The sequence below is a fragment of the Serratia sp. NCCP-200 genome (assembly GCF_059697885.1).
In genome coordinates this window covers 747,540-805,210 of record NZ_BAAKUJ010000002.1, presented here as the reverse complement: position 1 = coordinate 805,210, position 57,671 = coordinate 747,540, and the positions used below count along the sequence as shown (strand labels likewise).

47 protein-coding genes (1 of these 47 only partly in view) are annotated in these 57,671 nt (G+C 47.7%); 17 read left to right on the top strand and 30 right to left on the bottom strand.

Annotation, left to right across the window (positions count from 1 at the left end; all coding sequences use genetic code 11):
* The 23 genes from gnd to galU (AC6HVW_RS08940) all read right to left on the bottom strand — a co-directional run.
* Positions 1-554 carry the 5' end (the start) of an NADP-dependent phosphogluconate dehydrogenase gene (gene gnd, locus AC6HVW_RS09050; protein WP_021805011.1) on the bottom strand. 853 nt of this gene lie to the left of the window's left edge, so the window shows 554 of its 1,407 coding nt (coding positions 1-554); its start codon is at positions 552-554; its stop codon lies beyond the left edge, outside the window.
* Positions 555-784: 230 nt separating this feature from the next.
* Positions 785-4,156 (bottom strand): GT99 family glycosyltransferase N-terminal domain-containing protein, encoded by a 3,372-nt coding sequence (locus AC6HVW_RS09045; protein ID WP_497569358.1) that lies wholly within the window; start codon positions 4,154-4,156, stop codon positions 785-787.
* Between the two features lie 4 nt (positions 4,157-4,160).
* Complete coding sequence (locus AC6HVW_RS09040) at positions 4,161-5,480, bottom strand: ABC transporter ATP-binding protein (RefSeq protein WP_071680798.1); 1,320 nt, start codon at positions 5,478-5,480, stop codon at positions 4,161-4,163.
* On the bottom strand, positions 5,470-6,303 hold the full coding sequence (locus tag AC6HVW_RS09035; RefSeq protein WP_059200336.1) for an ABC transporter permease: 834 nt from the start codon (positions 6,301-6,303) through the stop codon (positions 5,470-5,472). The genes AC6HVW_RS09040 and AC6HVW_RS09035 overlap by 11 nt, the downstream gene beginning before the upstream one ends.
* A gap of 123 nt (positions 6,304-6,426) precedes the next feature.
* Positions 6,427-7,269 carry a glycosyltransferase gene (locus AC6HVW_RS09030; RefSeq protein WP_071680799.1) on the bottom strand — a complete coding sequence of 281 codons (843 nt, stop codon included), beginning with the start codon at positions 7,267-7,269 and terminating at the stop codon, positions 6,427-6,429.
* 780 nt (positions 7,270-8,049) lie between these two features.
* Positions 8,050-8,913 carry a dTDP-4-dehydrorhamnose reductase gene (gene rfbD, locus AC6HVW_RS09025; RefSeq protein WP_071680800.1) on the bottom strand — a complete coding sequence of 288 codons (864 nt, stop codon included), beginning with the start codon at positions 8,911-8,913 and terminating at the stop codon, positions 8,050-8,052.
* Positions 8,913-9,446, bottom strand: a complete 534-nt coding sequence (gene rfbC, locus AC6HVW_RS09020) for a dTDP-4-dehydrorhamnose 3,5-epimerase (protein ID WP_071680801.1) — start codon at positions 9,444-9,446, stop codon at positions 8,913-8,915. The genes rfbD and rfbC overlap by 1 nt, the downstream gene beginning before the upstream one ends.
* Before the next feature lies 1 nt (position 9,447).
* Positions 9,448-10,317, bottom strand: coding sequence for a glucose-1-phosphate thymidylyltransferase RfbA (gene rfbA / locus AC6HVW_RS09015; RefSeq protein WP_071680802.1), 870 nt, complete (start codon positions 10,315-10,317; stop codon positions 9,448-9,450).
* A 14-nt stretch (positions 10,318-10,331) separates the two neighbouring features.
* Entirely contained in the window at positions 10,332-11,396 is a 1,065-nt protein-coding gene (rffG, locus tag AC6HVW_RS09010; RefSeq protein ID WP_497569357.1) for a dTDP-glucose 4,6-dehydratase, read from the bottom strand.
* A gap of 241 nt (positions 11,397-11,637) precedes the next feature.
* Complete coding sequence (galE, locus tag AC6HVW_RS09005) at positions 11,638-12,651, bottom strand: UDP-glucose 4-epimerase GalE (protein WP_497569356.1); 1,014 nt, start codon at positions 12,649-12,651, stop codon at positions 11,638-11,640.
* A 500-nt stretch (positions 12,652-13,151) separates the two neighbouring features.
* Complete coding sequence (locus tag AC6HVW_RS09000) at positions 13,152-14,333, bottom strand: polysaccharide pyruvyl transferase family protein (RefSeq protein ID WP_497569355.1); 1,182 nt, start codon at positions 14,331-14,333, stop codon at positions 13,152-13,154.
* 8 nt (positions 14,334-14,341) lie between these two features.
* The gene (locus tag AC6HVW_RS08995; RefSeq protein ID WP_497569354.1) at positions 14,342-15,658 is read right to left on the bottom strand and encodes a flippase; all 1,317 of its coding nucleotides are present in this window, start codon (positions 15,656-15,658) and stop codon (positions 14,342-14,344) included.
* A 65-nt stretch (positions 15,659-15,723) separates the two neighbouring features.
* Positions 15,724-16,614 (bottom strand): glycosyltransferase family 2 protein, encoded by an 891-nt coding sequence (locus AC6HVW_RS08990; RefSeq protein WP_497569353.1) that lies wholly within the window; start codon positions 16,612-16,614, stop codon positions 15,724-15,726.
* A gap of 25 nt (positions 16,615-16,639) precedes the next feature.
* The gene (locus AC6HVW_RS08985) at positions 16,640-17,908 is read right to left on the bottom strand and encodes a right-handed parallel beta-helix repeat-containing protein (RefSeq protein WP_497569352.1); all 1,269 of its coding nucleotides are present in this window, start codon (positions 17,906-17,908) and stop codon (positions 16,640-16,642) included.
* A 130-nt stretch (positions 17,909-18,038) separates the two neighbouring features.
* Positions 18,039-19,457, bottom strand: a complete 1,419-nt coding sequence (locus AC6HVW_RS08980) for an undecaprenyl-phosphate glucose phosphotransferase (protein WP_497569351.1) — start codon at positions 19,455-19,457, stop codon at positions 18,039-18,041.
* 19 nt (positions 19,458-19,476) lie between these two features.
* Positions 19,477-20,202, bottom strand: a complete 726-nt coding sequence (locus AC6HVW_RS08975; RefSeq protein ID WP_497569350.1) for a WecB/TagA/CpsF family glycosyltransferase — start codon at positions 20,200-20,202, stop codon at positions 19,477-19,479.
* The gene (locus AC6HVW_RS08970; protein ID WP_497569349.1) at positions 20,171-21,118 is read right to left on the bottom strand and encodes a glycosyltransferase family 2 protein; all 948 of its coding nucleotides are present in this window, start codon (positions 21,116-21,118) and stop codon (positions 20,171-20,173) included. Before AC6HVW_RS08970 ends, AC6HVW_RS08975 begins: the two co-directional genes overlap by 32 nt.
* The gene (locus tag AC6HVW_RS08965; RefSeq protein ID WP_497569348.1) at positions 21,115-21,918 is read right to left on the bottom strand and encodes a hypothetical protein; all 804 of its coding nucleotides are present in this window, start codon (positions 21,916-21,918) and stop codon (positions 21,115-21,117) included. Before AC6HVW_RS08965 ends, AC6HVW_RS08970 begins: the two co-directional genes overlap by 4 nt.
* A 463-nt stretch (positions 21,919-22,381) precedes the next feature.
* Positions 22,382-24,559: a tyrosine-protein kinase Wzc gene (gene wzc, locus AC6HVW_RS08960; protein ID WP_497569347.1), complete on the bottom strand. Its 2,178-nt coding sequence runs from the start codon at positions 24,557-24,559 to the stop codon at positions 22,382-22,384.
* Positions 24,560-24,571: 12 nt separating this feature from the next.
* Positions 24,572-25,006, bottom strand: a complete 435-nt coding sequence (locus AC6HVW_RS08955) for an arsenate reductase/protein-tyrosine-phosphatase family protein (protein WP_497569346.1) — start codon at positions 25,004-25,006, stop codon at positions 24,572-24,574.
* A gap of 27 nt (positions 25,007-25,033) precedes the next feature.
* Positions 25,034-26,170: a polysaccharide export protein gene (locus AC6HVW_RS08950; protein WP_497569345.1), complete on the bottom strand. Its 1,137-nt coding sequence runs from the start codon at positions 26,168-26,170 to the stop codon at positions 25,034-25,036.
* A 314-nt stretch (positions 26,171-26,484) separates the two neighbouring features.
* A complete protein-coding gene (gene galU, locus AC6HVW_RS08945) occupies positions 26,485-27,381 on the bottom strand; it encodes a UTP--glucose-1-phosphate uridylyltransferase GalU (RefSeq protein ID WP_021805038.1) in 897 nt (298 codons plus the stop codon).
* Positions 27,382-27,427: 46 nt separating this feature from the next.
* On the bottom strand, positions 27,428-28,327 hold the full coding sequence (gene galU, locus AC6HVW_RS08940) for a UTP--glucose-1-phosphate uridylyltransferase GalU (protein WP_186486597.1): 900 nt from the start codon (positions 28,325-28,327) through the stop codon (positions 27,428-27,430).
* Between the two features lie 667 nt (positions 28,328-28,994).
* Here galU (AC6HVW_RS08940) and AC6HVW_RS08935 point away from each other — a divergent pair.
* The gene (locus AC6HVW_RS08935; RefSeq protein ID WP_166734592.1) at positions 28,995-30,581 is read left to right on the top strand and encodes a TerC family protein; all 1,587 of its coding nucleotides are present in this window, start codon (positions 28,995-28,997) and stop codon (positions 30,579-30,581) included.
* 68 nt (positions 30,582-30,649) lie between these two features.
* Here AC6HVW_RS08935 and dcuC read toward each other — a convergent pair whose 3' ends face one another.
* Positions 30,650-32,005: an anaerobic C4-dicarboxylate transporter DcuC gene (dcuC, locus tag AC6HVW_RS08930; RefSeq protein WP_497569344.1), complete on the bottom strand. Its 1,356-nt coding sequence runs from the start codon at positions 32,003-32,005 to the stop codon at positions 30,650-30,652.
* 570 nt (positions 32,006-32,575) lie between these two features.
* On the opposite strand from dcuC, the gene AC6HVW_RS08925 reads away from it, so the two are divergent.
* The 7 genes from AC6HVW_RS08925 to araD all read left to right on the top strand — a co-directional run bounded on the left by AC6HVW_RS08925 (position 32,576) and on the right by araD (position 40,406).
* Entirely contained in the window at positions 32,576-33,643 is a 1,068-nt protein-coding gene (locus AC6HVW_RS08925; RefSeq protein ID WP_024484881.1) for a zinc-binding dehydrogenase, read from the top strand.
* Positions 33,644-33,776: 133 nt separating this feature from the next.
* The gene (locus AC6HVW_RS08920; RefSeq protein WP_021180599.1) at positions 33,777-34,694 is read left to right on the top strand and encodes an ABC transporter substrate-binding protein; all 918 of its coding nucleotides are present in this window, start codon (positions 33,777-33,779) and stop codon (positions 34,692-34,694) included.
* A gap of 186 nt (positions 34,695-34,880) precedes the next feature.
* Positions 34,881-36,371, top strand: coding sequence for a sugar ABC transporter ATP-binding protein (locus AC6HVW_RS08915; RefSeq protein ID WP_021805042.1), 1,491 nt, complete (start codon positions 34,881-34,883; stop codon positions 36,369-36,371).
* Entirely contained in the window at positions 36,368-37,357 is a 990-nt protein-coding gene (locus AC6HVW_RS08910) for an ABC transporter permease (protein ID WP_021805043.1), read from the top strand. The genes AC6HVW_RS08915 and AC6HVW_RS08910 overlap by 4 nt, the downstream gene beginning before the upstream one ends.
* A 16-nt stretch (positions 37,358-37,373) precedes the next feature.
* The gene (locus tag AC6HVW_RS08905) at positions 37,374-38,864 is read left to right on the top strand and encodes an FGGY-family carbohydrate kinase (RefSeq protein WP_497569343.1); all 1,491 of its coding nucleotides are present in this window, start codon (positions 37,374-37,376) and stop codon (positions 38,862-38,864) included.
* A complete protein-coding gene (locus AC6HVW_RS08900; protein WP_186486595.1) occupies positions 38,851-39,720 on the top strand; it encodes an L-ribulose-5-phosphate 3-epimerase in 870 nt (289 codons plus the stop codon). The genes AC6HVW_RS08905 and AC6HVW_RS08900 overlap by 14 nt, the downstream gene beginning before the upstream one ends.
* Positions 39,714-40,406 carry an L-ribulose-5-phosphate 4-epimerase gene (gene araD / locus AC6HVW_RS08895; RefSeq protein WP_071680828.1) on the top strand — a complete coding sequence of 231 codons (693 nt, stop codon included), beginning with the start codon at positions 39,714-39,716 and terminating at the stop codon, positions 40,404-40,406. Before AC6HVW_RS08900 ends, araD begins: the two co-directional genes overlap by 7 nt.
* A 208-nt stretch (positions 40,407-40,614) precedes the next feature.
* On the opposite strand, the gene AC6HVW_RS08890 is transcribed toward araD, so the two are convergent.
* From AC6HVW_RS08890 to udk, 4 genes are all read right to left on the bottom strand, one after another.
* Positions 40,615-41,619: a LacI family DNA-binding transcriptional regulator gene (locus AC6HVW_RS08890; RefSeq protein WP_059200312.1), complete on the bottom strand. Its 1,005-nt coding sequence runs from the start codon at positions 41,617-41,619 to the stop codon at positions 40,615-40,617.
* A gap of 152 nt (positions 41,620-41,771) precedes the next feature.
* On the bottom strand, positions 41,772-43,613 hold the full coding sequence (asmA, locus tag AC6HVW_RS08885; RefSeq protein WP_071683095.1) for an outer membrane assembly protein AsmA: 1,842 nt from the start codon (positions 43,611-43,613) through the stop codon (positions 41,772-41,774).
* Positions 43,614-43,647: 34 nt separating this feature from the next.
* A complete protein-coding gene (dcd, locus tag AC6HVW_RS08880; RefSeq protein WP_021805049.1) occupies positions 43,648-44,229 on the bottom strand; it encodes a dCTP deaminase in 582 nt (193 codons plus the stop codon).
* 126 nt (positions 44,230-44,355) lie between these two features.
* On the bottom strand, positions 44,356-44,997 hold the full coding sequence (udk, locus tag AC6HVW_RS08875) for a uridine kinase (RefSeq protein ID WP_021180590.1): 642 nt from the start codon (positions 44,995-44,997) through the stop codon (positions 44,356-44,358).
* Positions 44,998-45,253: 256 nt separating this feature from the next.
* On the opposite strand from udk, the gene AC6HVW_RS08870 reads away from it, so the two are divergent.
* Positions 45,254-45,895, top strand: a complete 642-nt coding sequence (locus tag AC6HVW_RS08870; protein WP_021805050.1) for a phosphatase PAP2 family protein — start codon at positions 45,254-45,256, stop codon at positions 45,893-45,895.
* Between the two features lie 201 nt (positions 45,896-46,096).
* Here the strand turns inward: AC6HVW_RS08870 and apbC are convergent, their stop codons facing one another.
* Positions 46,097-47,209, bottom strand: a complete 1,113-nt coding sequence (apbC, locus tag AC6HVW_RS08865) for an iron-sulfur cluster carrier protein ApbC (RefSeq protein WP_021805051.1) — start codon at positions 47,207-47,209, stop codon at positions 46,097-46,099.
* 160 nt (positions 47,210-47,369) lie between these two features.
* Here apbC and metG point away from each other — a divergent pair, with 160 nt between their 5' ends.
* A complete protein-coding gene (gene metG / locus AC6HVW_RS08860; RefSeq protein ID WP_071682555.1) occupies positions 47,370-49,400 on the top strand; it encodes a methionine--tRNA ligase in 2,031 nt (676 codons plus the stop codon).
* A gap of 197 nt (positions 49,401-49,597) precedes the next feature.
* Here metG and AC6HVW_RS08855 read toward each other — a convergent pair whose 3' ends face one another.
* A complete protein-coding gene (locus tag AC6HVW_RS08855; RefSeq protein WP_071682554.1) occupies positions 49,598-49,963 on the bottom strand; it encodes an endonuclease domain-containing protein in 366 nt (121 codons plus the stop codon).
* A gap of 228 nt (positions 49,964-50,191) precedes the next feature.
* Here AC6HVW_RS08855 and AC6HVW_RS08850 point away from each other — a divergent pair, with 228 nt between their 5' ends.
* From AC6HVW_RS08850 to sanA, 7 genes are all read left to right on the top strand, one after another.
* On the top strand, positions 50,192-51,265 hold the full coding sequence (locus AC6HVW_RS08850) for a sugar ABC transporter substrate-binding protein (protein ID WP_186486592.1): 1,074 nt from the start codon (positions 50,192-50,194) through the stop codon (positions 51,263-51,265).
* A 135-nt stretch (positions 51,266-51,400) separates the two neighbouring features.
* Positions 51,401-52,624: an MFS transporter gene (locus AC6HVW_RS08845; protein WP_071682553.1), complete on the top strand. Its 1,224-nt coding sequence runs from the start codon at positions 51,401-51,403 to the stop codon at positions 52,622-52,624.
* A 139-nt stretch (positions 52,625-52,763) separates the two neighbouring features.
* Positions 52,764-53,171 carry a CidA/LrgA family protein gene (locus AC6HVW_RS08840; protein WP_071682552.1) on the top strand — a complete coding sequence of 136 codons (408 nt, stop codon included), beginning with the start codon at positions 52,764-52,766 and terminating at the stop codon, positions 53,169-53,171.
* Entirely contained in the window at positions 53,168-53,863 is a 696-nt protein-coding gene (locus tag AC6HVW_RS08835) for a CidB/LrgB family autolysis modulator (RefSeq protein WP_071682551.1), read from the top strand. The genes AC6HVW_RS08840 and AC6HVW_RS08835 overlap by 4 nt, the downstream gene beginning before the upstream one ends.
* Positions 53,864-53,999: 136 nt before the next feature.
* Complete coding sequence (gene cdd / locus AC6HVW_RS08830; protein ID WP_071682550.1) at positions 54,000-54,884, top strand: cytidine deaminase; 885 nt, start codon at positions 54,000-54,002, stop codon at positions 54,882-54,884.
* Positions 54,885-55,041: 157 nt separating this feature from the next.
* Entirely contained in the window at positions 55,042-56,739 is a 1,698-nt protein-coding gene (locus AC6HVW_RS08825; protein ID WP_021805059.1) for an NAD-dependent malic enzyme, read from the top strand.
* 165 nt (positions 56,740-56,904) lie between these two features.
* Positions 56,905-57,657 carry an outer membrane permeability protein SanA gene (gene sanA / locus AC6HVW_RS08820; RefSeq protein ID WP_071682549.1) on the top strand — a complete coding sequence of 251 codons (753 nt, stop codon included), beginning with the start codon at positions 56,905-56,907 and terminating at the stop codon, positions 57,655-57,657.
* The last annotated feature ends 14 nt before the right edge of the window (positions 57,658-57,671 follow it).

The following is a 57,671-nucleotide window of genomic DNA, read 5'->3' as shown; positions in this document are numbered from 1 at the left end:
TGCACCATCTTCACGTAGTGGCCAGCACCGTCGGCACCGATATAGGCCACGCATGGCTCACCTTCGGCCACTGCGGCGATTTTCTTCAGGATTGGTGCCACCAGCTCGTAAGCTTCTTTCTGGCCACCAGGCATGATTGAAGGCCCTTTCAGCGCCCCTTCTTCGCCACCGGAAACGCCGGTGCCAATAAAGTTGAAGCCCTGAGCAGACAGCTCGCGGTTACGACGGATAGTGTCCTGATAGTAAGTGTTACCACCGTCGATCAGGATATCGCCTTTATCCAGGTGCGGAGTCAGCGAGGCAATGGTCTTGTCCGTAGCTTCGCCCGCTTTTACCATCAGCAAAATGCGGCGCGGTGTTTCCAGCGATGCAACAAACTCTTCGACGGTGTAGTGCGGCACCAGGTTTTTGCCCGGGTTCTCTGCGATAACTTCGTCAGTCTTGTCGCCTGAACGGTTAAAGATAGAAACGGTATAGCCACGGCTTTCGATGTTCAAAGCCAGATTGCGGCCCATCACCGCCATGCCGACAACGCCGATTTGCTGTTTGGACATTAGGAACTCCTGTCTGAGGATGACACCTGTATCACGGCTCTTGGCCAACAGGTTTTTGATGTGGCCAACATGTTAACTCAGGATTGTGTTCGCTGGGTAGTGATTGGTGCGATAGGTCACATAATGAGTACCAGCAGGTTGAATTTTGAGCCTATTCATTTCACTAAATGAAAAAGTGGCACTGGATGGTCTACGATGAACCAGCACCACTTTTGCAAGATCAGCCAGGGTTAAACTGCAACCTCTTCGGCCTGCTGCTCTTTAAACGCCTTCACTTTCTCGGCCAACAACTGCTCGCTGCTACGGATCATGTCAGTGTATTGAGTATTGACAAATCCCCATAAAGTTGAATGTTGATCCTCGGCGTAACCAACCATAAACGGCAATGTCGTCACTACTGTCAGACCAGGTGCAGATTCAAGATAGCGATCGATGGTGTTGTTCGCCGAATCGATATTCTTCTCATCCCACTGACTGATAAGCTCTATACCTTGACGCGAATAAATATTCATTACCATGCTGGTCATACGGTTAATATAAACATATTCAATGCCGTCAATCTCCTTCACTGCAAGGACACGGGTATCTTCATGTAAATGCGCAATAATACCCGCAAAGACATGCCAGTCCCATTCAGTTGAACGCAGATGCTTGACGACTTTATCAAGTTTGATGTCAAAATCAGCAGGGAACAGTACATCATCTTCACATATCATCGCCATTTCAGTTTTACGATCGGCCAGTGTTGACAACATGTATTTATAGCTCATTCCACATCCAATCCAACCGATCCGATGACGAACGCCTTCTACAATCTGAAAACCATATGTTGGCTTGCTCAAGAATGCTTGTTTACGAACCGGCGTTTCTGTCAGTGATAAACATAGTTTAGGAATATCCGTTTCATTATGAGGAATAAAATCAGCGCTCTCTTTATATTGCTGGAAATCAATCAGATCGTTTGCCAGCATATAACGCTTGAAGTAGACATCAAACTGCTTGTCCGAACGCGTGAAATCGGCAATATCCTGGCGACGGCGAGTATAGAAGTTATTGTCAGCCAACAGTTGAGCAATCTTGTCAGCCATGGCATTGACATCACCAACCGGTGCAAAATCGATCACATTAGCCAACATATCATGTTGTTGAATATCAGAACTGGTCTCACTGACAATTGGCGTTCCCAATGACAATGTTTCATACAACCGGGTAGTTTCTAGCAAAGCATCTTCATAATAATGAATATTGATAATCAACTTAGCACGCTGCACCAACCGGGTCAGATCCTGACCAAAGACTTCTGAAGCAATATGTACATTAAAACGTTTACTCAACTGACGCAGATAACTCTGGCGACGCTCACAATTTGGGTCACCATAGAACAAAACATCAATGTCTTTTTCATCTTGTGCCGGTTGCAAATTATAACCTGTGTGAGATAAATGATCTGCATAGTTGTCATAAGATGAAATAGGCATATAAAACAGTTTTTGATACGGTATGCCTTGCTGCAAAAGGTACTCAATATTGGTCAACGAATAATCAAATACGGCAATTGCATTATTCAAAATAGCGAAATACTCGGCCGTGAACCAACGAGGATTAATCGACTGTTCCATTTGGAAAGCCACATAGTTTTTCGGCAGTTCAGGGAACATTTGAGGACAAATGACAATGTGCATTTGCCCACTATCCGCAACGGCAGAATAGGCATGTACAATGGTCACGCCCAGCCCGATATCGGTAAGTGACTTCTCTACTCGATGCGCGACATACAAGGTATGTCGGGAAGCAAGAATAACAACGTGATCCGTATCAATATGCGTGAGAGGCATTGGTGTATCGGCAGTATTTTTTGCCACGCGCCGCAAACTGGTGATCAACTCGGAGATTTTACCTTTGGCCAAAAGACGCAAAGCAGTCTTTGCCTTTCGCCCCAGAGCACTATAGGGATGCGGATGATTGCGGAATGCAGACCAGGTTTTTGATACCAATGAACCACCGTTATTTGGACGATGAGCGAAATAATGGCGCGTTAGATCACGCATGACGCCAAATTCGCCACGAACTGCCCGCCCCAACATACGCACCGGCATCGTCAATTTCCAAGACAAACTCTTGCGCATCATTAACATGGCTGTATTTTGCTGATCCAGAACCTGTTCTTTTTGATTTAATGCCGAATGCAATTCGGCAACAACCGAACCAAGCTGTTCATCCACCTGAATCTGTTGTAAGGAAAGCTCTTTTTGAATTAAAGACTCTTTTAGAGTAATATTTTCCTCTAACTGCTGTTGCAACTGCTCTTCCAGAGTTACAATCAGCTGCTGCTTATCACTAATGCTCTGCTCCTGCTCATCAATAACACGATATATCTGCGTGCGTAGATTGTTTTCCCGCTTGATACGCTCAGAAACCAAGTCACCAACGGTCATAGCCTTCCCTTTCATTCCTGCCAAAGTATCAGTTTCCGATAAGAAATTATTTATATGATAATTTACAATGTCAATTTCCGCAGGGTTCGACAAGCGAAAGTATAAATATTCCGAATCAAAAATCAAATCAAAGGGTACAAGATAAGAAAGCAGATAGAATGCCATTCTATTGACACGCTCAGATTCACTTTCAGCATCTGCGATGAAAGAGTAAGAGCTATCGCCTAACACTTGAACCGGTTTCTGTAGAAGCAGTCCCTCAAGGCCCACGCTCGAGTTTATCGTCAACACTTGCTGGCAACGGTACAGAAACTCAAGACTGTTCGGAGACGCATCTACATTTGCGTTCCCATCCTTCAGTTGGAAACGGCTCCCCGGATGTGGACGAATAAGCAATTTATCTTCAGAACACAACGTCTGAGCGTATGAAATCATTGATAAATTATCAAAGCCATGACTATAGGCAATAATATTAGAGTCATCCTCGACCTGCATGGCCAGACCGACATCAAACTCCGCCACTTTATCTTCTGGCAACCGTGTTTGAGCGAAGAAGCGATGTAGCTCCGGCATGGTCAACTGAACCTGGTAGTCATCAGCAATCTTCAGATAGCGCGAATAGGCCTCCGTATTGCCATTAACGCCGCTAAAATCAACATATCCGGTACCCAGGTACATCGGTGCTCGTAAAGGTCCCACTTCAATGTGAATGACCGGAATTGAGAGCTTACGAGCCACATTTTCCAACGAAGGGCAATTACAGATACTGAGGATGGCATCAATCCCTGAGCTCTGTGGCGATGATAATACAACCTCAAGCTCAGCTTCCAGCTCTGGTATACTCTGAGTCAGAAACTTATTAAACGCACTCATTGGGTTATGTCGGTTGGCGTCCAACAGTCGGCTAAAAAGCTCATCGTCAAGCATCTTGAAGTCGTGCTTATCGAACAACCCCTGACTCGGCGCGATATACCCCAAATTAGCCATAGTAGGCCCATCCAGCTCCCAACGACCTTGCTCAAGCCATTGTTCTGAAGGAAGAAGGTAATCTGTACCGGTAATAAACAGGCTCTTTTCTTTTAAACTGCACAGCAGACGATAGAAAACCCATAAATAGGGAGCCCTAACCCCTCGAAAAGGGTATGGAGGTAAAAATACGGCAAGCATACAGCTATTCGTCCTCTAACTGGATCTGAATAGGGGCATGGATAACCCCACCTAGTTCCCGCGGCGACCAGAACTTTAGCCGCATCATAGGTCTACGTTGATCAAGTTCTTCACGCGCACCTTTGCCCACATGAGCCAAACCACAGTGGACAAGATAATCACCCGAGTTAATCGGTAATTTAACCTTATAGATCACATGTTGCTCACCCGGAATCAACGCAATAGGCACTCCTGCACCAATATTGCTATCGCCCCAAATATCGCCACCTTGTGCTTTTGAAATCGAAACACCCAGCGCGACATCCTCAATATGTTCAGAGGACCATAAAGTATAGTCTAGGGTTAACTCCTCACCGGCTCGAACCAAAGGTTTATCAGATAAAGGCGTGCCATCAGACTTATATATTGTCAAATTTTCAATAATAGCCCTGGCACTGCCAAATCGTTTTTCACCAATTTCAACATTAGCCTGCTCTGTCTGAATCGCTTTGAGCGTTTCCACATCTTTGATGTCGGAGCCATCGACTAATGGTCGTTTTTCTTTTGGTGCAACCTGTGTCAATAACATCCCTTTCTCATAAGCGAGAACGGCAGCCAATACATCATGCGTATCGCCTACTAATTGGCCATCACTCATCACCAGGCATCGATCGGCATACTCGAGAATGCTGCCTGTAGAGTGGGTTACCATAATGATGGTCACACCTTTGGCTCTCAGAGCTTCCATACGTTTATAACATTTGTACTGGAAACCGATATCACCAACAGCCAATGCCTCATCAACAATCAGTATTTCCGGCTCAACACATGCTTGGACGGCAAACGCCAGACGGACGTACATGCCACTTGAATAGGTTTTAACCGGTTGGTCAATAAATTCACCAATATCAGCAAAGTCAATAATCTCTTGGAAACGAGAGTCAACCTGCTCACGTGTGAAGCCAAGAACAGCGCCATTAAGGTAAACATTATCCCGGCCGGTAAACTCGGGATTAAAACCCGCCCCAAGCTCTAGCAAAGCTGCAATTCTACCGTGAACCTGAATATCCCCCTCTGTGGGGGTCAAAGTTCCGCAGATCATCTGCAAGAGAGTGGATTTACCCGCTCCATTACGGCCAATAATACCAACGGTCTCGCCTTTTTTAATACTAAAAGAAACGTTTCTTAGCGCCCAAAACTCACGGAAATAGCGTCTTGATTCGCGACGGATCGCACGTTGCAGTTTGGGGGCAAAGAACTGTTTCAGACGATCGCGTGGACGATCATAAATCTGATAACATTTGCTCAATCCTGTGACTTCGATCGCGATCTCATTAGAGGACATCAGCAAACCCCTTTCTGGTTTTCTGGAAGAAGACAAAACCCAGCCAGGCTACAACCGCTGCGGCCAAGGTATAAACCCCCAACCCTAACCAATCGGGGATACGCCCCCAGATCAACACATTACGAGATTGCTCAATAATAAAAGTGAGAGGATTCAACATGATCCAAATCCTGTATTTCTCTGGTAAAGCTGTAATTGGGAAAAAAACGGGTGACAAGAACATCATTACAGTGGTGATAATGACCGTTGTCTGGCCAACATCCCGGATAAACACCCCTAGTGATGCCAGGATCCACGCCAATCCAAGGCAAAAAATGACCAGAGGCAAGAAAACCAACGGTAAGAAAATGATGGTCCAATGCAAAAATCCATTAAACAAGAAGAAGGCACATAGAAGTACGACTAGACTGATCAGCGTGTGGAACATTGCGGCACAAAGGCCAATAACCGGCAACGTCTCCAAAGGAAAGACCACTTTTTTCACGTAGTTGGTGTTGCCCAGAATTATTTGTGGCGCCCGGTTGATGACCTCGGCAAAAAAGCCATGGACGATCATGCCAACGAACAAAATGACAGCAAACTGGGTGCGGCTTTCGTCACCGCCAACGGACCAACGCGCTTTAAAAACAACTGAAAAAACAAAGGTATAAACTATCAACATAAACAGCGGGTTCAGGAACGACCATGCCAGCCCCATCGTGGAGCCCTTGTAGCGGCCAACAACTTCGCGCTTTGTCATCTGCAAGATAAGAGATTTGAACCCCCAGACATTGCGGATCAAAGCCAATGGTGAAAGAGGTAGCGTTTTATGCGGATTACTCATCAGTCGCCCCCATTAAATGCGCTGCTCGTTTCCCCTCAAAACCACACTCAGTCAAAAAAAACATTAGCAATACCTTAGAGTTAATTAGGACCACAAAATCACTACTACTGCCAACCGATCATTTTACTGCTTCTCTGCAGGAGAAGTCATGGGGATCGTTTTTAAACACTTCTGGTTGGCAATGTCTCGTTCACGATCGCAAAACCATCCCCATTTGTTAAAATACAAAATCGCCGATTTTATGTGATAACCGAACAAATTCAGATTCTTATAAGAACCTTTTCCAAAGACATGCGTGATGGTGGCACCTGGATAAAACAGAATGTCGGTCAAAGGTAACGCACGGCGGCAAAGATCGACATCCTCCAAATACATAAAATACCGTTCATCAAACCCACCCAGTTTCTTCATCAACGCTGAGTCCATCAGCATGAAACAGCCTGACACCGATGGAACAGCAAACGATTGATTATAGTCAGCATTTTGGACCTCATAGGTGACATCCAATTTCGCTCCCAAACGAGGGAAAAAGCGGCGTAGAAATAGGTTGGCAGGCTTGGGAAGCAAACGGCAACTGTACTGTAGACGGCCATCGTCATAATAAATACGCGGGGAAACAAACTGGTGCCTTCCATCACGGGCAAAATGGTAAAGGCGCTCAAGCTCACCTTGTGCAAAACTGACGTCAGGGTTACAGATTAAGAAGTAATCACTTTTATCTAAATAGTGCTCCATAGCCAAATTATGACCATGGCCGAATCCTTTGTTTTGCTCGGCCGCTATGTAAGAGATACGCGGCTCGTTGAGCAAAGCAGCCCAAGTGGATCCTCCGTTGTCGACCAACACAATCTTTTCAACGCACGCCTCATTTAACAAGGATGACAGCGTATCTTCCAACTGAGCATGACTATGTTTGTACAATACGATTGATGCAACTATTTGAAATTTTTCTGATTCTAAAGACATGCCGTATGAAGTTCCTGGACCCATCATTCTGAGCATGGCACGCTACCATGCAGATCGGGAGGTGGTTGCACTCATCATTTGCCAACACAGGTTAAAAAATGATAACCCAATGAGTAAGATGCCTAGGGATAATCTTATCTCTTTAATTCCGCACAGTTAAAGGGGGCGTTACTGAAGCATTAATGGGTAGTTGCCCTGGCACTGACCTATCGTTCACTTGCATTAGACAACCTTGCTTGCAATGGCTTTCATACCAAAACCTCGGTAACTGCCTCTGGGCTAATGAGTTGGAGCGCTTCTCACTCCGCAGCCCATATACTCAACCAAACATCAGTTATCTACTATAGAAATAATCTGATTTTCGTCCCAAAACGGAAGCCTCAGAGGGTAGCACAATTAATCAAAACATCCGACAACAGTCGTAAGAATTGTTACATTACAACCTGTATTGCTACGCAGAAAAAGTTATAACCAATTGATATTAATTAACTTTAAATAATCCCCACTCGATTTAAATGGGCACTTATTGGTCAGCCGATAATTCAGCACAACGTTGAGAAGCTAGAACAGAAGCAATAATAAAACCCCGCAACTGCTATCACAATTCAATGAAAATAACAACAAGACAAATCCCAAATGTAAACATGCTAGTCATTCCCTTATATAGAAGAATTACTTGCACACTTCTCACAAAACAGAAAAGCCACACAGACTCACATTGCTGAAACTAACCCATTTCAACGATGGTGAGCCTGCATGGCTATGTCGCGATGGCGGCGCTTATGAATTTTGGCAATGAGCAATAACGAATTGAAGCTGTTCTTGCCACAGCGATAGCGCTACACCCTCATTCTGAATCTTTTCACAATTCAAAACGGAATACTTAGGTCTTTTTGCCGGGGTTGGATACTGCTCAGTGGTAATACCATCCACAATAGGTATCTGTGCCAAGACCCCTTGATTCAGGGCTGATGAGAAAATAATCTCAGCAAACTCATTCCAGGCGACTTCGCTGTCACCGCAGAAGTGATAAATACCGCCAGGTGCCTCTTTCTGTAGCAGTGTGATCACAGCAGAAGCAATGTCACCTGCGTAAGTGGGGCAACCACGCTGGTCAGCAACAATACCTAACCGCTCTCGCCCTTGCGCTAGCCGTAGCATGGTTTTTACAAAATTATTACCATACTCACTGAACACCCATGCGGTACGAATGATCAACGCCTCTGGCTGCACTTGGCTAACAGCAAGTTCACCATTCAGCTTAGTCTGGCCATATACGCCTAACGGATTGGTGGGAGCATCTTCAATGTACGGTGTTGTTGCTTCACCATCAAAAACGTAATCCGTTGAAATATGCACCAAGCGTGCGCCAACTTCCTTCGCCACCGTGGCAAGGTTTTTGGGCCCAATGTCATTAATCAACGCGGCAATATCATGCTCAACTTCTGCTTTATCAACCGCCGTATAGGCCGCTGCATTAACGATAAAATTTGGCTGGTATGCGACCGCTATCTTTCTTACCTGCTCCAGGTTGGTAATATCTAGCGCGTCAGAGTCGGTTGCTAAAATATCCCAACCGGCGGGGCAACGATCGCTGAAACAACGGCCTAACTGCCCTTTCGCACCGGTAAGTAAAACTTTCATTACGCCAACTCCTTCAGTAGCTTGCCAAGTTTGTCTTTTTCAGACAGCAGTGGGTTGGCAATCGGCCATTCGATCCCCACGGCAGGATCGTTCCACAGCAAGCAACCTTCCTCGGCAGGATTGTAATAATCGGTACACTTATATTCAAAATCCGCAGTGTCAGAAAGCACCACAAAACCGTGTGCCAAACCAGGCGGTATCCAAAATTGGGTTTTATTCTCTTCAGAAAGAATGACCCCTTCCCAAGTACCAAAGGTTGGTGAATCAGGGCGAATATCAACAACGACGTCAAAAACCTCCCCGCGAACAACACGAACCAGCTTTCCTTGTGGGTTTACTTTCTGAAAATGCAAGCCACGCAGCACGCCATATGAAGAGCGCGAATGGTTGTCCTGTACAAAATCCAGATCGATGTCCAACATTTCCTGATAGCGTTTCTTTTCGAACGTCTCCAGGAAAAAGCCCCGCGCATCGCCAAATACCTTGGGTTGAATAATTTTCACACCATGGATTTTGGTATCTGTGACTTGCATTCTATTTCTCCACTATCAGTTGCGATAAATATTGCCCATAAAGGGTCTTACTAAGCAATTTGGCTTCTGCTGTTACCTGCTCCCGTGTCAACCACCCTTTGCGGTAGGCAATCTCTTCCAGGCAAGCAATTTTGAACCCTTGGCGATTTTCGATCGTGTGCACAAACTGGGAAGCCTCAATCAGGCTGTCGTGAGTACCGGTATCCAGCCACGCAAAACCGCGCCCAAGCAGCTCAACGTTGAGCGCCCCTTTCTCCAGATACATTTGGTTGAGCGTAGTGATCTCTAATTCACCACGGGCGGACGGCTTGACCTGCTTCGCCATCTCAACAACGTGATGATCATAGAAGTAAAGCCCAGTAACGGCCCAATTGGATTTAGGCTTCGCTGGCTTTTCTTCCAGAGACAAAGCGCGGAAGTCATCATCAAATTCCACCACGCCAAAGCGTTCAGGATCCATGACCTGATAGCCAAATACGGTTGCCCCCTGGTTACGCTCAACGACAGACGTCAACTTCTTGCCAAAACTCTGGCCAAAGAAAATATTGTCCCCTAATACCAGAGCGCAACTGTCCCCATTGATGAACTCTTCACCAATCAGGAATGCCTGCGCCAAACCATCCGGGCTAGGTTGAGCGGCATAGCTCAATGAAATGCCAAAACGACTCCCATCGCCGAGTAACCGTTTGAATGACGGCAGATCCTCTGGCGTAGAAATAATCAGAATGTCGCGGATCCCCGCCAGCATCAATACCGAGAGCGGATAGTAAATCATCGGCTTATCGTAGATCGGCAAGAGCTGCTTTGAAACACCACGAGTAATAGGATAAAGACGTGTGCCTGACCCACCCGCTAAAACAATACCTTTCATTTTCACACCTTAAATTAGCGGGTTAGACCCAGACGTTCCCCGGCATATGAACCATCTTTAACACGGCTCCACCAAGCTTGGTTAGCCAGATACCACTCAACCGTTTTTCTAATACCACTCTCGAAGGTTTCTTGCGGCTTCCAGCCCAATTCACGATCAATTTTCGAGGCATCAATGGCATAGCGCATGTCGTGACCAGGGCGATCGGTAACAAAGGTGATCAGGTCTTCATACTTAGCCAGGTTACCTGGCTTATTCGGGGCCAATTCGTCTAGCAAACGGCAGATCGTTTGCACAACTTCGATGTTTTTACGCTCGTTATGGCCGCCAATGTTATAGGTTTCACCTACTTCACCTTCACAGACCACTTTGTACAGTGCTCGTGCGTGATCTTCCACATACAGCCAATCGCGCACTTGAGTACCGTTGCCATAGATCGGCAACGCTTTACCTTCAAGAGCGTTAAGAATGGTTAGCGGGATCAGTTTTTCCGGGAAATGGTACGGACCGTAGTTGTTAGAACAATTCGTTACGATAGTTGGCAAGCCATAAGTGCGTAACCAAGCTCTGACAAGGTGATCGCTTGAGGCTTTCGAAGCCGAATAAGGGCTGCTTGGCGCATAAGGAGTAGTTTCCGTGAACAGTTCATCAGCACCGTGAAGATCGCCGTACACTTCATCAGTGGAGATATGATGAAATCGGAATGCCTTCTTGGCCTGCTCACCTAAAGTTTGCCAGTACTGGCGGGCCGCTTCCAACAGGGTATAGGTACCCACAATATTGGTTTCGATAAATGCTGCGGGACCATCAATGGAACGATCGACGTGGCTCTCGGCTGCCAAGTGCATAACAGCATCAGGCTGGAACTCGGCAAAGACACGGTCCAGTTCCTGACGATTACAGATATCCACCTGTGCAAACTGGTAACGTTCGCTGCTTGCTATTGGCGCTAAAGATTCGAGATTACCTGCGTATGTCAGGCTATCTAAGATCAAGATTTGGTCTTGGGTATCGTTGATGATGTGCCGCGCAACGGCGGAACCAATGAAGCCAGCGCCACCGGTAATGATAATTTTCATATAACCCTCTAAACAGCCAAGCGTGGCCCTTTGCAGCCACGCCAGTGTCTATGATTTCAAATTAACCAAACGTTACTCTGTAGTAACTTGGCTATAGTGACCTTAGTACTCAATCACTTAAAAATCAATAAACTACAGAATTACTTATGTTAAAGAAGCGTAATATTGTACAAGAACCAACACTCATTCACCATCAGAATACAGGCAATAAAAGTTCAGCATTGAAAATAAAACGCGACTATCAGCGATAGCCTTTTGGGTTCTTGCTTTGCCAATTCCAGGTATCGCGCATCATGGTGTCAATACCCCGAGAGACCTCCCAACCAAGCTCTTTCCTGGCCAGGTTGGCATCGGCCCAGAACGCAGGCAAATCACCATCGCGACGCGGCAAGATCTGATAAGGGATAGTGACGCCTGAAGCTTTCTCAAAAGCATGCACCATCTCCAGCACAGAGAACCCAACACCGGCTCCCAGGTTGTATGCTTTGAAGCCTTCGACCTTCTTCAAATGATCCATCGCCATCAGGTGGCCTTCAGCCAGATCCATCACGTGGATGTAGTCACGCACGCCGGTACCATCTTCCGTTGGATAATCACCACCGAAAACACCCAGCGTCTCTAGCTTGCCGATAGCAACTTGCGAAATGTAAGGCAACAGGTTATTAGGGATGCCATTGGGATCTTCACCAATCAGGCCAGACTCATGAGCACCGACTGGGTTGAAGTAACGTAGAGCGATAATCGAGAACTGCGGCTCAGCCTTGGCGAAGTCCTGCAGGATTTGCTCAACCATCAGTTTGGATGTGCCATACGGGCTCGTCGTACCACCAATAGGCGTGGTTTCAACATAAGGTACTGGGGAGTTAGCCCCATAAACTGTGGCTGAGGAACTGAAGATAAACTGATGAACTCCGGCACGACGCATCTCATCCAGGAGCACTAGAGTGCCAGAGACGTTGTTCTGATAGTACTCTAACGGTTTGCGGGTGGACTCCCCTACCGCTTTGAGGCCAGCAAAGTGAATCACCGCCGAGATACGGTGACCATCGAAGATGCGGCTCAGACATTCCGGATCTTGGATATCGCCTTGGTAGAAGATGGCTGCTTTGCCTGTTAGCTGTTCCACACGGTGCAGTGACTCTTCGGATGAGTTCGAGAGGTTGTCTAGAACCACAACCTCCTCTCCCCGTTCCAGCAAGGCCAGAACGGTGTGGGAGCCGATATAGCCGGCTCCGCCGGTGACTAGAATTGCCATCTGAACTCCTTGCAAGCGCCTGATGCGCTGAAAATGAATATTTTGAGCTGCTATTCTAACCTTCGGGTCACTAAGAGTATTGAGTCATGATAAAAATTCTGCTTAAAAAAGACCAAATCTCTGCAGCCTTATAATCGTCTAACGCTTCATAGGTATTTACCATGCCAACCATACCTACTTGTGCTAACAAATAGGGCTTTAGATGAATTAGCGGATGCCTACGCTCATCGTAATAACTTTGTCAATATGAATTTTATACGGGGTCAAAGCGATGCCTGAGATTTACATTTTCTATTCAGTAGATTAATTTGCTCACTAGGCACTCCATCAACTAGTAGAAATTTGGTTAGTCGCTTTGCTGATTGTAGATGAAGAGTAGTTTCTGAAAATCAATGTCAGCCCAGAATTTTATTGCTAAAGAAATGCTACCTTACTCCCTCTATTTTTATCTGCAAGATTATGATAACTATCTGTGCCCATAGGTAGATATTTGATGAGAATCAAAAGAGCTCAATCATATCATCGAGACTATTAAATATAATTTCCTGGGCGTGCTTAACAGAGTTATTAAGGGCTAAAATTGATTCATTTGTAACATTATGTAAAGTATCGGGAATTTCAGCACAGGTAATTGGTTTAGTAAATGGTGCTACGCTCCATGTTTCTAAAAAAGAAACAAGCTTTTGAATGTCTGAATTAATGCAGTAGTGGGGTATACCAAAAGACATAGCTGTAATCACACCATGGAGACTAGTTCCATAAAAACCAGAAGAGATTGCGATAACATACATAATTTCCCATACAGTTAAATTATCTAAAAGAATCAAATCTTCCTGTGACTGTCTTTTGACTTTCTCAAGAAAAACAACATCGTCATGTCCACTTGCGTATCCTATAGGTAACAATACAACCTTAATATTTTTATCTCTGACTACATTTGATAATTCATCAGCAAGCTCTTGGGCACTAAATTTAACTTTATACGGACATGCTTGCACTGTAACAAATACAGTTCCTTCCAAGACATCTTTGACTTCATTACGAACTTTATCTGCCAAAAAATCGATATCGATCAGTTTTGACATCATCAAAACTGAGTCAGGGACTAATTTCCTTTTAGAGACAGAAGACAGTGCCTTATAAGTTCTATCATCACGGGCAGAAATAAAATCAGCTGTACCTATGATACCCACCTGGGATTTATGAGGTATCCCTCCAACAGTGTTATAAATAACTTTAACATTATGTGTAAAAGAACTTTTATTTGGAATGTAAGGGAAATCCCATACTGCCTCATATCTTTTTTTAGCAAATTTACTTAGTAATTTAGGAGTAAAACGCCTTGCAAGGCGCAAAAAATTTGTAAAAAGTAAATTTTCCTGGACATGTATAAAAAGCGTTCCAATATCCGAGCCTAAAACCTCCCCACCAACTACTATTAAAGTGGTACCTTCTTTTACATTCAATAATTTGCTCATGGAAATTGTGCGTTTACAATCGTATCGACTTAAGTCTGAATCCATTATTGAAGAAAATATAAAATTAATACCTTCGCATTTATCAGGAAATCGCCTTTTAAAGTACATTTCTAATAACATCGGCATCAAGTTATCACCATAATTATACCGATCGAATGCACCATATAAAACAACCTGACGTTTATCAGAAGCATTATTTAACATATTTTTATTCATCCTGTGATATTTTTTCTAATGCGCAACAATGCACCTGGGAGCCAAAGAGAGCGAGTTTTTTGCATGAAAGATATTCTCGTCTTATGATTAAAAGCATCAAATAAATATGCAGCACAACAATAGGCAATCAGAGTAGACAATGCTGAACCTTTCGTTCCATATAGCGGGATAAGTATAAAGTTAAGTAAAACACAGATTATCAACCCAAATAGATTCCTAGAGAAAGCATACATTTGCAAGCCTTCATTAATATACCAACGTCCGCTTGCAGAACTTAAGAAGTAAAAAACACTTACCCATGAATATATTTTAATCAGAGTAGCAGCTTCTTGATATTCTATCCCATAGAAAAATCCAATAATGAAATCAGACAAAAATGTTGCAAAGAAAGCCAATGAGACTCCGAGCACCACCATTATGTCATAAAGGAATTGCATTCTTTCATTATATCTTTCTTCACTAATTGATTTTTCTTTAATAATTTTAGGGAATAATGAAGAGACGATAGCTATTGGAAAAAAATACCATACTTCAATCATTTTAACTGCGACAGAATATACACCAACAGCTGCATTATCAATTAAATTTCCGATCATTATTTGATCAACTCGCATATACAGCATTAATGCTAATCCAGAAAATACGAGAGGCCAACTTTGTTTAAACAATTTTTTCAATGTCGGATAATCAAAAACCCACTGAACCTTGATCTTTTTTCTCTTGTAAAGAAGTACAAGCATTAAAGCAACTACCATAGCCTCAAGAGTTACAGTAATCGCAAGTACTATATATGATAGTCCGCAAAACATTGCAATTATCTTTGCTAATGAACTAATAATAAATGCTACATTTTGGGCAATAACAGTATTCTTAGCTGAAATTGTAGATTCGAACCAATATTTAATAACATCGGTTGATCTTAGTAAGATTGAAGGGCTCATAACCAAAACAATAGAAAGGATGTTTGGTTCATTAGGCCTTAGCATGATAATTGTTAGTATTACAAAGATGGTGGCAGTAAAACTACCAATCAGTTGTAATATAAACGATGTTCCCATTATTTTACCTGAATTATCAGGTTCTTTAATTAACTCTCTTACAACAACACCATTCATACCCAGTGAGGCAACCGATGAATATATTGCTATTATAGCTAGAGCATAATTAAAAAGACCAAAAGTTTCAGGTCCTAAATACCGGGCAAGCCAAACTGTAACAATGAATCCCAAACCCATTCTGAATATGCTATCGCCTGATAACCACAGCATATTTATTAGTGACTTGTCACCTAAAAACCGAGAATATAAACTCATAAATACAACTCAATAAATAATGATTCATGATGAAAAAAATACAGGTTTGGATTAAATAAAAATAATTATAATATTCTAACGTCATTTAAATATTTTTTGCTGCGAGGATGATATCCTTTATAAAAGGTATTTAATATCAAGCTGACTTTATCAAACCTCATAAAGATAACGTTTTTAATTATATCTTTGCAAAAATATAAAAGACTTAGCTTAGTAGGATAAAAACGTGCGGATAGAGCAACATCGTAAAGTCGCTCATTTGAACGGCTCTTACTAATTTTCCCCTCTAATCTAGACAGTGAGTGAACAATTGATGTAGTAGAGGTGACTTGTATATCCACACCAAAATTAGCTAATTCTTTTAATTTGCAGAAAAATTTATAATCGACTCCGTACAATGCAAATCTTTCATCGAAAAGTTTTGTTTTTTTACTTTTGAATTTATCAACAAGCCGCCTAGAGATAATAAGACCCGAGCCAATTGAAACTATTTTTTTAGGATCTAAGGCAAACATGTCTTTATCTTCAATTGGTTTTAACTTATAGATTGGATAATGAATTTTGCTATCTTTATCTGTTATTATTTTGGGTAACTCAAGATCACCCCCCTCAAAATCACTGTTTATCTTTTCAGCAAAACTCGATGTGACAATTGAATCATCATCTAATAAAATATATCTTTCTGACTCTATATATTTTTCTATAAATCTATTATAGGCAACACTCAAAGGTAAATTATCAAGTTCGTTATGGACCACAACATCTTGAAAATGTTCATGTATTTTACTCATGAACTTAGGTTCATCAATTAGGGCTAGAGGACCATTATTAAGTATTACCAACCTACAAGACTTAATATAAAATTCTAACAAACTAAGTAATGTTTGAGATTGTGATAGATTTTTATTATACAAGACGACAAGGATACTAGTCTTGCAAAGACTAATATTTTTCATTATCTAACCTCAATTTGGTAATTATTTATAAATTAAAATCGGCAATGCCGATATTCCCATTTATTGAACATTTTATTGGAACTATCGTTCTTAACCATGGCTTCACTGTAAACCCTGAAAGATCACATCCAGAAACCACAAGATGCATTTCATTAGTCTTCCCGGTAGTTACAAGAGAGTTTTCTGGAGTGACATATCCTGTACCTCCATCATCACCGCCTTTCGAAGTAAAGATACCGTTAGCGATTAATGTCGCACCTTCTCCTTCAAGATAAAAATGTGTGCATGTATTACTTCCACCTGCTTTTGCGCCATTTCTTCGAAAGACTGCGCCATTTATAATCCATGTAGAGCTAATAGATTTGACGCCACAATGCCCGGCTCTATCGCATATGCCAGAAGTGATAACATTATTCGTCGCCAAGTACGCCGAGTAGTTATTGCCGCCATTCCATTCGTTTTTTACATTCATGAAAACGTTATCATTAGCCCCTTTTTGTAGGCTAACTCCATCGCCACGATTATTATTTATAAACCCCCCAAGTATTTTTGAGTCTATGATATTAGAAACTCCAATTATATTTGATGATATTGTGCAACTAGTTAAATCAACACCGATATATCTGTTTTTTTGTCCTATTGCTATTCTAAACCCATAAAAACCACAATACAAAGCTCTAAATCCACCAACCCGAGCATTGTCAGCAGCTTGAAGTCCATCAGTTTTATAACCAGCCCCTCCATATAATACAAGACCAAATAAAGTAACTCTTTTGTTGAATTTGAAAATTGAACTCCCTCCGTCTGCTACAACTATTCCAGAACCAACACCATTAATATCTCTGCGGTTTTTCACTACGTAAGGTAAGAATGAATTACCCACCAACCAGCACCCCTCTGGAACAATAACATCTTTTATTAGATAATATCCAGATACATTTGGAAAATACACTCCGTTAGAGGTTTGCAATGCTTTAATTAATGCATCAGAGTGATCAAGTCTAGGGACTCTTGAGTTTGCATCTGCAATCTGCTCTGCAGTCATAAAATCGTGAATGTTTACTAGACCTTTTTTCAGAATATTAGTAATTTCTTTATCGGCATCAACAACACTATTACAGGGGGGGGGGGGCAATATTAGATTATTATCGACATACTTTTCTTCTTTCGCAAATACTTTACTTTCTCTCAGAAAAAGCGACCCTATAGTAGCCCCTAATAATAGCTTCTTTATTACTAATCTTCTAGTAGTTACAAAAGAACTTTTCGCAAAGTGAACAGTTTTGCTATTCATTACAACCCCATATTCGAAGTTAGTATATTAAAATCATAATCATAAATTTAGTAAATTTCTAGCAAACACCCTGTGAATAGCCCTAAGGAGAGTGAAAGTTTGGTGAAATGTTGCGATGGTAATATATTAATTAATATGCTGACTTGTTTACAAACCCTTTAAAAATCGTTAGGAATACTATTTTAATATCAAACCAAACACTCCAGTTACGAATATAATCTAAATCATACTGAATCCTCTTCTCCATTTTTTCAGGTATATCAGTTTCACCTCTCCAACCATTGACTTGTGCCCATCCGGTTATCCCTGGCTTCACTTTATGCCTCAGCATGTATCCTTTAATAAGTTTCCGGTACTCCTCATTATGAGCCACCGCATGAGGCCTTGGCCCTACGATTGACATATCACCTTTAAGTACATTTATAAACTGTGGGAGTTCATCAAGAGAGGTTCTGCGAAGAAAACCACCTATGGATGTAAGCCGAGAATCATTCTTTTTGGCCTGGGTAACTTTACTACCATTCTCCATTACATTCATTGTTCTAAACTTCCAAACATAAATGGGCCTTCCATCTATACCATATCTTATTTGTTTAAATATTATTGGACCTGATGATGTAACCTTGATCGCTAAAGATATGATAATGATAATAGGCAATATGAAAATTAAAATAGCAATAGATAGAGTAACATCTTCTAGTCGTTTAATTATTTTGTTTAATCCTGTGATTGGGGTATCACATAAAGAGAGTATTTGAATTCCATTTATTTCCTCAGATCTATTTCTTATCATTTCCAAAGAAAAAAGATCTGGCACAAACAATACAGAGCATGTGGTATCTGATAGCTCAGATGTAATTTTTATTATTTTCTCCTCCTCTTTCATTGGCAATGAAATATACACCTTGTCTATATAACCTAATTTCGCATCAATGATGAGTTGCTCAAGATCACCAAGAATATTTATCGAAGCCGTATCCCCTTCATTTTCTCTTACATCGAGATTTGTATGACTATAAAAACCTTTGAAGTTCAAACCTAACCACGGGCTATTATTTATACTCTTTGCCAATTTTAAACCAGGAGCAGTCAAGCCTACGATGACAACTTTACGCGTATTATATCCGAAAGATCTAACTTTTATTATTAAATTACGTAATAAATACCTTGATAATATAAGGCTTATTGATAATACAATAAACCATTCAAAAAACATGTATGACAACTTATCGTTTTGATCATTTATTCCTAATAAAAAAAGAACGGATAACATGAAAAAAAATGTTAATGTCCAGTTTTTAATTATCATAATCATTTCAGTTGTAAATGGAATACCTCGCCACGAGCGATAAAAATCAGTAACACCAGCTATCATTTGAAAAATTATTATAGAAATTAGTAATGCAACTGTTATACCATGTTCAAAGCTTTGCCCATTAATTTTTACAATAAAGAAAAGGCTAATGTAAAAATTGAGTAAATCCGAAAATCTTTGCAGCATTGATATAATTGAAGCATTTGCTCGATAATGGCTATTAAATAAAAACATAGTTATCACTCTCAATTTATTATAATCTATTTCTTACCCATGATCTTAAGCAATCATAATAGAACGCTACAATTGAAATCGGATAGTATATGAAATATCTCTTAGCCAACTTAGGTTCATCCCAAATTCGATAAGCCCATCGAAGGTTAAACCGATCCATCCAGTTAGGATAATATTTTATTCCCCGATTACATGTTTGGTGAAAAAAACCTCCACATGTAAAACCAATCCCTTCCCAACCTAATTTTTTTAAGTCAAGAAGAAATTTTTCTTGATATGGTGTTCCCATCCCAGCAATTACATAATCAGGATTAATTTCAATAACTTTCGTAAGATAGCTATATCTTTCTCCATCATTATTGAAAAAACCATGCCTTACATCGACTATTCGTAACTGCTGAAACTCGCTAGATAAATGCTCTTTCACCTTATCAACAATACCTTCTTCGCTGCCGACTAAAATGACTGTCTCATTGTTTTTTTGTGCATAATCGAAAACAACAGGTGCTAGCGATGTCATATCAAAACTGACTCTTGATGTCCTAACCTTTATCGATCTCATCATTTTCTCAAAAACAATACCATCACAGTATATTCCGTTAAATTCTGAGAAAACCTGCACATTCTTTCTAAAAATAAAATATGAGTAGCAATTAAGGAACGTATAAATTTTATTTTTCTTTCGCAGATCAATGCGCACATCTTCAATTATTTTATTTTTTAGTATTTTTATATTTATTGACATGGCATTTCAACCTTTTAAAGTTCATATAGAAAATATTTTGTAAAAATCTAGGAACTAGTAATATGCATAAGTAGATTATCAATTGCTTAACTGACAATACTTTCTTGCTAGCTCTAAAAAGCCTTTTCAAACTATATATTTTATTGCCATTTCTAGCCGATTTCATTACAACGAAATAAAAATAAAAGGCATCCCCTGCTTCTTTTGTCATTCTATCTTTGTTCTCTACTAACCAATCTAGCGAGTAATTGAATGACTCCCCTTTACTATTTGGTCTTTCTGCTGAGTTCCAAAATATTGCAGTGCCTACAGTTTCAACGGCCTCAATTTTAAGTTTTCTTTCTTCAAAAGAAAGACATAAATCATAGTCCTGATGACGTATATATTTCTCATTAAAGCCGAATCTATTAAAAAATGATTGTCTTACTGTAAGCATGGAAGTTTGCATGAGTTGCTTAGATAGGAACAAATAATCACTTATATGCTCATCTATTCTCATTGGCCTTCCAGGTACAATCGACTCTAAAGTATCATCAAAATACACAAATGCTTTGTTATAGTACACATCCGCGCCACTCCGAACTGCTATTGATAAATTTGTTAGTTTATCCGGCAGAAATGTGTCATCTGAATCCAAAAAACAAACCCATTCACTTTTTGCCAACCTGGCACCTTGATTTCGAGTAGCAGCTGCATTACTTTTAAATTCATTTCTAACCAAGATGATTTTATCAGTTTCAATGAGAGATAAAGCTTCCACTATTTTATCAATATTTTCGCTTTTATCATCAACTATAATGATTGACTCTAATAATTCTTCTGCACCAGATTGATTTAACACACTTTCGATAGCACGAATAAGTTCTTTAATTCGTTTATAGTTTGGTATTACTACAGTAAATATTGCATTTTTCAATTAACTTCATCTCCTAGTTCATATCTAAAGTCGTGGGCAGAACCAATAAACAAAATAAGCGATAGTGCAACATAGACGTTATTTAATGATGATACAGATAAGGCCGTAGCCATTAATATCAAAATTACACATATTTTGTGTTTCGTTCTGAACTTATACAGATATAGCCATATTATTGACAATAAGAAAATAAGTCCAAGTAAACCATGATCATATATAACTCGTAATAAGAAAGAATGCAAAATTACAGAATAGCATTGTCCATTACCTGAATAACTAAATAGCAAATGATAGTAGGAAAGGTTCAGACAAGAAACAGGCGATAACGGTGTAATAGATGGAGAGCCAATAAAGAATTTCCACCATGGCCAATCGGATACTGAATACAAAAACTCTAATAAGAATTTATATCTATCAATTGACTCCAAGGATGCATTGGCACCGCCGGATGTAAGTCTCTCACTGAAAACAAATAAAACCAAAGCTAAAAAAATGGGTATTAGTGATAGATATATCATTTTCTTTAGATCTAACTTTTTATCTAAAGAAAATACTATCGCTATTAAAAGTGCACCAAGAGATGATCGAGATCCAGAAATAAAACAGATGAAAACAATGATTAATGTATTAAATAAGTCTGGTTTACCTTTAATTATATTTACAAGATAATAAACCAGAATTAGCATTATTAGCTCAAAATTATTTTCTATTAATAATGTCGGTCTTTCAATTCCCAAAGCAAACTTATCGATTGTATATTTAATAAGAAATAGAAGTGAAATTATTTTGTAAAATTTCACTATATTTTCCACTGAAAAAATAGAACGCTTATAAAAAAAACCCAAAAGGATTAGATAATAATAAGATTTATAAATTTGGATAAAATCCAAAATATTCGCATGCGTTACTAATAATAGATAAAAAAGAGAATATACTATATATGTCACTGTGAAAAATGTTATGAAGAACGAGTTTCTATTTATCCCGTACTTGATAAGTGATAAGGATGCCGATATAACAAATATCATCTCCAAATATCCAGTTTCAGGTATAATTAAAAATCCGGATATATAGGTAGCGCCAAGAATACACAAGAATGTAATAGAGTATAACGAAAACCACTCACAGCGATCTTTTGTTTTAAAATACATATCAGTTCATCATCATCTATAATTACCATTTCCTAATAGTAACGCATGTTGATGGATAGATGGTTAACAAATTAAAACCACCTATCCTACCATGGTTCATATAGAGCTAGGGTTATTTATCAGATTTATATTCGTAACTATAATAATCATATCCATAATTGTAATAGTTAGTTGCTTTCTTCATGACAGCATTTAGAATAACGCCTTTAATTTCAATCCCATTTTGTTCAAACCGTCTAAAGCTAACCTCAACTTCTTTCGGGCTATTCAACTCAAATCTAGCAACCATTAGAGATGTACCTGCATGTTTCCCAATAATTGCAGCATCTGTAACAGCTAGAATAGGAGGAGTATCAACAAGGACTAAATCATACTCTTCAGAAGCCCATTTGAGAAGTTCAACAAACCGGACATGCATGAGTAACTCCGAAGGATTCGGTGGAATCTGTCCCCTAGGCATAAAGTCAAATCCTTCATGCCTTGTTTTTTGTACAGCTACTGATACCTCTAGCTTGCCAGCTAACACATCGGATAAACCGCTCTTACCATTAAGCCCAACTAACTCATGAGCGTAACCTTTTCTCATATCACTATCAATGAATAGAACTCGTTGACCACTCTGGGCAATCACTGCAGCCAAGTTAGCACTAATAAACGTTTTACCAATTCCAGGACTTGCTCCAGAGATCATTAAAATATTATTCTTTGATTCCATCATTGCAAAATGTAGACTTGTACGTAAGCTTCTTATCGCCTCAATAGCTAAATCTGCTGGATTACCAAAAGCAAGTAATGACGTAGAATCTACATTAGTCTTTATACCTTTTTTCTTAATCGCGAACGCTAAATCTTGTTTACGTTGCCATTCAGATAATGGAACACTCGCATAAACATTTATCCCTAATGCCTCCAATTGTTCAGGACTTTCTATCCCACGATGTAAGAAGGAACGAGCTAGAACGTATCCAATAGACAAGAAACCACCGAGAACAATACTCAGCACAATAATAACTAATTTTTGTGGTTGAATTGGAGTATTCTGTGTTACTGCATGATCAATAATTCTGACATTTCCAACTGTACTAGCTTTAGATATGCTAAGTTCCTGCTCTTTACTCAAGAGTTGCATATATATTTCTTGACCTGATTGAACATCACGACTTAGCCTTAAAATCTCCTGTTGAGTTTTTGGCATAGCACTAACTCGTTTATTTAACTTATCTCGCTCGCCCTCTAGCACTTTTCTCTTTTCTAAAAGAGCTCGGTATGACGGATGCTCCTTTGTATATAATTTGGATATCTCGGCTTCTTTAAATATTAATTCATTAAGCTGTGTATCTGCCGATACTATCGAGTCTAATATTGACTTAGCCTCTAAAGGAAGATCAACTGAATCATTCTGTTGTCTATACTTATTTAATAAGTTTTCTGACAAATCGAGTGAGCTTCGAACTTTAGGTAATTGATCTCTCAAAAACTCCAAACTTCTTGCATCTTCCTCAGACTTTCTTTCAACGTTTTGTTCAAGGTAGTTTTTTGTAATACTATCTAGAATTTTCTGATTTAACTTTGAATTTTCCCCCGTATATGTGAGGCCCAACACACCAGTGCTTTTTCCCTTATCCTCAGCTTCAAACGCATTAAGAATATTATTTATTGCCTTTAATTCTGAAATCTGAGTAATATCGAATGTGACACCGGGTTTAGATCTAATCTCACTGACTAGTATAGAGAATCCATTTTTATTCAATAAAACACCAACTTTCCCTTCAGCAAAAATTTCTCCCTCCCTGCTTACTGTGAAATTTTCGTTATCTTTAACACTTAATTTTATTGTAGGTTCACTTGACCAGGAGTCCGGAAGATCTAATTTTGTTACAGAAACAGTTTCCTCTGGGTCTTTAATTAATCGAGCAAAACCTTTACCAAAAATTGGGAAATAATTGCGTTCTACTACTGTTCTTAAATTCAAATCGTCCACTGTTTTGCTCAAAATCATTCTCGATTTAAGCAATTCAATCTCAGGAGCTGATTCTGGCTGTCCACTAGGTAACATCTGGTTTATATTATTTAATAATGAATTACCTACATTTTTTTCCACCTGGACTAAAGCATCGGCACGATAAATTGGTGTGGCAAATAGGCAATAAATAACACCTACAGTCAAGAATATCGAAATCACACCAATTATTAACCATCTATTATCGATAAGTTCACCAAGTAAACGGCGTAAATCAATCTCATCGGATTTTTCGCTCTTACTAATATTTGATCTATTTTTCTCTAACATTGGAAATCCTAACTAGCGGCTTAAAGCATTAGCCCATTTTTGGGCTGATTCATCAAGAAGGTGGTATACAAACTCAAAAGACTCTCGACTTTGGCGATATGGATCCGCAATTTCTTGTTGATTCAACCAATGACCAAAAAGCATAGTTTTCCCTCTGACTTCAGGAGATAACCTACAAACACCATCAATATGCCCCTTTTCCATAACCAAAATTAAGTCATAGTCTCGACACATTTTACTAGTAAGTTGTCTTCCTTCATGTCCATCAAGAGAAAGCGCATTATCTTTTGCCACTTCAACTGCTGTTGCATCTGCAGGTTTACCAACCAGAGCACCTAAACCTGCCGAATCTATTTTTTTAGTCGGTAAATATTTTTTCAATAACCGCTCTCCCGTAGGAGAGCGGCAGATGTTACCAACACATACAACCAAAATTGAATTAAACATAATTTTTGCTCTGTCTACCTGTTACGACTATGGCCAATTGCGAACGCGTAATGCACCTTCACTGAGATTATTAAAGCCGTTAATTGTTGGCACTAACTGGGTAATCAGGCGGTTCCAACGCGCAACAGGTGCTGTTGTAACATAAACAATGTCATAGGGCTGCAGGTGGAATTCAGTCCCCATTACCAAAGCCGTCGCGTCAGAGGCATTTAGCTGATAAATGCTGGCAAGCTTGCTGCCTTCAGTACCCCGTAGTGGGCGAATAACAAAAATCCCAGTTGCATCTGATACCGTCTGGTCCATACCTTGAGCATTGCCTAAGGCTTCGGTCAGCGTCATGCCACTGCGATCCATCTTCAGCGTAGTTTGCTGTTTGACTTCACCCATAACGAAAACTTTCAGGTCGTCATTACGCGGAACATAAAGAATATCACCAGGATAAAGCAGATGGTTCTGCATAAGGTCGCCCTTCTGCATTAGTGCCTGAAGCGATATACGCTGCTCTTTGCCATTGTGTGTTAACACCACGTTTCGCCAGTCAGCATTTTCTGCAAGCCCACCTGCTGCATTGATGGCATCCATAACGGTTAACGGCACGTTGGTAATCGGTTGTTGGCCTGATTTTGCCACCTCACCTGTTACATACGCTTTTTGCGAACGGAATGCCGCAATGCTCACATCAACCTGTGGGCTTTCGATATATTGCGCCAAACGGCTGGCGATATCGTTACGCACCTGGCTAGCAGTTTTTCCAGCTACTTTGACCTTACCAATATAAGGATAGAAGATGGTGCCATCGGCATTCACCCAGTTACCAGTATCGCTAGCACTACGGTATTGACCGGCTGGGGTAGTCAGTTCAGGGTGATCCCAAACGGTGACCATCAGTACATCGCCAACACCGATACGGTATTCATAGCTCTGTAGATCACGTTCAAGGGCCGGATTGTTCTGCGCGGTAACGGGTTTTGGCCGCATCTTATCAACCAGGCTCGGCGTCATTGGGTAAATATTCACCAACTTGTCCAAGTCAAAATTGCTATCTTCTTGCTTAACAACGTTTTTACCGCTGGTAGAGAGGTGTGAACCTGGAACCACGGTACAACCGCTGATCACACTGATCGATACCAGGAGCGGTATCAGCTTCCATTGTTTCTTTGCCATCGAATTTTCATCACTTTCAAAGTAAGTAAACTTGCAACGCTAAACACCTGGCCAACCGTGGCCTCTTGGGGTGGTGCTTAGCAAAATTTTTTGTTTGCGCTATGTACGGCAGTCCTGCGATACATGCATGAAAGCACTCATTGAGCAAACGTTGAGTCTGGGTTTGCTAAGATGTCTCTCAAACTGGTAGTGACTGGCGCATGCACCAGGAGTGTTTTCATGTGCGAACGAACGCGGGCAAGTCAAAAGGCCCGCTGAGATTTCCGCAGGCCTCTAACTATAAAGATTTTTCCGCTCTTTTTCAGTACAAATTACTACAGTTTTAGCTGCTCGGCCCATTCGCGGAAGGCTTCGCCCTGCGTGGGGTGGCGTAAGCCATAGGTCACAAAGGCTTGGAGATAGCCTAGTTTTTCACCGCAGTTAAACGATTCCCCTACCAGTTCCATCGCTTCTACCGTCTGTTGTTTCATCAGGTCAGCAATCGCATCGGTCAGTTGAATTCGGCCCCAGGCGCCTGGCTGCGTTTTTTCCAAAATCGGCCAGATGTCGGCAGAGAGCACATAACGGCCAACAGCAGAATAATTGGATTTCAGTTTCACTTCACGGCTTGGCTTCTCAATGATCGACGTCATGCGTGAGCTCTCCCCTGGTTGCAGGGTAGTGGTCTCACATTCTGCCACCGAGTAGTCATACAGCACGTTTTCATCCGCAGGCTGCACCAGTACCTGGCTCAGCCCATTCTCTTCGAAGCGGGCAATCATATGCGCCAGGTTGTCTTTGTGCATATCCGCCTTGGCGTCATCCAGCAGCACGTCCGGCAGCACTACCACGAAAGGTGAATCACCTACCAGTGGTTTGGCACACAGTACCGCATGCCCCAATCCTTTCGGCTGCCCTTGGCGGATGTGCATCAGGGTTACGCCCTTCGGCGTGATGGATTTAACTTCATCCAGCAGCTGACGCTTCACGCGCGCTTCAAGCATCGCCTCAAGCTCATAAGACGTATCGAAATGGTTTTCGATCGCGTTCTTGGAGGAGTGGGTAACCAGAATGATTTCCTTGATCCCGGCAGCCACGCATTCGTTGACGATATATTGGATCAACGGCTTATCAACGATCGGCAGCATCTCTTTCGGGATCGCCTTGGTCGCAGGCAACATGCGCATACCCAGACCAGCAACAGGAATGACGGCTTTCAACTTCATCGACATGGTGTTCCTCTTAAAATCTCGTGGTCGTGCTAACCGGCTCAGGCAATTACTTGCTGTTCAGGGTCTGTTTCATCCACTGGGTGAAGTTTTCGCCTTCGGAAGGGTGGCGCAGGGCATACTGGACAAACGCCTTCATATAGCCCAGTTTGTCACCGCAGTCGTGGGATTTGCCGCTCATATGGAAAGCTTCTACCGTTTCCTGCTCCATCAGCATGGCAATAGCGTCGGTCAGTTGGATTTCATCACCAGCACCCGGGGGAGTTTTCTCTAACAATGGCCAGATATCGGCAGAGAGAACATAGCGCCCTACTACGGCCAGGTTAGAAGGTGCATCTTCCCGTGCAGGCTTCTCTACCACCGCGGTCATTGGCGTACTTGCACCCGCGGCTAACCCCACGCCGCCACAATCGACCACACCATATTTGGAAACGTCCTCTTCCGGTACTGGCTCAACCATAATCTGGCTAAAGCCGGTTTGCTCAAAACGCTGGATCATTTTGGCCAGGTTTTCTTTCTGCAGATCGGCAGTAGAGTCATCCAATAACACGTCTGGCAACAGCACCACAAATGGGTTATCCCCAATCATTGGTTGAGCACATAACACCGCGTGACCCAGCCCTTTGGCTTGCCCTTGACGTACCTGCATCACCGTTACATCTGGCGGGCAGATACTTTGAACTTCGGCAAGCAGTTGGCGTTTTACCCGAGCTTCCAACGTCGCTTCCAGCTCAAAGGAGGTATCAAAGTGGTTTTCGATCGCGTTTTTCGATGAGTGCGTGACCAGTACGATATCCTTGATGCCCGCCGCAACGCATTCACTCACGATGTACTGAATCAATGGCTTATCGACCACAGGCAGCATTTCTTTAGGGATCGCCTTGGTTGCGGGCAGCATACGCGTGCCCAAACCTGCTACTGGGATAACGGCCTTCAATCTTTTTTGCATAAATTTCTTCCACCGACAAATAACAAGTAAGTGTAACAGAGCCAGGAAAAGTGGTAGAGCCTTACGTCCAAATGAATTTTTAATTATAAAAATCAATTAATTAAAATATTAAAGTGACGTTTTAGGCACGCTACCGCCCTTGGCTTGCAGCTACCAATGCACTGTAGACAATGTTTGAACTGACAAGCGTGCAACCGACTCCACGCTCGTAGGTGAACCTGAGGTTCTGTTCAGAATTTAATGAGAGGCAAGTCGCAGAGTAAGGAAAAGGCAGTGCCTTCCTGGCCAAGTGGTCAGTCTTGCTATCATTTATAGGATGCTAGGATTCTTATACTATTGACCCAGTGAAACAAGTCTTAGTGGCTGCATTAAGACCTTTTCAGAATAAGACTACTAAGGATACTCGATTTTTAAGATTTTACTCGTTTAACTAGTTTATAACAAATTGATTATAATGCTTATTATCTAAGCGCGGAATTTATAAACAGCTATTTGTTCTATGTTTTCTGGTGCTTACCCCCAATGACCAGATCCTGACACTGTTTAATTATTCTACTAACATAGATTACCCGCACCTCGTGCGGATTTAATGTTGAAATCCCCTCCCTCAGCGTCCATCATTCTCGATGCGGCATAAGCCGTCGAACTAAAAGGTGAAATTAGGCGTATGGAATGGATCGCAGATCCAACAATTTGGGCCGGCTTGGCCACCCTGGTTGTACTGGAAATCGTACTGGGCATTGACAACCTGATCTTTATCGCCATTTTGGCGGAGAAATTACCCAAGAAACAACGTGATAAAGCCCGCATTGTCGGTCTTTTACTGGCGCTGGTGATGCGCCTGGCGCTGCTTGCCTCGATATCCTGGCTAGCAACCCTGACCAAACCGCTGTTTGTGGCCATGGGGCACGCTTTCAGTGGCCGCGACCTGATAATGCTAGTCGGGGGTATCTTCTTGCTGTTTAAAGCCACCATGGAGCTGAACGAGCGGCTGGAGGGTAAAGACGAAGAACACCATGGGACACGCAAAGGTGCGCGTTTCTGGCCGGTGGTTGCACAGATTGTGGTGCTGGATGCCGTCTTCTCGCTGGATTCGGTGATCACCGCAGTCGGGATGGTCGATCATCTGGCCGTGATGATGATCGCAGTGTGTATCGCCATTGGTTTGATGTTGCTGGCCAGCAAACCGCTTACGCGCTTTGTGAATGCCCACCCAACCATTGTTATTCTATGCCTCAGCTTCTTGCTGATGATTGGTTTCAGCCTGGTGGCCGAAGGCTTTGGCTATGCGATTCCGAAGGGCTATCTCTACGCAGCGATCGGTTTCTCGGTGATGATCGAAGCTCTGAACCAGTTTGCCCAGTTTAACCGCCGCCGTTTCCTTTCCAAGGTGCGGCCTTTGCGTGAGCGTACCGCAGAAGCCGTATTGCGCATGTTAAGCGGCAAGCACGAAGAGGCCGAGATCGACAGTCATTCGGCACATCTGCTGGCAGACAGCTATAACGAGAATGGTGAAATCTTCAACCAGCAGGAACGCCATATGATCGAGCGGGTACTGGGCATGGCACAGCGTACCGTCAGCAGTATCATGACTTCACGGCACGATGTGGAATACCTTGGGCTTAACGGCCCGCTGGATAAATTGACGCAGCTGTTGGAGAAAAACCAGCATACGCGCATCGTGGTAACCGAAAATAGCGCCAGCGATGAGCCATTAGGGGTGATCCATACCATTGACGTGCTGAAACAACAGTTGCAGCAATCACCGCTGGATCTGCGGGCCTTGGTGCGCCAGCCGCTGATCTTCCCGGAGCAGTTAACGTTGCTATCTGCGTTGGAGCAGTTCCGCCAGGCCAAAACCCACTTTGCGTTTGTGGTGGATGAGTTTGGTTCGGTCGAAGGTGTGGTGACGTTAACCGACGTGATGGAAACCATCGCCGGTAATCTGCCTGAGGCCGATGAAGAGGTGGATGCACGCCATGATATCCAGCAAACCAGCGAAGGTTGCTGGATTGCCAATGGCCATATGCCGCTGGAAGATCTGGTGCTGTATGTGCCACTGCCGATAGAAGAAAAGCGGGAATATCATACCTTGGCAGGCTTGCTGATGGAGCATTGCCAGCGCATTCCACGCGAAGGTGAGCAACTGAAGATTGGCGACTATCTGTTTGAACCGTTGGAAATCAGTAGCCACCGCATCGTGAAGGTGAAGATCACGCCGTTAGTGACACCTAACGAAGAGGACGAAGAGTAAATCTTTACTGGGCACCCACTTGAGGTGCCCAGCATTGATATCAAACCGGCACAGCATGCCTACATAGCTTACAGGTGCACTGGCACCAGCAACTCCGTCGCCACAATCACCACCACCAGCCCGACAATCACCGGTACCGAGGTGCGTTTCACCACTTCGAACGGTGAGATTTTTGCCATACCGGAAACCGCTACCACTACGCCAGAAACCGGCGAGAGCGTACGGCCCAGGTTGGAAGCTTGCAGCATCGGGATCACCAGGTAAGCCGGGTTAACCCCCATCTGTGCCGCCAGTTTCGGGATCAGTTCAACAAACGCGTAAAACGGCGCATTACCAGAGCCGGTCGTCATCGCCGCCAGCATGGTGATCACCACCAGCACCAACATCATGATGATACCGCCGGTGCCAAACGACTGTGCCAGGCTGATCAAACCGCTGATAAAGCCAACGGTGCTCAAGCCTTGGGCAAACACCCCAGCCGCGACCAACAGCATCACCACGCTGGCAAACGCATCGGCCATGCCACGGTAAGCCACTTCTAAACCGGCGAACACCGTTTTGGCGTTGAAGCTGCGGATAAACTCGATCACCGCGGCCAAGAACATACAAATCACCAATACGGTAATGATGTGCAGCTCCGGCCCCCATTTACCATCAAAGACCAGTACCCCCAGGATCGGGGTAAACGGCAAGATAGCGTAAAAACCGGGCGCGTTGGTAGTGATTTCACTCACGTCCATGATGTGGTGCTGTTCGTTGGCTTTACGGTCGAGATAGCGCTGCCAGAAGAAGTGGGCAATAGCCATACAGATAATGGCGGCGATAGAGATCGGCAGCGTGGTTTTGAAGGCAAAATCCACCAGCGGCATTTCGGCCGCCTTGGCGGCCAGCACCACATCACCCGAAGTAGGCGAAAGAATAATGGCTGCAGGAGAAGCACAGATAGCTGCCGCTGCACCGCGGCTGATCCCCACGTTAACCATCAGCGGGAACAGCGTTGCCATCAATAGCACACCCAGCCCTGTCGCTGAAGAGACGGCCAGGGACATTAGGCAGGCAACAAAGTAAGCCGCAATCATCAGCAAATACGGGGAGTTGATCATCTGCAATGGGCGGGAGGCCAGCTTGACCACCACGTCATTGGCGCCAATGTGCGTCATGTAAGCGGCGAAGCCACACAGCATCATGATCATCATGCCGAGATCGCCACCGCGGCTCATCAGCAGGATTTTGACATATTCGAAAATATCGGTGGCGCGCCAGCCGGTCGAAGTCGCACTGGCGGGCAGCAGATTTTTGCCCATAAATGCGCTCACCGCCAGCAGCACCAGGCCGCCAACCATTAACACCCCGGTGGCAGAATAGCCCTTGATGATGTAACGGCCAACGAACACCGCCACCAAGGCTCCAATCAGAAGTTCCATTGTTATTCCTCGATTTAATTATTTTATTTCAGCTCATCGCCCGATAGCAGCCGAATAACGCCACACTCTGCCGAAAATCAGTACAGGATATTATGACATTCATCAATGTTGCGGGGAGAAACTATCAACAAATCGTGAAATTCCAAGCCAGGTCGCTTTGGCGATAACCTTCCACCGGGCGGGTAGATACCGGAAGCCACAGCCAGACAGCCCAGAGCAAGCCAACTGACCGTCCAGCTGAATAATAATTCATTTAATTTCAATAATTTAAATGACCACACCGCTCCCCTATCTTACATACAGCCGACATAACATTGTGATCATGATCTGAATTTGTAGAATCTTTACGCCAGATGTTAACGATGTGTGAGTTTGATCAAACAAATGTTTTCTCTAGTTTGGTTATATGATCGCCAATGTTCACGTTGTCATTTTTAGTCAGGTGTTAAATTTTATTTTCAACCATATGAAACATATAACTTAAATTAATATTAACCTTTTTATTTTCCCAAAAATGACAACGTCAACATTGATTTCGTATCGCTATCTAGCATGATAATGGAGTGGAAAATGAGTCAGTTACCCGAAAAGATGAGCGCGGTGGTTTGCCATGGCCCGCAGGATTACCGGTTTGAACAAGTCCCTACCCCGCTACCTAAAGCCAAGGAGTTGGTGATCAAGGTCGAAGGCTGCGGGATCTGTGCCGGCGATTGTAAATGTAAAAACGGTGCCCAGATGTTTTGGGGTGAAAACCCTTGGGTAAAACCACCGGTCGTGCCCGGCCACGAATTTTACGGCCGCATTGTTGCCATGGGAGAAGGCACAGAGCAGAAGTACAAGATCGGCGAACGCGTCATTGCCGAGCAGATCGTGCCTTGCTGGGAATGCCGTTACTGTAAGTCCGGCAGCTATTGGATGTGTGAGACGCACAATATCTACGGCTTCCAAAAGGATGTGGCCGAAGGAGGAATGTCGGAATACATGCGTTTTTCCGCCAACGCCATCGTTCACAAGATCCCGGAAAGCCTCAGCCATGAAGATGCCGTGCTGATCGAGCCGATGGCCTGTGCCATCCACACCGTTGCCCGTGGGGATATCCAGTTAGACGACGTCGTAGTGCTGGCCGGTGCCGGGCCGTTGGGTCTGTGTATGGTGCAAGTTGCCAAGCTGAAGACGCCGAAAAAGCTGATCGTGATCGACGCCATCGACGAGCGCTTGGAACTGGCAAAAGCCTTCGGCGCCGACGTGGTCATCAACCCGCTCAAGGAAGATGCCGATAAAATCGTCAAGGCGTTAACCGACGGCTACGGCTGTGATGTTTACATCGAGGCAACCGGCGCACCGATTGGGGTTACCCAAGGATTGCAGATGATCCGTAAGCTCGGCCGCTTTGTCGAGTTCAGCGTGTTTGGCAAGGAAACCACCGTTGACTGGTCAATCATCGGCGATCGCAAAGAATTGGATATTCGCGGTGCGCACCTGGCACCTTACAGCTATGAAATTGCCATCGATCTTTTTGAACGCGGTCTGGTGACCTCCAAAGGCGTGGTGACCCACAGCTATTCATTAAAAGAATGGGATCAGGCATTCGCCCTGGCCGATTCAACGGATTCCATCAAGGTTATTTTAGTTCCTTAATATTGAGTGATTAGTTTTAAGCAAACAATAATAACGCCCTTTGATGGCGAGGCCGACTTCTGGCCGATAACGACCTAATTATTATAAATAACACTGAAAGAAAAATACCGCCCCTACAACAGGAGAATAAACTATGTTTTCATTATTCAAGAAAACCTTACCCGTGATGCTCGCCGGCGGCATGCTGCTGGCCAGCCAATCGGCATTAGCCAAACAGATCACCATTGGCGTTTCATTCCAGGAAATGAATAACGACTATTTTGTCTCCATGAAACAGGCATTAGAGCAGGCCGCCGGTGATATTGGCGCCAAACTGTATATTGCGGATGCCCATCATGACGTCTCAAAGCAGATTAATGATGTGGAAGATATGCTGCAAAAGAAAGTCGATATTTTACTGATTAACCCGACAGATTCGGTTGGCGTGCAGTCGGCGGTGATCTCGGCCCACAAGGCCGGAGCGGTGGTCGTGGCGATCGATGCCCAGGCCGAAGGCCCGTTGGACTCCTTTGTCGGTTCGGAAAACTATGATGCCGGTTTCCAGGCGGGTGAATACCTGGCCAAATCCCTGGGCAACAAAGGCAAAGTGGCGATCCTGGACGGTATCCCGGTGGTGCCGATCCTGGAACGCGTCCGTGGTTTTGAAGACGCCATTAAAAAGCACCCGGAAATGAAGATTGTCACCAAACAGAACGGTAAGCAAGAACGTGATACCGCACTGACCGTGACCGAAAACATGCTGCAATCCACTCCCGACCTGGCCGGTATCTTTAGCGTCAACGACGTAGGTGCCCTGGGCGCATTGGCAGCCATTGAGAGTAACGGTGCCAAGGTCAAGCTAGTCAGCGTCGATGGCCAGCCTGAAGCGATTAAGGAGATCCTGAAACCAAACTCACCGTTTATCGCCACCTCCGCCCAGTTCCCACGCGACCAGGCACGTATTGCCTTGGGGATTGCTCTGGCCCGCTACTGGGGTGCCAACGTACCAAGCACCATTCCGGTGAAAGTTAAGCTGATCGACAGCAGCAACGCCAAAGGCTTTAGCTGGTAAACGCCCGGCTTCGAGTTTGATGACCACGCGGCAATGCTGCTGAATGTGTAGTTTGCCTCAAACCAACGCATTGATTATCAAAGCGGGCGCAGAAGACGGCGCCCCTACAACACAACGAGCCGGTTGAGGTTTGTACCCGCCCCATTTATTTCGCAACGGTGGGTATAAGACCCGGAGGAGTTAACCGTGACGGCGTTATTAGAATTAAAACAGATCAAGAAGTCCTTTCCGGGCGTGAAGGCGTTGGACGGTATTGACCTCACCATTCAACACGGCCAAATACACGCCTTGCTAGGGGAAAACGGAGCCGGTAAATCGACGTTGGTGAAAATCTTGTGTGGTATTCACCAACCGGATTCGGGCGAAATAATCATGGAGGGTACTAGCCGCCAGTTTGATAATTATCGGCAGGCCATTAACGCCGGAGTGGGGATCATATTTCAGGAATTCTCACTTATTCCTTATATGAACGCCCTGGACAATATTTTCCTCAACCGGGAAATCAAGAACCGCTGGGGATTATTAGATCGCAAAGCCATGCGAAAAAAAGCCGAGGCTATTTTCAAACGGCTGACGGTGAATATCGATCTGGATTGCCCGGTAGCGCAGTTGAGCGTGGCGCAACAACAGTTTGTAGAGATTGCCAAGGCGCTGTCGCTGGACGCCCGCGTGCTGGTGCTGGATGAGCCTACCGCTACCCTGACGCCAGGTGAAGCCGATCACCTGTTCAGCGTCATGAACGATCTTAAACTGCTGGGCGTCGGCATGATTTTCATCTCGCACCACCTGGATGAAATCTTCACCATCTGCGACCAGATCACCGTCTTGCGCGACGGCACCTATGTGCAAACGCTGCCCACGGCCGATACCAACGTGGATGAACTGGTGAAGCTGATGGTCGGGCGCAAAATCGAAAATGCCTTCCCGGTGAAATCGCACCCTGTCGATACCTCGGTTCGCCTGCTGGAAGCCAGCATTCAGCGCACCAAGCATCAGCAGGAAGATCGCTTCCACCTGTTCAAAGGCGAGATCCTGGGATTTGCCGGATTAGTGGGCTCGGGCCGTACAGAGACGGTCTCCGCATTGATCGGTGCCAGCGCCTGCTATCGCAAGCAGGTCACCCTTGGTGGGCAACCAACCACCCTGCGGAACCCAGCTTTGGCATTGAAGCAAGGCATTGGCCTGCTGCCGGAAAGCCGTAAAACCGAGGGGCTGGTGCTGCCCTTTTCCGTGGCGCAGAACATCACCCTCAACCGCCATGAGCGGTTCGGCAAGATATTCGTTAACGCCCGCAAGGACGACGATATCGTTCAGCGCCTGATCCGCGCGGTAGGCGTGAAAACCCCGGACGCGGATACCGCCGTCAGCACCCTGAGCGGCGGCAACCAGCAAAAAGTGGTCATTGCCCGCTGGCTGAACAATGACTGCAACATCCTTATCTTTGATGAGCCTACCCGTGGCATTGACGTCGGCGCCAAATCCGAAATCTATCAGCTGATGCAACAGCTCACGCAGAAAGGCATTTCTATCATCATGATTTCATCCGAGTTACCGGAAATCATCGGCGTTTGCGACCGCGTGCTGGTGTTCCGTGGCGGCCACATTGTTGCCGAATTGGCAGGGGATGAAATCGAGTCTCATAACATCATGCTTCATGCAACCGGGAGTGCATTATGATCGGAATTGAACAATCCCCACCTACCCACGCGGCCCAGAAGCAGAGCCTCGGCAAGCGCTGGGAGAAGTTGCTGCACCACCCCGCGATGCTGCCTTTTATCGGCTTCGCCATTCTGTTCCTGCTGATGAGCGGGCTTAATGACAGCTTCCTGACGGTCAACAACCTGACCAACGTGGCACGCCAGGTGTCGATCAACGCCATTATTGCCGTAGGCATGACCTGCGCAATCCTGACTGGGGGCATCGATCTCTCGGTCGGGCCGGTGATGGCACTGTCCGGTTCCATTGCCGCTGGCTTGATGCTGGGAGGGATCCCTATTCCTCTGGCGATGGTCGCCGCGTTGGCGATCGGTGCCCTGTTTGGCCTGGCAAACGGTGCCTGCATTGCCTATCTGCGCATGCCGCCAATTATCGTCACCCTGGCCTCAATGGGTATCGCCCGTGGTTTGGCACTGCTGTACACCGGCGGCTACCCGATTTCTGGCTTGCCGGACATGTTCTCCTTCTTCGGCCGCGGTTCCGTACTGGGTATTCAAGTACCGGTGCTGATCATGGTTGGCGTTTATATTCTGGCCTACCTGATGCTTAACCATCTGCCGTTTGGCCGCTATGTCTACGCCATTGGCGGCAACGAAGAGGCCGCGCGCCTGAGCGGTATTCGCGTACCCCGTTACAAAGTCCTGGTGTATGTGGTGAGCGGAACGACCGCCGCACTCGCTGGGTTGGTACTCACCTCACGCCTGATGAGCGGGCAGCCCAACGCCGGTGAAGGTTTTGAGCTGGATGCCATCGCCGCCGTAGTGCTTGGTGGGGCCGCCATCTCCGGTGGCAGAGGCGCCATTATCGGCACGCTGGTCGGCGCCATGATGCTTGGCGTACTGAATAACGGCCTCAACCTGATGAGCGTATCGCCTTACATCCAGAACGTGGTCAAGGGTGGCATTATCCTCGCCGCTATCTACCTCAGTTCCAGCCGCCGTAAATAAGCTAGGGAGAACCGATATGGGATATTTTCTGGGCATTGATATTGGCGGCACGCTAATCAAGGCGGGCCTATACCGGGCTAACGGTGAGGAAATTGCCGTAGCGGAGTGTGATGGGGAAACTGTTTCCCCACAGCCCGGTTTTTCTGAGCGTGAGATGGAGGTTTTGTGGTGTGACCTTTGCCAAACCATTCGCCAGGTACTCAGCCTCGCGGATATAACCGGCGATCGAGTGCGTGGAGTAAGCTTCTCATCACACGGCAAAGGGCTATATGCCATTGATAAAAAGGGCCAGCCGGTCCGCAACGGCATCGTTTCGTCGGATACTCGTGCCGGGGCGATGGTGGTTGAGTTACAGCAGCAGGGTATCGAAGCCGTCACCTACCCGCGTAGCCTGCAACCCATCTGGAACAGCCATCCAGCAGTGTTGTTACGTTGGTTGAAACAGCATGAGCCCGCGCAATATGAGGCGATTGATCGGGTGCTGATGGCCCATGACTACCTGCGCTTTCGCCTAACCGGTGTTGCGACGGCGGAGATCACCAACATCTCCGGCAGCAACCTGTTCAACCAGCAAACGGCCGACTACGACCCTGCATTGATGGCAGCATTCGGCATTGAGGAAGTGGCCGATAAAACCGCGCCGCTGCTAGGTTCCGCCGAGCTTGCCGGGCAAGTGACCGCCACTGCCGCTGCCCAATGCGGATTACCCGCAGGAACGGCGGTGTATGGCGGCCTGTTTGATGTGGTTGGCGCGGCCTTGTGCTCGGGAGTGGTCGACGATCGCACCCTGAGTGCCGTAGCGGGTACCTGGTCGATCGCCACCTGTGTGACGGAAGACCTCCTCCCCTCCTCCCATCCCTTTGCCTGGGGACGTTATTGCATGGAGGGCCGCTACTTTGTTCACGAAGGCAGCCCAACCTCAGCGAGCAATCTGGCCTGGTTTTTACGGCAGTTTTGCGACAACGATCATCAGCGCTATGCGCAGTTCAACCGTTGGGTAAAAGAACGCAGCAAACAGCCGAGCGACATCACATTCCTGCCCTATTTGTTCGGCTCTAACATCGGTAGCAATCTGCCGGGCGGGCTGATTGGCCTGAGCGGGCACCATGATATGGCCGATATCGTGCATGCGATCTATCAGGGTATCGTGTTCTCTCATCTGGTTCATCAGGATCGCCTGGTGGCGCTAAATCCACGCGTAGAGCGTATTCGCATGACCGGCGGCCCCACGCAGTCCGACGTCTGGATGCAGATGTTTGCCAACGCCGGTAATTTGCCGCTGGAGGTGGTGGACATCCAGCAAAGCGGCTGCCGTGCCGCAGCGATCTGTGCCGCCGTTGGTGCCGGGGAGTACAGCAGCTTTACCGAGGCCGTGCAGGTCATTCAGCCTGAAGTACACACCTATTATCCCGACGCGGCGGCTAACCGACGCTTACGCGATCGCTTTGCGGGCTACCTGAATATCGCCCAAGCATTAAATGAGGCCAACCAGCATGCAAACCACTAATACCGTCTCACTTGGGCTGTACGAAAAAGCCTTGCCAGCGGATCTTGATTGGGCACAACGCCTGGGTATCGCCAGCGAGTTGGGTTTTCAGTTTATGGAGATCTCCATTGATGAGCAGCCAGAGCGTCAGCAGCGCCTGGACTGGGATCGTCAGCAGCGCCTGGCACTGATCAACGCTCGTTTTGACAGCGGTATCACGGTGCCCAGCATGTGTTTATCCGCCCACCGTCGTTATCCGTTCGGCAGCCATGATGCCGCCATCCGCCAGCAGGCGCGCACGTTGATGGATAAGGCGTTGGATTTCGCCGTCGACGTCGGGATCAGGAATATTCAGCTAGCGGGGTATGACGTCTATTACGAAACTGCCGATCGCCATACACGCCAGCGTTTTATCGAAGGTATGCAATGGGCGGTAGAGCTGGCGGCCAAGGCACAGGTGATGCTGTCCGTGGAGATCATGGATACCACCTTTATCAACAGCATCAGCAAATGGCGCGAGTTTGCCCGGCAGATTGCAAGCCCGTGGTTTACCGTCTATCCCGATATCGGCAACCTCAGCGCCTGGGGCAATGACGTTGATTTTGAGCTGGAGCAAGGCATCGACAAGATCACCGCCATCCATTTAAAAGACACCTTGCCAGTACTGCCTGGCACCACAGGGCAATTCCGCGATGTGCCTTTCGGCAGCGGCTGCGTGGACTTTGCCCATACGTTTGGTGTGTTAAAACGGCTCAACTATCGCGGCCCATTCCTGCTGGAAATGTGGACGCGCAACGATGGTCAGGATATCCAACATATCACCCAGGCCAAGAGCTGGATCGAGCAGCAGATGAAACAGGGAGGCATCACATGTTAAGCGAGTTGAAGCAGCAGGTATTGGCGGCCAATCTCAGCCTGCCGGGTTATGGTTTGGTGACCTTTACCTGGGGTAACGTGTCGGCGATCGATCGCCAACAGGGGCTGGTGGTGATCAAACCTTCGGGGATCGCTTATGAGGTGATGACGGTAGACGATCTGGTGGTGGTGGATTTGGACGGTGTGATCCAGGAAGGGCAGCGTAAACCGTCCTCGGATACCGATACCCATTTGGCGCTGTATCGCGCTTTTCCCGAGATTGGCGGCATCGTCCATACCCACAGCCGTAATGCCACCATCTGGGCACAGGCTGGCCAGGCGATCCCGGCTCTGGGCACCACCCATGCCGACTATTTTTATGGTGACATTCCCTGTACCCGCCCTATGCGTGAGGACGAGATTGCTGGCGACTATGAGCGGGAAACCGGCCAGGTAATTATCGAGACGTTCCAACAGACGAAGCGCGATCCGCAACAGGTGCCGGGGGTGTTGGTCTATTCTCATGGGCCGTTCGCCTGGGGAAAAACGGCGGCGGATGCGGTGCATAATGCGGTGGTGATGGAGGAAGTGGCGGCAATGGCGATGGCCACGCGGCAATTGACTCCGGCTATCCCACCTATGCAACCCGCGCTGTTGGATAAGCACTTTTTACGCAAGCACGGTAAAAATGCTTACTATGGGCAGTAATGGGGTGGGATTAGCCTGATAATTCAGATAATTACCCCTCACCCTAACCCTCTCCCACAGGGAGAGGGGACCGATCGAGTTCGTTGATTGCCCTGAGTAAGACCTTGCCTTTCTTGTTTTTACTCCCTACTTTCCGAAGCTACGCGGGCTACGTATGTGCACCGTACAGCTCCCTCTCCCTGTGGGAGAGGGTTGGGGTGAGGGGCCATCACTCGACAAGCAACATCCCGGTAAAGAATTCCCGTCTTAATGGTTGATCGCTGTGATTATTTTTAATCGCATTAAACAATAACTCCGCCGCGATTTCCCCTAACACCTGCGTATCGTGATAAACCCCGGCAATATGCTGCCCATAATCCCGCGCCTTGGGCGGTTCATCGATCGAGAAGAATTTCACCCGATGATAAATACCCAACTGATGGCATAAAGAAATAGCACCCAGCGTGATAATACCGTTGAGGCCCACGATATAATCCGGCTGATGCCGTTCATCGGCAAGATATTCTTTCACCCGTGCCTCTTGTGAAATAAAATCATAGTCGCCATTGATAATGGTGATTTTACTCCCCTTCTCCTCCAGAGCATCAATAATCCCCTGGGTTCGCGCCAAGGTAATTTCCGAGTCGGCCGGGCCGCCCAGTATCAGGATATTACTTTCCGGCTGCTCGGCCAGATATTTCCCGGCCAGTTTGCCAATCTCTTGGTTGTTGAGGAAAACGCCACTAAGCTGTTGATTATAAATGTCCCTGTCGATCAGGATCAGCGGAGTATGATAGCGTTCGGCCTGATCAAGGTAGGCGGGTTGATAGTGCCGATCGTCGCGTACGGCAGAGAGCAAGATGCCCCTAGCCTTATAACCGAACAGCGCCTGTACCGCCTGCATTTCAGCCTCTTCGCTGCCGTCGGTATCAAACAGCATAATCTGATAGCCCTGCATGCGGGCAATACGCGATACGGTTTGGATCAGGTTGGAATAAAAAGGGTTATACATACTGCTGGTAACAATGCCGATAATTTGGCTGCTGCTTTTCTTTAATCCCTGAGCGAAAGCATTGGGAACATAATTAAGCTCTTTGGCAATGGCGTGAATTTTCTCGAGCGTTTCAGACTTTACCAGTTCGGGTTTATTAAAAGCACGGGAGACAGTGATATTGGTCACGTTGGCTCGGCGGGCAATATCCACAATGGTGGCATTAGAATTCGCTTTTGACACCGTCAATCCTTGCTTTATTCATTAACAGATCCCTTATTGTAGGGAAGCCATCAGCAGTATGCCAGATGAATATCAAAGGTATTGATTTTGTCGTTCGGGGCAAACCCGCGCTCATCCAACCTAAAGAGAGCGCGGGCAATGTTTGATAAGGTTTACAGCTTATCGAGCAGCTTTTTCAGATCCTGACCATCCTGGGACCCTTTATTCTTCTCCGCCCACTTGTTCAAGGCGTCTTTGGCACGATCCTGCAGCTTTTTACGCAGTATTTGATCGACCTGCAGTTGATAATTGAGCTGATCCCAAGGTCCATAGACGCGCAGAGGGATCGGCGTTTCGCGCAGTTGTGCGATTAACGCATTGTTGCCCTGCCAACCTCCCGTGACTAGTACGTTCATGGTTAAATCGCACTGTTTGCCAGGCATATTGAGCGTACCGCTGCCGGTCAGGTTCATCACCGGTGATTCTGCCTGTAACTCACTGAGCGTGATCTGCCCCTTGCTCAAGCTGGCCTTGGCGCTCATTTGTTGCACCGCGGTGTAGCGCTGGTTATTATCCTCACCACGTACGCTACTGTCATTACGCGCCACGGCTTGCTGGATAAGCTGTTGAATATTCAGGCCATGAAGCTGCGCATTCTGCATGGACAACTCCGCCGTTCCTTGCCAGCGATGTTCGAAAGCCTTGGCATTGAGGCGGTCGCCGCTCAAATCGCCCTGCATGTTGAACGTGCCGGTCAGCGCCAATGGCATGTCGAAGGCCTTGAGTACCTCGCCCAGCTCAATGTGCCGTAACTGCGGCTGCAGTTTAATCAGCGGCTTATCAGTTCGCGCATCCATCGAACCAGGCAGGGAGAAATCACCGCCGGCCAACTTACCAGACAGCGTAGCCACCGTCATTAATCCCTGTTGGTTGCTTACCTGTACCGCCAGCTGATTAATCGACATCCCACGGTAGGTAACCTGGTCCGCCTTAAGCTTGAGTTGCGCGTTGAAGTCACGTAACACCTGTAAATTCTGTTGTGGATCGTCCGCCTGATTGGCGATTACCGGGGATGCGGTCACCGGCTGCGGTAGCTTCTCCTCATCAGGGGTTTTTGTCTGCCAGCCCGAGAGCGCATCCAGATTGAGTTGTGTGGCACTGAGATCCAAGGTGTAAGCAGGCACGGGGCCGAACTGCGCGCTAGCACTCCCCATCAACTGGCTATCATTGGCACTGAGCATCAGTTGGCTCAAGACAATCTGCTGCGAAGCCTGCTGATAAACCGCCTGTACGCTCCCTTCCCCCTTGATGGCACCGGCAAGAATATCTGCGCCCTCAAGCTGGTAGCTAAACTGCGTGACCTGTGCACCTATCTGGCGGGGAAACTGTTGTAGATCGAGATTAGCCGCCAGGTTGAAGCTCAGATCGCGTTGGTCGCGATTCACCCGACTGGAAAGCTCGATCTGCGCCTGATGCTTTTCATTTTGCTGCAGGGTTAAATTGATATCGCGAACGTTAATCTGCTCGTTGTTGGCTCGTTGCCAGATCAGCAGGCTGTCCACCACCCGCAGGTTGTCGATATCAAATTTCCACAGGGAGCCCGAGCCATCATCCGCCTGGTTACCACCGGGGGCGATAGGGGCATCGGGCTGGTTTTGCTCTGCGCTGTCGGGGGTCAGTCGGATAACGGCATTTTTCAGCATCACCTGCTTAACGTAAAGCTGATGGGAAAGGAGAGGCAGCAGTTTGACATCCAGACGCATATTATCTGCGCTAACCGCCGGAGCCGCTGCCCCTGGCGCCGTCAGCGTCATTCGCCCGGCAAGAATGCTCAACTGCGGCCAGACGTGCCAACGAAGGTCGCCTTCCAGCGTCAGATGATAGCCGCTGCTCTGCTCAACCTTCTTGATCATATAGCCGCGGAAATCATTCGGATTAACCAACAGCACCAAGGCAGACATCCCCGCCACCAGCACCACCAGCAAAATCACCAAAGTCGTCAGTAGTCTTCTCATGCCATCCTCGTGTCAGCGTAATACCGGTTCGCTGTTAATCCTTGTCAATACGACTGGCCACGGCCCCTTGCTGATCCCTGTATTTCGCGTCCTGGCGGCTATTGTATGGCCGTGACGCAGGCCCGGAAAGCGGTTCAAAACTCAGCGCACCGATCAACATGCCAGGGCGTAATGCCAACGGCAGCTTACCTGAATTATAGAACTCCAGCACAATACAGCCTTGCCAGCCTGGATCGATACGGTGTGCGGTAACGTGCACCATCAATCCCAGGCGGGCTAACGAAGAGCGGCCATCAAGCCAGCCAACCAGATCGTTAGGGATGGTGACCGATTCCAGCGTCACCGCCAGCGCCAGTTCACCCGGATGGAGGAAGAAAGCTTCGCCTTCCGGCAGCACGATTTCATCGCTCATTACGCGGTCGAGGGCGGCACTTACTTCATCCTTTGGGCCACTGAGATCGATAAACGCAGCGGTATGGCCACGGAATACGCGGAACTGATTGCCCAAACGGACATCCACTGTGGCCCCGTTAATACGCTCAATGGGAGGACGCGGTGAAATCACCAGTTTTCCGTTATCCAGCCAGGCTTCGATATCGCGGTCGCACAGTCTCATTATTTTCTCCATTCCATCAAGGCGCATAAACTTATACGAAAATTGCCACACAACGGGCTCAAGGTCTATGTCGGGGCTCAAATAGTTCGTTAAAGGCCAGCAAAAACAGGCCGGCCTGTTAAGGACTTATTCAAAGAATTGGCTGATTTTTGCCTTCAGGATATCTATCGCGATACGGTTTTTACCCCCGCGCGGTACGATAATATCGGCGTATTGCTTTGAAGGCTCAATAAACTGCAGGAACATTGGGCGGACGGTTTTCTGGTACTGCGCCATCACGGAATCCATGGAGCGGCCACGCTCATTCACGTCGCGCTTCATACGGCGCATCAGGCAAATATCCAGCGGGGTATCGACAAAGATCGAGAAGTTCATTTCCTGGCGCAGGCGGATATCCGTCAATAACAGGATCCCTTCCAGGATGATGACTTTCTTGGGCTCGAGATGGATCGTCTCTTTCTTACGCGTATGTTCGGTGTAGCTATACAGCGGCAGCTCAATCGCCTGGCCGGATTTCAGCATTTGCAGATGCTGGAACAGCAGGTTGTGATCCATGGCGCTGGGGTGGTCATAGTTGGTTTTGACCCGCTCTTCCATGGTCAGGTGCGTCTGGTCTTTGTAGTAACTGTCTTCCGGGATCACACCGATATGTTGATCGCCAACCTGATCGCGGAGTTCGCGGTATAACGTACTGGCAATAAGGCTTTTTCCGGAGGCTGATGCGCCAGCTATACCAATAATGACGCACTGATGCGACTTGTCAGTCATAAAATTAAAGACCTGATTTCATATGTGGGGAAAGGGGGTATAAAACAGGTCAATTATAGGGAGTTAGTGCTCTCGGCGCCAGCGTTTAGACGGTAAGGCAGGAGATTATCCCCACAAACCGGCGTAATTGACATACAGAGTATCTTTTGCCGGGGGATTTAAGATTTTTTACGCTACTGCAAATCGGCGACTCAGGGTACAATTCACGCCATCATCAAGACCGTCTTCGATCCTATTTCTTAGAGTAAAACCATACATGAACTGGCATTTCCTGACATTCTTTGGTGACAGCATGCTGCTGCTGCCCTGCGCAGCCATCGTCTTTATTATTTTACTCCTGTCCCCTACCAGCAGAAAACCGACCTGGCAATGGATGCTGCTGTTTGGCGGCGTGGGTGCCGTAGTTTGCGTATCGAAGCTGGCGTTTATGGGCTGGGGTATCGGCAGCAGCCACTGGGATTTTACCGGGTTCAGCGGCCACTCGGCCCTGTCTGCCAGTATCTGGCCGGTGTTGCTGTGGTTGCTCTGTGGGCGTTTCTCGTCGCCGGTCAGGCGCACCGCGGTGATCGTCGGCTATCTGTTGGCCGCCGCGGTAGGGTATTCACGTTTGGTGATACACGCCCATTCTACTTCTGAGGTGATCACCGGTCTGGCGCTCGGCTTTATCGTCAGCAGCACCTTCTTAATGCTGCAACGTGGCACACAGCCACCACGGCTGTCCTACCGCAAAATTGCCGTTACGCTGGCGCTGCCCCTTGTCCTGATCAATTCCGGCACTGCGGCACCGACCCAGGGGTTACTGGAAAGGATTGCCGTGACTATTGCGCCGGTAGAAAAACCTTTTGTCCGGGCTGATTTGCACAAAAAACCACAGGTTTCAGCACCTCAGAGTCGTTAATGCCCCTCACCCTAGCCCTCTCCCACAGGGAGAGGGGACAGAACGTGCCACAACGTTAATTACTACATCTAACCTCAACATCCGTCGAATACGTTTGCCACAGATTGACTCCTGTACCTCAACGCATCTCCATACTGCTCCCTCTCCCTGTGGGAGAGGGTTGGGGTGAGGGGACAAAGCGGGCACGTAATTCTGGGCGTATTAGAGCGCGCGGAAAGAGATCTCGGTAGGGATGGCTTCCCCCTGCCAGTACATCTGAGCCGCAACGCGCCCCGCCAGTTGACGGTACATTTCGGCAAACTCGCTGTCCGGGCGGCTGACCACGGTCGGTTGCCCACGATCCAGATCTTCTCGCAACGAGATATGCAACGGCATCTGCCCCAACAGGCGGCTATGGTATTTCTGCACCAGCTTCTCTGCCCCACCGGTGCCGAAAATTGGCTCATGATGACCACAGTTGCTGCACACGTGCATGCTCATGTTCTCAACGATGCCCAATACCGGCACATGCACCTTTTCGAACATCACAATGCCTTTAGCGGCATCAAGCAAGGCGATATCCTGAGGCGTCGTCACCACCAGCGCACCTGTCACCGGGATATTCTGCGACAGGGTCAGTTGGATATCCCCGGTCCCCGGTGGCATATCCAGTACCAGATAATCCAGATCCGGCCACAGCGTGTCCTGCAACAGTTGCAGCAGCGCCTTGCTGGCCATCGGCCCACGCCACACCATGGCGTTGTCGTCGGTCACCAGGTAGCCGATAGAGTTGGTCGCTAAACCGTGCGCCATGATCGGAGCCATATGCTGGCCATCCGGTGAAGTTGGGCGTTCATGTTCAGTGCCCAGCATGTTGGGGATCGACGGGCCATAAATGTCCGCATCCAGGATCCCCACTTTGGCACCTTCGGCGATCAGCGCCAGCGCCAGGTTGACCGCGGTGCTGGATTTCCCCACCCCGCCTTTGCCTGAGCTGACGGCAATAATGTTACGCACACCCTTCACCCCGGCCTGGTCGTTGGCACGTTTCAAGGTGGTGATATCGTGCTTCAGCTTCCATTCGATAGCCTGAACGCCGGTCACGCGCAGCAGTTCGGCGCTTACCGATTCTTTCAGCGCCTCAAACCCACTTTGCCAGGCAAACGGCATGACTAACTCGATATGCAGGACATTGTCCAGCAGCGTACAGTGGTGAATGGCTTTCAGTGCGGTCAGGTTGTTTTTTAACGTCGGGTGTTCGAAGGCGGCCAATACTCCGGTCACCAGGGCGCGCAGAACTTCAGGGTTGGTCTGCTCAGGGGATTTGGCGTTCATCCCGGCTCCTTGATTTTGAATGGGTAGCAACCCGATAAGCATATCAGAACTGCAGGGTAACTCGCTCGTATAACCCGAAAGAAACCGCCCTAGCAGCAGAGAGCGCGATCGGGTAACATCAAAGACCCTTTTCACTCATTAAAGAAAGCAACTTTTCATTATGGCTCAAGTCGCGAAAAAATTATTGGTGACGTGCGCGCTACCGTACGCAAATGGTTCCATCCATCTCGGCCACATGCTCGAGCACATCCAGGCAGATATCTGGGTTCGTTACCAACGAATGCGCGGCAACGAAGTTCATTTCATCTGTGCGGATGACGCGCACGGTACGCCAATCATGCTTAAAGCACAGCAGATGGGTATCCCGCCAGAAGAGATGATCGCGGAAATGAGCCGCGAGCACCAACAGGATTTCGCCGGTTTTGGCATCAGCTATGAGAATTATCATTCGACCCATAGCGAAGAAAACCGTGAACTGTCAGGTATCATCTATGGCCGCTTGAAAGAGAACGGTCATATCAAGCGACGCACCATTTCTCAGCTTTACGATCCTGAGAAAGGCATGTTCCTGCCGGATCGTTTTGTGAAGGGTACCTGCCCGAAATGTAAATCTCCGGATCAATATGGCGATAACTGCGAAGTTTGTGGCGCAACCTACAGCCCAACCGAGCTGATCGACCCTAAATCCGTGGTTTCCGGCGCTACCCCGGAAATGCGTGATTCTGAGCACTATTTCTTCGACCTGCCCGCTTTCAGCGACATGCTGCAAGCCTGGACGCGCTCCGGCGCGCTGCAAGAGCAGGTGGCAAACAAGATGCAGGAATGGTTCGAATCCGGCCTGCAACAGTGGGATATCTCCCGCGATGCGCCGTATTTCGGTTTCGAAATTCCGGATGCCCCAGGCAAATATTTCTACGTCTGGCTGGATGCGCCAATCGGTTACATGGGCTCGTTCAAGAACCTGTGCGATAAACGCGGCGATCTGGATTTCGACGAGTTCTGGCGTAAAGACTCCACTACCGAGCTGTATCACTTCATCGGTAAGGATATCGTCTACTTCCACAGCCTGTTCTGGCCAGCAATGTTGGAAGGCAGCGATTTCCGCAAGCCAACCAGCCTGTTTGTGCACGGCTATGTGACGGTGAACGGCGCCAAGATGTCCAAGTCGCGCGGCACCTTCATTAAAGCTGGTACCTACCTCAAGCACCTGGATGCCGATTGCCTGCGTTATTACTACGCCGCCAAGCTCTCTTCACGCATCGACGATATCGACCTGAATCTGGAAGACTTCGTGCAGCGCGTGAATGCCGATATCGTGAACAAAGTGGTCAACCTGGCTTCCCGTAACGCTGGCTTTATCAACAAGCGTTTTGCCGGGCAGTTAGCCGACCACCTGGCCGACCCTGCGCTGTACCAGACCTTTGTGGATGCTGCCACCAGCATTGCGCAGGCCTATGCCAGCCGTGAAACCAGCCGGGCGATCCGCGAAATCATGGCGCTGGCCGATCTGGCCAACCGCTATGTCGATGAGCAGGCTCCTTGGGTAGTGGCGAAAGAAGAAGGCCGAGACGCCGATCTGCAAGCTATCTGTTCGATGGGCATCAACCTGTTCCGCGTGCTGATGACCTACCTGAAGCCGGTTCTGCCTGCGTTGACCGAACGTGCCGAAGCGTTCCTCAACTGCGAACTGAGCTGGGATGGCATTGAGCAGCCGCTGCTGGGCCATCAGGTGAGCACCTTCAAGGCGTTGTTCAACCGTATCGATCTCGACAAAGTGAATGAAATGGTCAATGCATCAAAAGAAGATCTGGCCGCCAGCCAGAAGGTTGTCAGCGGACCGCTGGCGGACGATCCGATCCAGGACACCATCAGCTTTGATGATTTCGCCAAAGTCGATATGCGTATCGCGCTGATCAAGAGCGCCGAGTTTGTTGAAGGTTCTGACAAGCTGCTGAAGCTGCAGTTGGATCTGGGTGGTGAATCACGCCAGATCTTCTCCGGTATTCGCTCTGCCTATCCAGATCCTTCACTGCTTGAAGGGCGTTTGACGATTATGGTGGCCAACCTGGCGCCGCGTAAAATGCGCTTTGGCGTTTCCGAAGGGATGGTGATGGCGGCTGGCCCTGGCGGTAAGGAGATCTTCCTGCTCAGCCCGGACAGCGGCGCACAGCCTGGTATGCAGGTTAAGTAAGCTTTTGTAATATCGAGAAAAGTCCCCTCACCCTAACCCTCTCCCACAGGGAGAGGGGACTGATCGAGTTCGTTGATTTTCCTGAGTAATACCCTGCCTTACTCATTACTTTCCTAAGCTACCGAAGCAGCACGGACTAATTATATGCTCCGGGCAGCCCCCTCGCCCTACGGGAGAGGGTTGGGGTGAGGGGTATCTCAGAAGCTAGAATGAGGGGAAACACGATCCTGCAAATGCCACAAAATCACCTGTCTCACACCCTCCCAATTAAGTAAAACCTCATCATTCCAAAAACGAATCACGGTAAAACCTTGCTGCTCTAGAAAATAGGTGCGCTGTCGATCATAAGCCACCTGCCCCGAATGCTGACCACCATCCAGCTCAACAATCAGCTTCGCCTGCCAACACGCGAAATCAGCAAAGAAAGGCCCAACCGGAAATTGCCGTCGGAACTTAAACCCCGCCAAGCGGCGATCGCGCAGCTGCAGCCACAAAGCTTGTTCTGCCTCTGTCATATCAGATCTTAAACGGCGCGCCTTAATCAGCGTGATTGCACTCTTCATCAGCCAAGATTAGCGCCACCAGCACCGTCGATCTCCCGGTTCCTGCCAAAACTGCGCACCCCATCCAAACCAATCGTTATATCACCTGAGAAAAATTCATAAGCCTGCGGATTCCCAATTGCCAGGCATCTGGTTATGATGCTGCATTGCACCAAATAGACGTCTAGACAGAAAGATATCTAAACATCCAATTTTACCGGGTACTCTTCACCTGCTTCGGAGCCAATAATGAAAACGATAAAGACCTCACTGCTCGCCCTCAGCCTGCTGACCAGCCTGCCCCTGCTGGCCGCTGAAGCCACGCTTGCCCCCGTTCCTGACGCTATTGCTCAGCATCAAGGGCAGATCCGTGTAGCGGTGATCCGTAACCTGGGTTCCGATGACAACACCACCCAGTTTTTGGCCGGAGCAATCCAGGAGGGGCGCAAGCTCGGTTTCAAGGTCGATACCTTCCTGAGCAACGGCGATGACGCGCGTTTTCAGGACTTCGTTAACCAGGCCATCAGCCAGAAATATGACGGCATCATTCTTTCTCAGGGCCGCGCGCCCTATTCCACCGATCTGGTCAAGCGCATCGCTGCGGCAGGTATCGCGGTGTCGGCCTTTGATACCGACGTTAGCGGCGAGATCCCCGGCGTCACCGTTTCCCAACAGGATGATGCCTCGCTGGCCAATGAATCCTTCGGCCAGTTGATCAAAGACTTCGACGGTAAGGCCAACATTATCAAGCTGTGGGTTGCAGGCTTCCCGCCGATGGAGCGCCGCCAGGTCGCTTACCAGCAATTGCTCAAGCAAAATCCAGGCATTCATGAGTTGGAATCGATCGGGGCGGTTTCCTCTGACGTCCAGGGCGATACCGCCAATAAAGTCGGTGCGGTGCTGGCCAAATACCCGAAAGGTAAAATTGATGCCATCTGGGGCACCTGGGATGCCTTCAGCCAGGGAGCCTATAAGGCGCTGCAAGAAAATGGCCGTACCGAGATCAAGCTCTACAGCATCGATATCTCCAACCAGGATCTGCAATTGATGCGCGAAGCCGGTAGCCCGTGGAAGGTCAGCGTCGCGGTAGATACCAAGCTGATCGGAGCCGTCAACCTGCGACTGATTGCCAACAAGCTGGCGGGTGAGCCAACGCCTGCCACCTATCAGTTTAAAGCCGCGGCCATCCCACAGGCCTTGCTGGTCAGCCAGACCGGTCCAATCAACGTAGCCTCGCTAGGTAAAATTATTCCAGGCTGGGGCAGCAGTGAAGATTTCATCCAACCCTGGTTTGCCACCCTGCAGGCCAAATCCGGCAAATAATGCTGTTTTACCGAGGGGCTACAGACGTAGCCTCTTTTTTTTAAACAATTTTTCCGTTCGCCCCTTCTCAGCACCTCAAAATAAGCTACTGTAGTTGCACTGACGTAATAACTGTATGCATCAACAGGTTTGGTTATGAAGGGATTCCCCCCACTGATTAAGATATTGCTGGCAAGTTCGCTGGTGCTGACCATAGGCCGTGGCGTCACGCTGCCCTTTATCACCATTTACCTGACCGAGCATTTCCACCTGCTGCCGAAAAGCGTGGGGATTATCTTGGGCGTCAGCCTGACTATCGGCATCATCAGCAGCTTTTATGGCGGCTATCTGGTCGATCGCTTTAATAAAAATCCACTGATCCTGCTCGCCATCCTGCTATTTTCACTGAGCTTTTTTGCTATCCCATGGGTCTCGCACCCCGCTGGCGTTATCCTGGTGCTGGCCATCTTACATACCGCCTATGCGGTGCTCAGCATCGCCATCAAGGCCTGCTTTGCCAGTTGGTTGCCGGTAAACCAGCGTATCAAGGCCTTCTCGATCAACTATACGCTGGTGAACGTTGGCTGGGCCGTCGGCTCATCATTGGGCGTGATGGTAGCCGGTTACAGCCCACTGCTGCCGTTCTACCTGTCCGGCGGGTTGGCGTTACTGACTGTGATAACCCTGAGCTTCCGCCTGCGAAGCTATCCATCGCCACCGATAGAAGACACCGGCAACACTCCACCGTCGGTTCTCAACTTCCGCCAGACGTTGAATGTGCTGCGCGGCGATCGGCGGCTGATTTATTTCACTCTTGGCAGCACGTTAGGCGCGGTGGTGTTTGGCCAATTTACCGGCTATCTGTCGCAGTATCTGATCCTCGTTAGCGATGCCGAATTTGCTTACAAAGTGATTGGCGTGGTGATGATCGTCAACGCCTGCATCGTGATCGCCCTGCAGTATCTGCTGAGCCGCGGTATGCGCCAGGACAACATGCTGCGCTGGCTGATGCTGGGCACGCTATTCTTCGTCCTGGGGCTGCTCGGCTTTATGCTGGCAGGCCTTTCGATATGGCTATGGGTGCTGGCCATGGCGATTTTCACCCTGGGGGAAATCATCGTCATTCCGGTTGAATATATGTTTATCGACTTTATCGCCCCGCCGCACCTGAAAGGCAGCTATTACGGCGTACAGAGCCTAAGCAATCTGGGGGGAGCCATCAACCCGGTGATGTGCGGTTTCCTGCTGAGCTATGCGCCACCGCCGGTAATGTTCCTGGTGTTGATCGCCGCCGCGTTGTTCAGCCTGCTGTTCTTCTTCCTCGGCCATCGGTTGGCGGAACAGCAAAAGCCGCTTGCCAGCCTGAGCAGCGCTGAATAGCCTGGCCCGCTACACTTAAGGCGGGCCACAATCTTGCCAAAATGGCATGATAGGCATAGCGAGAATTCATGATGCGTTTTGTGGCGTAGCTCACAGTTTAATTGTATGATGAATGCGTCAACATCAACGAGAATGCACTATGGGCAACCTATTTAACCTGTGTTGGAAATATGTCAGGGCGATCGTGCTGATCTACCTCAGCCTGTTCGCCGGTAACGCCATTGCGGCGCTGCTGCCGATCGCCATCCCCGGCAGCATTATCGGGATGTTGATCCTGTTTGCCCTGCTTTCCTCTCAAATTCTACCAGCCAAATGGGTCAAGCCTGGCTGCCATCTGTTTATCCGCTACATGGTGCTGCTGTTCGTGCCAATCGGCGTCGGCATCATGAAGTATTACGACCAGATAGTTGACGATCTGGCTCCGCTGATCGTGTCTTGCCTGATCAGTACGCTGCTGGTGTTTGTGGTGGTTGGCTATACTTCACATTACTTCCATCGCGAGCGTCCCATCCTCGGTAAAGCAAACAATGCGGAGGATGAACAATGATGCAAAATATCTGGTGGTCCTTGCCGCTGACCCTGGTGGTATTTTACGCGGCACGCAAGCTGGCGCAAAAGCTCAACATGCCGTTGCTGAACCCATTATTGGTCTCGATGGCGGTGATTATCCCGCTGCTGTTGCTGACCGGCATTCCTTATGAACGCTATTTTCAAGGCAGCAAAATCCTCAACGATCTGTTGCAACCGGCGGTGGTCGCCCTTGCCTTTCCGCTATACGAGCAGATCCATCAGATCCGCGCGCGTTGGAAATCCATCATCACCGTCTGCTTTATTGGCAGCATGACCGCGATGATCAGCGGCGGTGCCATTGCCCTGCTGATGGGGGCCAAACCTGAAATTGCCGCCTCGATCTTGCCAAAGTCGGTGACGACCCCAATAGCCATGGCGGTAGCCGAGTCGATTGGCGGCATCCCGGCCATCAGCGCGGTGTGCGTGATTTTTGTCGGTATTCTGGGGGCGGTTTTCGGCCATTCTCTGCTTAGTCTGTTGCGGATCAACACCAATTCATCGCGCGGTTTGGCAATGGGGACCGCCTCACATGCGTTGGGTACGGCACGCTGCGTAGAAATGGATTACCAACAGGGCGCATTCAGTTCGCTGGCTCTGGTTATCTGCGGGATTATCACTTCGCTGACCGCGCCGTTCGTGTTCCCGATACTGCTGCGGCTGTTTGGTTAACGGCTAAAAACCTGCGAGATGTCTCGCATTTATAAGTTTCATTGCAGTTGTTTCATTAAAAAATAGATATTAATCACACTTTATTGTGGGCCGGTTGCCTAGAATGTTAACCCGTTAACTTGTAGAGAGACTTCTTATGCACTCGCGCTTTCAAACTGCCTACGGCGAATTGCCAACGGCCTTGCAATCCGCCCTGCTGCCCTATTTAGATGCGCCTGATTTCGCAGCCATGTTCAAGGCCGAGCAGATTGCGGCGATCAAGCAACAGTGCGGGTTGGATGACGATGCTCTGGCCTTTGCTCTGCTGCCATTGGCGGCGGCCTGCTCGTTAACGCCGATTTCGCATTTCCACGTTGGGGCGGTGGCGCGTGGCGTCAGCGGCAACTGGTATTTTGGTGGCAACATGGAATTCCGTGGTGCGCCTATGCAACAAACCGTGCACGCGGAACAGTGCGCTGTCACGCATGCCTGGCTGCGTGGCGAAGCCAAACTGGTCGCGGTTACCGTCAACTATTCGCCTTGCGGCCACTGCCGCCAGTTTATGAATGAGCTAAACAGCGGCACCGAGTTGGAGATCCACTTGCCTGCACGGGCAACCGCCACGCTGGGTGATTACCTGCCTTACTCCTTCGGCCCGAAAGATCTGCAAATCAGCGAGTTGCTGATGGATCCGGTCGATCACGGTTTCCAACTGACACTGGATGATGAACTGGCGAAAGCGGCCCTGGATGCCGCCAACCGCAGCCATGCCCCTTACAGCACCGCCCATAGCGGCGTAGCGCTGGAAGCCGAAGACGGCAAGGTTTACGCTGGCCGCTATGCAGAAAACGCCGCGTTCAACCCTAGCCTGCCGCCATTGCAGGCCGCACTGATCCTGATGAATGTCTCCGGTGGTGATTGCCAGAAAGTACGCCGTGCCGTATTGGCCGAATCGGAAGGCGCAATCCTGACCCAGTGGGATGCCACCCGCGCCACCCTGGCGGCCTTGGGCTGCGAAAACGTCCAACGCGTGACCTTCTGATCCCTCAGGCGGAGCCACCGTGCTCCGCCGCAATCCGGCTAAAAAACCAGCAACAAGCGACAATTCCTCATTATTTACTAACAAATGCTGTACATATTTTGCCGATATCTTAGGATCGGCAGAAATAAAGCTCACCCTAGGCAAAGAGTAGAAACTGATGGAACTGGAATACGAAAGCAAACGCCCTCTCTACATCCCCTACGCTGGCCCCATTCTGTTGGAATTCCCGTTGCTGAACAAAGGCAGCGCCTTTTCCGAAGAAGAACGCAGTAACTTCAACCTGCACGGCCTGCTGCCGGAAGCGATAGAAACCATCGAAGAACAGGTGGAACGCGCTTACCGTCAGTATCAGGATTTCAAGAACGATAACGACAAGCACATCTACCTGCGCAATATCCAGGACACCAACGAAACGCTGTTCTATCGCCTGCTGGATTCGCACCTGAGCGAGATGATGCCCATCATCTATACGCCAACCGTGGGCGAAGCCTGTGAGCATTTCTCTGACATCTATCGCCGCGCACGTGGACTGTTTATCTCCTACCCGAACCGCGATCGCATCGACGATATGCTGCAAAACGCCACCAAGCAGAACGTTAAGGTGATTGTGGTCACCGACGGGGAACGCATCCTTGGCCTGGGCGACCAGGGCATCGGGGGCATGGGTATTCCTATCGGTAAGCTCTCTCTGTACACCGCCTGTGGCGGCATCAGCCCGGCCTATACCTTGCCGGTTGTGCTGGACGTGGGCACCAACAACCCGCAACGCCTGAACGATCCGCTCTATATGGGATGGCGTCATCCACGTATTTCGGGTGACGAATATCACGCCTTTGTGGAAGAGTTCATCCAGGCGGTGAAACGCCGTTGGCCGAACGTGCTGTTGCAGTTTGAAGATTTTGCCCAAAATAACGCCACGCCGCTGCTTAATCGCTATCGTGATGAGCTGTGCTGCTTTAACGACGATATTCAAGGCACCGCCGCAGTGACGCTGGGCAGCCTGATCGCCGCCAGCCGTGCCGCTGGCAGCCAACTGCGCGATCAAACCGTCGCCTTCCTGGGGGCAGGTTCCGCAGGCTGTGGGATTGCCGAACAGATCATCGCCCAGATGAAATCTGAAGGGTTGAGCGAAGAAGAAGCCCGCTCTCGCGTGTTTATGGTTGACCGTTTTGGCCTGCTGACGGATAAGCTGCCGAACCTGCTCGATTTCCAGAGCAAGCTGGTGCAGAAAAGTGCCAATCTGGATCAATGGCAGGTGGAGAGCGATGCGATCTCCCTGCTGGAAGTGGTGCGCAACGCCAAGCCGACCGTGCTGATCGGCGTCTCTGGCCAGCCGGGGCTGTTTACCGAAGAGCTGATCCGTGAGATGCACAAGCATTGCCCGCGTCCGATCGTGATGCCGCTGTCCAACCCAACTTCTCGCGTGGAAGCCCGGCCAGAAGATATCATCAACTGGACCGACGGTGCTGCACTGGTCGCCACTGGTAGCCCGTTCTCACCGGTAACCTATAAAGACCAGCTGTTCCCGATTGCCCAGTGCAACAACTCCTATATCTTCCCGGGGATTGGCCTTGGCGTATTGGCTGCAGGGGCAAAACGGGTCACCGATGCCATGCTGATGGCCGCCAGCCGTGCCCTGGCCGACTGTTCTCCGCTGGCTACCGACGGCCACGGCGCACTGCTGCCGAATATCGATGATATTCAGGGCGTATCTAAATGCATCGCGATGGAAGTGGGCAAAGCCGCTCAGTTGCAGGGTGTAGCAGTGGTGACGTCGGAAGAGGCGTTGTCTAAAGCCATCGAGCATAACTTCTGGCGTCCGCAGTATCGTATCTACAAGCGTACCTCGTTCTAAGTTCCTCACCGGGCCTGTTAGTCAGGCCCGGTTATCACGCCAAGACCAGATTTTGCTGAAAAATGCAGCGTAACACCTGCGGTAAACGGCTCATTGCTTGCGTCTGCCGGGCAGGTAAAGTAGCCTTGAGTCTTACTTTAGCCCTCGTTCGCGCAAGGCATCAACATGTGGAAACGCCTGATAATTAGCCTGTTCATCATCATTTCGGTGCTGATGCTGTCGGCTATAGCGCTCGATCGCTGGATAAGCTGGAAAACCGCGCCTTACATTTACGAAGAAATGCAAACGCTACCACACCGCCAGGTGGGGGTGGTGCTTGGCACCTCCAAATATTACCGTACCGGAGTGCTTAACCAATATTACCGCTACCGTATTCAAGGGGCGATCAACGCCTATAACAGCGGCAAGGTGAAGTACCTGCTGCTGAGCGGTGATAATGCCCAGCAAAGCTACAACGAACCGATGACCATGCGCCGCGATCTGCTGGCCGCTGGCGTTGCGCCTAGCGATATCGTGCTCGACTATGCCGGTTTCCGTACCCTCGACTCCATCGTCCGTACGCGCAAGGTATTTGATACCAACGACTTCATCATCATCACCCAGCGTTTCCACTGCGAGCGCGCCCTATTTATCGCCCTGCATATGGGTATCCAGGCGCAATGCTATGCGGTACCTTCGCCAAAAAATATGATGACGGTGCGTGTGCGTGAGATCTTTGCCCGCCTGGGTGCCCTGACCGATCTGTATATCCTCAAGCGTGAGCCCCGCTTCCTTGGCCCATTAATCCCGATATCTGCGATGCACAAGGTGCCGGAAGATGCACCGGGTTATCCGGCGGTGTCGCCGGAGCAGTTGGTAGAGCTGGAGCACAAGCTGGCGGCAGAAAAGATTAAGGCTCAGCAGCAAAAGAAGAGCTGAGTTTCACCTCACGC

Excerpts from the sequence above, each read along its gene's own strand:
- galU (WP_186486597.1), bottom strand. The coding sequence starts at position 28,327 with ATGCAAAAAAGATTGAAGGCCGTTATCCCAGTAGCAGGTTTGGGCACG.
- AC6HVW_RS08905 (WP_497569343.1), top strand. The coding sequence starts at position 37,374 with ATGGGATATTTTCTGGGCATTGATATTGGCGGCACGCTAATCAAGGCG.
- galE (WP_497569356.1), bottom strand. The coding sequence starts at position 12,651 with ATGGCAATTCTAGTCACCGGCGGAGCCGGCTATATCGGCTCCCACACC.
- AC6HVW_RS08900 (WP_186486595.1), top strand. The coding sequence starts at position 38,851 with ATGCAAACCACTAATACCGTCTCACTTGGGCTGTACGAAAAAGCCTTG.
- rffG (WP_497569357.1), bottom strand. The coding sequence starts at position 11,396 with ATGAAAATTATCATTACCGGTGGCGCTGGCTTCATTGGTTCCGCCGTT.
- galU (WP_021805038.1), bottom strand. The coding sequence starts at position 27,381 with ATGTCGATGAAGTTGAAAGCCGTCATTCCTGTTGCTGGTCTGGGTATG.
- AC6HVW_RS08950 (WP_497569345.1), bottom strand. The coding sequence starts at position 26,170 with ATGGCAAAGAAACAATGGAAGCTGATACCGCTCCTGGTATCGATCAGT.
- AC6HVW_RS08920 (WP_021180599.1), top strand. The coding sequence starts at position 33,777 with ATGTTTTCATTATTCAAGAAAACCTTACCCGTGATGCTCGCCGGCGGC.
- asmA (WP_071683095.1), bottom strand. The coding sequence starts at position 43,613 with ATGAGAAGACTACTGACGACTTTGGTGATTTTGCTGGTGGTGCTGGTG.
- AC6HVW_RS08990 (WP_497569353.1), bottom strand. The coding sequence starts at position 16,614 with ATGAAAAATATTAGTCTTTGCAAGACTAGTATCCTTGTCGTCTTGTAT.
- AC6HVW_RS08845 (WP_071682553.1), top strand. The coding sequence starts at position 51,401 with ATGAAGGGATTCCCCCCACTGATTAAGATATTGCTGGCAAGTTCGCTG.
- AC6HVW_RS09040 (WP_071680798.1), bottom strand. The coding sequence starts at position 5,480 with ATGTCCTCTAATGAGATCGCGATCGAAGTCACAGGATTGAGCAAATGT.
- AC6HVW_RS08985 (WP_497569352.1), bottom strand. The coding sequence starts at position 17,908 with ATGAATAGCAAAACTGTTCACTTTGCGAAAAGTTCTTTTGTAACTACT.
- AC6HVW_RS08910 (WP_021805043.1), top strand. The coding sequence starts at position 36,368 with ATGATCGGAATTGAACAATCCCCACCTACCCACGCGGCCCAGAAGCAG.
- AC6HVW_RS09045 (WP_497569358.1), bottom strand. The coding sequence starts at position 4,156 with ATGCTTGCCGTATTTTTACCTCCATACCCTTTTCGAGGGGTTAGGGCT.
- AC6HVW_RS08975 (WP_497569350.1), bottom strand. The coding sequence starts at position 20,202 with ATGTCAATAAATATAAAAATACTAAAAAATAAAATAATTGAAGATGTG.
- AC6HVW_RS08955 (WP_497569346.1), bottom strand. The coding sequence starts at position 25,006 with ATGTTTAATTCAATTTTGGTTGTATGTGTTGGTAACATCTGCCGCTCT.
- AC6HVW_RS08850 (WP_186486592.1), top strand. The coding sequence starts at position 50,192 with ATGAAAACGATAAAGACCTCACTGCTCGCCCTCAGCCTGCTGACCAGC.
- apbC (WP_021805051.1), bottom strand. The coding sequence starts at position 47,209 with ATGAACGCCAAATCCCCTGAGCAGACCAACCCTGAAGTTCTGCGCGCC.
- wzc (WP_497569347.1), bottom strand. The coding sequence starts at position 24,559 with ATGTTAGAGAAAAATAGATCAAATATTAGTAAGAGCGAAAAATCCGAT.
- rfbD (WP_071680800.1), bottom strand. The coding sequence starts at position 8,913 with ATGAAAGTTTTACTTACCGGTGCGAAAGGGCAGTTAGGCCGTTGTTTC.
- AC6HVW_RS09035 (WP_059200336.1), bottom strand. The coding sequence starts at position 6,303 with ATGAGTAATCCGCATAAAACGCTACCTCTTTCACCATTGGCTTTGATC.
- AC6HVW_RS08980 (WP_497569351.1), bottom strand. The coding sequence starts at position 19,457 with ATGTTTTTATTTAATAGCCATTATCGAGCAAATGCTTCAATTATATCA.
- rfbA (WP_071680802.1), bottom strand. The coding sequence starts at position 10,317 with ATGAAAGGTATTGTTTTAGCGGGTGGGTCAGGCACACGTCTTTATCCT.
- AC6HVW_RS08870 (WP_021805050.1), top strand. The coding sequence starts at position 45,254 with ATGAACTGGCATTTCCTGACATTCTTTGGTGACAGCATGCTGCTGCTG.
- AC6HVW_RS08995 (WP_497569354.1), bottom strand. The coding sequence starts at position 15,658 with ATGAGTTTATATTCTCGGTTTTTAGGTGACAAGTCACTAATAAATATG.
- AC6HVW_RS08855 (WP_071682554.1), bottom strand. The coding sequence starts at position 49,963 with ATGAAGAGTGCAATCACGCTGATTAAGGCGCGCCGTTTAAGATCTGAT.
- sanA (WP_071682549.1), top strand. The coding sequence starts at position 56,905 with ATGTGGAAACGCCTGATAATTAGCCTGTTCATCATCATTTCGGTGCTG.
- AC6HVW_RS09030 (WP_071680799.1), bottom strand. The coding sequence starts at position 7,269 with ATGTCTTTAGAATCAGAAAAATTTCAAATAGTTGCATCAATCGTATTG.
- AC6HVW_RS08835 (WP_071682551.1), top strand. The coding sequence starts at position 53,168 with ATGATGCAAAATATCTGGTGGTCCTTGCCGCTGACCCTGGTGGTATTT.
- udk (WP_021180590.1), bottom strand. The coding sequence starts at position 44,997 with ATGACTGACAAGTCGCATCAGTGCGTCATTATTGGTATAGCTGGCGCA.
- AC6HVW_RS08840 (WP_071682552.1), top strand. The coding sequence starts at position 52,764 with ATGGGCAACCTATTTAACCTGTGTTGGAAATATGTCAGGGCGATCGTG.
- AC6HVW_RS08935 (WP_166734592.1), top strand. The coding sequence starts at position 28,995 with ATGGAATGGATCGCAGATCCAACAATTTGGGCCGGCTTGGCCACCCTG.
- metG (WP_071682555.1), top strand. The coding sequence starts at position 47,370 with ATGGCTCAAGTCGCGAAAAAATTATTGGTGACGTGCGCGCTACCGTAC.
- cdd (WP_071682550.1), top strand. The coding sequence starts at position 54,000 with ATGCACTCGCGCTTTCAAACTGCCTACGGCGAATTGCCAACGGCCTTG.
- dcd (WP_021805049.1), bottom strand. The coding sequence starts at position 44,229 with ATGAGACTGTGCGACCGCGATATCGAAGCCTGGCTGGATAACGGAAAA.
- AC6HVW_RS08825 (WP_021805059.1), top strand. The coding sequence starts at position 55,042 with ATGGAACTGGAATACGAAAGCAAACGCCCTCTCTACATCCCCTACGCT.
- AC6HVW_RS09000 (WP_497569355.1), bottom strand. The coding sequence starts at position 14,333 with ATGTTAAATAATGCTTCTGATAAACGTCAGGTTGTTTTATATGGTGCA.
- dcuC (WP_497569344.1), bottom strand. The coding sequence starts at position 32,005 with ATGGAACTTCTGATTGGAGCCTTGGTGGCGGTGTTCGTTGGCCGTTAC.
- araD (WP_071680828.1), top strand. The coding sequence starts at position 39,714 with ATGTTAAGCGAGTTGAAGCAGCAGGTATTGGCGGCCAATCTCAGCCTG.
- AC6HVW_RS08925 (WP_024484881.1), top strand. The coding sequence starts at position 32,576 with ATGAGTCAGTTACCCGAAAAGATGAGCGCGGTGGTTTGCCATGGCCCG.
- rfbC (WP_071680801.1), bottom strand. The coding sequence starts at position 9,446 with ATGCAAGTCACAGATACCAAAATCCATGGTGTGAAAATTATTCAACCC.